Raw genomic sequence first — 55766 nt, forward strand, 5'->3', positions numbered from 1 at the left:
ACTCGGCGCTGTACCGGGTCATCGAGGCCGAGGTCGTGCCGACGTCCGAGGAGCTCGGGATCGGGCAGATCGTGTGGTCGCCGCTCGCGCAGGGCGTCCTCACCGGCAAGTACCTGCCGGGCCAGCCGCCGCCGGCGGGGTCCCGGGCGACCGATGAGAAGTCGGGTGCCGGGTTCATCTCCGGTCTGCTCCGCGACGAGGTCCTCACCGCGGTGCAGCAGCTCAAGCCTCTCGCCGAGCAGGCCGGGCTGACCATGGCCCAGCTGGGTGTGGCGTGGGTGCTGCAGAACCCGAACGTGTCCTCGGCGATCGTCGGGGCGACCCGGCCGGAGCAGCTGCAGGACAACGTGAAGGCGGCGGGCGTGAAGCTGGACGCGGAGCTGCTGAAGCGGATCGACGAGATCCTCGACCCGGTCGTCGAGCGCGACCCGGACCGGACGCAGAGCCCCGCCAAGCGTCCCTGATCGCTGGTTCGAGGGGGCTCCGCGGGGAGCCCCCTCGATCACGACCAGAAGCGGAACAGCTGGTAGCCGTCGGAGACCAGGTAGGACGGCAGGCCGATCACGTCGCCCAACGAATACACGACGTCGAAGAACCATCCGTTGATGACCGGTGAAAAGAACAGCAGCGCGATGAGCAGCAGCATCCCGTAGGGCGCGACGTGGTTGAAGCCGCGCTGCCACTGCGGGCTGAGCCACGGGAACAGCAGGTTGCCGCCGTCGATGCCCGGCACCGGCAGGAAGTTGAGGATGCTCGCGGTCAGCTGCAGGAACGCGAGGAACGCCAGCGCCGCCCAGAAGGCGGAGTTCCCGCCGTCGAGGCCGAGCGTGAACGGCAGGACCAGCGCCACCGCGAAGACCAGGTTGGTGGCCGGGCCGGCGAAACTGATCAGGCTGTCCACGGCCCGGCTGCGGATCACCGAGTGGTTGACCCACACCGCACCGCCGGGCAGGCCGATGCCGCCCATCATCAGGAACACCACCGGCAGCACGAACGACAGCAGCGGGTGCGTGTACTTGACCGGGTCGAGCGTCAGGTAGCCGCGGTGCGCCACGTCGTGGTCGCCGCCCTTGTACGCGACGAGGGCGTGCGCATACTCGTGCAGGCACAGCGAGACGACCCAGCCGGCCACGACGAACAGGAACACGTCGATCCGGACGTTGCCGAAGCCGGTCCACGTCATCCATCCGGAGACGCCGAACAGCGCGAGAATCCCGAGGAAGATCGGGCTCGGCCGGAACGCCTCGCGGGGCAGGCCCGCGACACGCCCCGGCGACCGGCCGAACGACATGACCGTCAGCCCCCCGCCGCCGGCAGCAGGCTCATCTTGTATTCCGTGCGTTCGTCCTCGGCCAGGATCGCCGTGGTCGCGCCCTTGGCGACCAGCTCACGCCAGCTCTGGCCGAGCCAGGACTCCGCGTCGGACTGGCTGGAAAACGCCTCGTTCGGGCCGTCGACCGCCCGGCTCTCAGCGTCTTCGAACTGCCATGTCCACGCCATCAGTCACGCTCCCGTCCCAGGTAGGTAGTTTCGAGCGTATCGGGCTGGCGGCGATGTGCCGATGCCGCCCACCGGAAAGTGAGCGGCTGGCCATAAAGTACGGGGCATGCGGTTGCTGGTGCTCGGTGGAATCCGGTCCGGGAAGTCGGAAGTGGCGGAGTCGCTCGTCGCGGACGCGGAGCGGGTGCGCTATGTCGCGACCGCGCCCGAACTGCCCGGCGGTCTGACCGACGAGGCGTGGTCGGCGCGGCTGGCCAGGCATCGCGAGCGGCGACCCGGCGGATGGAGCACCGAGGAGATCGGCACCGACCCGGAGCGCCTCGCCGACCTGCTGCACGGCGCGAAACCCGAGGACGTGCTGCTCGTCGACGACCTCGGCGGGTGGCTCACCGCGCTGTTCGACTCGACCGGCGACTGGTCCGACCCGCACGCGCTGGACGGCCGCATCAACGCCCTCGGCGACGCGGTGCGGGCCTGCCCGGCCGCGCTGGTGGTCATGGTCGCGCCGGAGGTCGGCCTCGCGGTCCTGCCGTCGACCCAGGCGGGTCGCACCTTCGCCGACGCCAACGGGCTGCTCAACCAGCGGGTCGCGGCGGCCAGCGACGGGGTCGCCATGGTCGTCGCCGGCGAGGTCACCTGGCTGCGCGGCGGCGACGCCGTCAACCACGCGGGCGGGCGCACCGTGGAGCGGCCGCGGGACACGACGCCGTTCGTGTTCAGCGGCGCGGTCGCGGGCGCGGTCCTGTCGACCGCCGACAGCGGCGAGACCCTGTCGTTCCAGCCGGGCATGGAGCTGCCGCTGCCCGACGAGTCGACCGCGGCCGAGGCCGCCGAGCGCCTGCTCACCCTGCGGCTCAACGGCGCCGGCCTGGGCGGCCTCGTCCCCGTCGTCCGCTTCGCCGGCGGCACCCAGGGCCGGCCCGACCCGCGCCCGTGGCAGCAGCCGCGGGTCCTCGTGCTGCGCGGCGACCGGACCGGCGCGTTCGCCGCCGGTGACTCGGCCGCCGCCGCCGACCAGCGGCTCGAGGACGTCGTGGAGGGCACCGGCAGCCTGGCGATGCTCGCCGCGACCGCCGGCGCCAGCGTGCAGGCGATCGACTGCCCCGAGGCGGGCCCGGCGGAGCTGCACGACGCGCTGGACGACGGCAGCGTCGACGCGGCGCTCACCCTCGGCTGGCGCCTCGCCGACGCCGCCGCGAACGAGGGCGTCGACCTGCTGGTCCTGGCCGCCTGCGGGGCCGGCTCCGACGCGGCCGCCGCGGCGATCGTGGCGGTGCTCACCGGCGGCGAGCCGGCCGCGCTGCTCGGCCGGGTCGTCGACGCGTCCGGGTTCGTCGACGACGCCGCCTGGATCCGCAAGGTCGGCGCGATCCGCGACGCCCGGCACCGCATCCGGGCCCGCAGCCGCGAGCCGCACACGGTGCTGTCGATGCTCGGCGGCGGCGACATCGCGGTCGCGACCGGCATCCTGCTCGGCGCCGCGTCCCGGCGGCTGCCGGTCATGGTCGACGGCCCGGTCGGCATCGCCGCGGGCCTGGTCGCCCGCGACTACGGCGCGCAGACCCGCCACTGGCTCCTGATGGCCGACCACGGCGACAACCCGACCGTGAAGCTCGGCGCCGATGTGCTCGGGGTCACCCCGTTCCTGCAGCTCAAGCTGGGCCTCGGCGAGGGCGGCACGTCCCTTGTGGCGCTGCCGCTGGTCAACACCGCCCTCACCCTGGCCGCGGCGACCCCGCCGCGTGAGCCGGTCACCGAACCCGCCGACGGGCTGTCCGAGCAGGAGCGGATCGAGGCGGAGATCCAGCGGGTCGTCGCGGACTCCCCCACCGCCGAGATGCCCTACGTGAAACCGTCGTGGGAGGACTGAGACTCGCCCTGACCCTCTTCACGGTCGCCCCGCTGGGCGTGTCCCGGGTCGACCGGCAGACGGCGCGGGCGGCCATGGCCTGGGCTCCTGTGGTCGGTCTTCTGCTGGGAGGGGTACTGGCCGTCGCGGCGCTCGGCCTCCGCGGCGCCGGCGGCTCGCCCCTGATGACCGCGGCGGCGACGGTGGCGCTGTTCGCCCTGTGCACCCGGGCGCTGCACCTCGACGGCCTGGCCGACACCGCGGACGGCCTCGGCTCCTACCAGGGCGCCGACAAAGCGCTCGAAATCATGAAGAAGTCGGACATCGGGCCGTTCGGCGTGGTCGCGATCGCCGCTGTCCTGCTGCTCGACACCAGCGCCCTGACCAGCATCTTCTCCCGCCCGTGGCCGTCGGCGCTGGCCCTGGTCGCGGCGGGCGCGGCCGCCGGACGGCTCGGCGCGACCGTTGCCTGCCGGGCCGGCCTGCCCGCCGCCCGCCCCGAGGGGCTCGGCGCGCTCGTCGCGGAGACCCTCCCCCGCACCGTGGTGACCGGAATCACGCTGCTGGTCGCGGCGGCCGCCGTCCTCGCCGACCCCGTCCGGGGCCCGCTCGCCGTGCTCCTGGCGGCCGGTGTGGCCTGGACCCTGACCCGCCACGCCCGGCGCCGCCTGGGCGGCGTCACCGGCGACGTGATCGGCGCCGCGGTCGAGCTCGCGACGATGACCGCCTGGCTGGTCCTCGCCACAGGCCCCTGACACGTGATCCGGAAGACTTCGTGCACCCAGAGCAGCACAAGGTCTTCCGGATCACGGGCGGTGCGGCGTCAGCGCACGTTGGACGGCACGAACGGGGGCTTCACCACGCGGACCTTCGAGCGCCGGCCGCGCACGTCCAGCGCGACCTCGTCGCCCTCGGACACGCCCGCCGCGGTGTCGATCAACGCGAGCCCGATGCCCACCTTGCGGGTCGGGGAGAAGGTGCCGCTGGTCACCTCACCGATGGGGGTGTCGCCCTCGGCCGGCAGGACCGTCATGTGGGCCCGCGGGATGCCCCGGTCCAGGGCCTCGACGCCCCAGAGCAGGCGGCGCGGGCCGGCGGCCTTCTCGGCCAGGAGCGCGTCGCGGCCCCAGAACTGTTCCTTGCCCCACCCGACGGCCCAGCCGGAGCGGGCCTGGACGGGGCTGATCTGCGGCGACAGGTCCTGGCCGTGCAGCGGGTACCCCATCTCGGTGCGCAGCGTGTCACGGGCGGCCAGGCCGCACGGGCGGGCGCCGGCGGCGACGACGGCGTCCCAGAGGGTGTGCGCGTCGTGCGACGGCACCACCAGTTCGTAGCCGTGCTCGCCGGTGTACCCGGTGCGGCACACCACCACATCGGTGCCCTGGAACGCGGACACGGTGAAGCTCATGTAGTCGTGGTCGGTCGGCAGGCCGATGCCGTCGAGCAGTGCCGCAGCGCGCGGGCCCTGCACGGCGAGGACGGCGAACAGCTCGTGCTGGTCGACCACGCTGATGCCGGTCGGGGCCGCCGCGACGAGGCGCCGCACGACCTCGGCCGTGTTGGCCGCGTTGGGGATGAGGAAGACGTCGTCGTCGCCGAACCGATACGCGATGAGGTCGTCCACCACGCCACCGTTCTCGTCGAGGCACAAGGTGTACTGCGCCTGACCTGCGGCGATACGATTGAGATCGTTGCTGAGGCAGCGGTTGACGAAGTCGGCCGCGCCGCGGCCGCGCACACGGGCCTTGCCCAGGTGCGACACGTCGAACACGCCGGCGTCCTCGCGGACGGCCGTATGCTCCTTGAGCACGCCGCCGCCGGCGTATTCCAGCGGCATGTCCCAGCCACCGAACGCCGCGAACTTGGCACCGAGCGCCGCATGACGGTGATACAACGCGGGGTGCCGCAAGGGTTGCGTCATGCCCGCAACCTATCGCGTTGGTTATCGTGTCCAGCACCCGAATCGGCGGCATGCTGAAGGTGCGGTGCAGCCGCAGTGAACGCTGACGCAGAACACCACCAGTGATGTGGAGCCCGAGTGACCGCCCTGAACCTGGTCGACACCGACCCCGCCGAGCTCACCGTCGACGCCGTCGTCGTCGGTGTCTACGCGCACGACGGCGGTGACACCAAGCTGCTGCTCGCCTCCGGCGCGGAGAGCGTGGCGGCGGCGTTCAGCGACCGGCCGGGTGGCGGGCTGGCCGAGACGTTACGGGTGCTCGGCGCGACCGGGGCGGTCGGCGAGGTGACGAAGGTCGCCGCGTTCGGTGCCGTGACGGCGCCGCTGGTGGTGGCCGTCGGGCTCGGGCCGGAGCCGGCCGGTGCCGCGCCGGCGGCGGAGACGCTGCGGCGGGCCGCCGGTGCCGCGACGCGGGCCCTGGCCGGGTCGGCGTCCGTGGCCCTGGTGCTGCCGCTGTCGGACCGGGACACGCCCACCGACGAGGAGCTGACCGCCGGCGTGCGGGCCGTGGCGGAGGGTGCGGTCCTGGGGGCGTACCGCTTCACCGGGTACAAGACGAAGGGCACCCGGCCGGACCCGGTCCGCCGGGTGGCGCTGCACGTGCCGGACGCGGCGGCCCGTCCCGCCAAGGCGGCGGTGAAGCGCTCCGGGACCGTCACCGCGGCGGTGACCCGCACCCGTGACTGGATCAACACCGCCCCCAACGAGCTGCGGCCGCCGCAGTTCGCCGCGCAGGCCGCCGAGGCCGCGCGGGCCGCGCAGCTGGACGTCAGCGTGCTGGACGAGAAGGCCCTGGCCAAGCAGGGGTATGGCGGCATCCTCGCGGTCGGCCTGGGCTCGGCGGCGGCGCCGCGGATGGTGCGCATCGCGTACGAGCCGGCGGGCGCGACCCGCCGGGTGGCGCTGGTCGGCAAGGGCATCACGTTCGACACCGGTGGCGTGTCGATCAAGCCGGCGCAGGGCATGTGGGAGATGAAGTCCGACATGTCGGGTGCGGCGGCGGTCGTGTCGACGATGATCGCGATCGCGGCGCTGAAGCCGAAGGTCGCGGTGGTGGCGTACGCGCCGATGGCCGAGAACATGGCCTCCGGCAGCGCGTACCGGCCTGGTGACGTCGTGACGATGTACAACGGGCACAAGGTCGAGGTGCTCAACACCGACGCCGAGGGCCGGATGATCCTCGGCGACGCGATCGCGCGGGCCTGCGAGGACGAGCCGGACTATCTGTTCGAGGTGTCCACGCTGACCGGCGGCCAGGTCATCGCGCTCGGCAAGCGCATCGCCGGGGTGATGGGCACGCCGGAGCTGTGCGACCGGGTCCGCGACGCCGGCGACCGGGCCGGTGAGCCGGCGTGGCCGATGCCGCTGCCGGAGGACGTGCGCAAGGGCATGGACTCCGATGTGGCCGACATCTCGCAGGTCAACGCGGGCATGGACCGGGCCGGGCACATGCTGCAGGGCGGTGTGTTCCTGTCCGAGTTCGTGACCGAGGGCGTCCAGTGGGCGCACATCGACATCGCCGGCCCGAGCTACCACTCCGGCGACGCGTTCGGCTACTGGGCCAAGGGCGGCACCGGCGTGCCGGTGCGCACCCTGATCAGCCTGGTCGAGGAGATCGCCGAGGAGCGTTAGGCCCCGTTGCTCTTGTTGCGGGCGTTGTAGTCGCGCATCCGCTGCGGGTACCCGACCAGGGCCACGTCGTAGATCGGCATGCTGAGCTTGTGCGCGAACTGCCGGGCCACCTGTGGGTCGTCCACGCGGCGGCGGGTCCACTCGCCGTCGTGTGCGATCAACAACAGTGTCGTTTCTGTCACTGTGGTGCGGGGCTCGATGAACCCCTCCACGCCCCGCCGGGACCGGACGAACTCCTCCAGATGCCGCAGGTCGTCACGGCTGGCGGTGCGCCCACCTGCGGCGGGCTTGCGGCGGCGGAACCAGGCCACGATCCGTTTCCCTCCCCGTGACGATCCCCGGCGCGGGGGCGCTCAGCGTACGACGTCGGGGCACCTACCGTCGCAGGCGGACAGCGGTGGTGACAAGATGGCCAAGGATCGTCATGCCATCACGGGCCCAACAGGTCCGTGCATCACCTGGGAGAATTCGTGAGCGACCCACACGCCAACTCCTTCGACGTCCTGATCCTGGGCGGCGGCAGCGGCGGCTACGCGGCAGCGTTCCGCGCGGCGCAGCTCGGGCTGTCCGTCGGCCTGGTCGAGAAGGACAAGCTCGGCGGCACCTGCCTGCACCGCGGCTGCATCCCGACCAAGGCGCTGCTGCACGCCGGTGAGGTCGCCGACGCGGCCCGCGAGGCGGAGCAGTTCGGCGTCCAGGCGACGTTCAACGGCGTCGACATGAAGGCGGTCAACGCCTACAAGGACGGCGTCATCAGCAAGCTCTACAAGGGGCTGCAGGGGCTGGCGAAGGCCCGCAAGGTGACGCTGATCGAGGGCGAGGGCAAGCTCGTCGCCGCCGACACGGTCGAGGTGTCCGGCACGCGGTACAAGGGCAAGAACGTCATCCTGGCGACGGGCTCCTACAGCAAGTCCCTGCCCGGCCTGGAGGTCGACGGCGAGCGGGTGATCACCAGCGAGCACGCCCTGGCACTGGACCACGTGCCCACGTCCGCGGTGGTCCTCGGCGGCGGCGTCATCGGCTGCGAGTTCGCCAGCGCGTGGAAGTCGTTCGGGGTCGACGTGACGATCGTCGAGGCCCTCCCGCGACTTGTCGCGGTCGAGGACGAGGCGAGCTCCAAGGCCCTGGAGCGGGCGTTCCGCAAGCGCGGCATCAAGTTCAAGGTCGGCAAGCCGTTCGAGAAGGTCGAGCGCACCGGCGCCGGTGTCACGGTGACGATCCAGGGCGGCGACACGATCGAGGCGGAGCTGCTGCTCGTCGCGGTCGGCCGCGGCCCGACGACCGCCGGCCTCGGTTACGAGGAGCTGGGCGTGAAGATGGAGCGCGGCTTCGTCATCACCGACGAGCGCCTGCGCACCAGCGTCCCCGGGGTCTACGCGGTCGGCGACATCGTGCCGGGCGTGCAGCTCGCGCACCGCGGCTTCCAGCAGGGCATCTTCGTCGCCGAGGAGATCGCCGGGCAGCACCCGCAGGTGATCGACGAGGCCGGCATCCCGCGCGTGACGTATTCCGAGCCTGAGATCGCCTCCGTGGGGCTCAACGAGTCGAAGGCCCGCGAGCTGCACGGCGACAAGATCGAGACGCTGCAGTACGACCTGTCCGGCAACGGCAAGAGCCAGATCCTGAAGACCGCCGGTTTCGTGAAGCTGGTGCGGGTCAAGGACGGCCCGGTCGTCGGCGTCCACATGGTGGGCGCGCGCGTGAGCGAGCTGATCGGCGAGGGACAGTTGATCTACAACTGGGAGGCGTTCCCTGGTGACGTCGCCCCGCTCGTGCACATGCACCCCACGCAGAACGAGGCGATCGGTGAGGCGTTCCTGGCGCTCGCCGGCAAGCCGCTGCACGTCCACTGATCATCTGGGACCCGACCGCCACAAGCACTGTTCGAGGAGACTGTTCATATGCCGGTATCGGTCACCATGCCCCGGTTGGGCGAGAGCGTCACTGAGGGCACCGTCACCCGCTGGTTGAAGCAGGAGGGCGACCAGGTCGAGGCCGACGAGCCGTTGCTCGAGGTCTCCACCGACAAGGTCGACACGGAGATCCCGTCCCCGGCGGCCGGCGTGCTCACGCGCATCGTCGTGCAGGAGGACGAGACCGCCGAGGTCGGCGCCGAGCTGGCCGTGATCGGCGACGCCGGCGACGCCGGTGCCGCGCCGGCCGAGGCGCCCGCCGCCGAGGAGCCCGCGCCGGCTGAGGAGCCGGCCGCCGCCGCCGAGGAGCCCGCCGTGGAAGCGCCGGCGCCCGCCGCGCCCGCGCAGGCCCCCGCGGCCTCGGGCGAGACCACGTCGCTGAAGATGCCCGCGCTGGGCGAGTCGGTGACCGAGGGCACCGTCACCCGCTGGCTCAAGCAGGTCGGCGACGCCGTCGAGGCCGACGAGCCGCTCCTCGAGGTCTCCACCGACAAGGTCGACACGGAGATCCCGTCGCCGGTCGCCGGCACGCTGCTGGAGATCAAGGTCCCCGAGGACGAGACCGTCGAGGTCGGCGCCGAGCTGGCCGTGATCGGCGCCGCCGGTGCCGCGCCGGCCGCGTCCCAGCCCGCACCGGCCGAGCCGAAGGCCGCGCCCAAGCCCGAACCGAAGGCTGAGCCCAAGCCCGAGCCCAAGCCGGAACCCAAGCCCGAGCCGAAGCAGGCCGCGGCTCCGGCGCAGGCGGCCGCTCCGGCGCCCGCGCAGCCGGCGCAGGCCAAGCCGGCCGCCACCGCTCCGGTCGCCGCCGGTCCCGGCACCAGCGCCAACGGCAAGGTCGAGGGCGACGAGGCGGGATACGTCACGCCGCTGGTGCGCAAGCTCGCCACCGAGCACGGGGTCAACCTGTCGTCGCTGACCGGCACCGGTGTCGGCGGCCGCATCCGCAAGCAGGACGTCCTCGACGCGGCCGCCAAGGCCAAGGAGGCCGCGGCCGCGAAGCCGGCCGCGGCGGCCGCGCCGGCCAAGGCCGAGACGGCGCCCGCGGCGAAGGCGGCGCCGAGCCCGCTGCGCGGCCAGACGCAGAAGCTGACCCGGATGCGTGCGCTGATCGCCCGGCGCATGGTCGAGTCGCTGCAGGTGTCGGCGCAGCTGACCACGGTCGTCGAGGTCGACGTCACCAAGGTGGCGAAGCTGCGGGCGCGGGCCAAGCAGCAGTTCCTCGACACGCACGGCGTGAAGCTGTCGTTCCTGCCGTTCTTCGCCCTCGCGGCGGTCGAGGCGCTGCGGGTGCACCCGTCGGTGAACTCCTCGATCGACCTGGAGGCCGGCACCGTCACGTATCACGACGCCGAGCACCTCGGCATGGCCGTCGACTCCGAGAAGGGGCTCATCGTCCCGGTCATCCGCAACGCGGGCGACCTCAACCTCGGCGGCCTGGCGAAGCGGATCGCGGACGTGGCCGAGCGGACCCGGTCCAACAAGCTCAACCCGGACGACATCGCCGGCGGCACGTTCACGCTGACCAACACCGGCAGCCGGGGCGCGCTGTTCGACACGCCGATCATCAACCAGCCGCAGGTGGCGATCCTCGGCACCGGCGCGGTCGTCAAGCGGGCCGTCGTGGTCAACGACCCGGAGCTCGGCGAGATCATCGCGCCGCGGTCGATGGTCTACCTGGCGCTGTCCTACGACCACCGGATCGTGGACGGCGCCGACGCCGCCCGCTTCCTCACCACGGTCAAGGAGCGGCTCGAGGGCGGCAACTTCGAGGCCGACCTCGGCGTGTAACACCCGGATCACCCGAAAGGGGCGCCCCTCGGGGCGCCCTTTTCTGCGTCGATTTGTGGTAGCGGCCCGGCGACTGGGCAAGATGACCGCATGCAGATCCTCATCGCGGGCGCGTCCGGGTTTCTCGGCGGGCGGCTGGTGCCGCACCTGCGCGGCGCCGGGCACCACGTCACCCAGCTGGTCCGCCGGCCCGCCCGCAACCCGGGTGAGCTGCGCTGGGACCCGGCCGGCGGGCTGCTCGACGCGACCGCCCTGGCCGGCAAGGACGCGGTGATCAACCTGGCCGGCGCCGGCGTGGGTGACCGGCGCTGGACCGCCCAGTACAAGCGGACGTTGCGGACCAGCCGCGTCGACACCACGGCGACCCTGGCCCGGGCCATCGCGGCGGCCGGCGACGAAAAGCCCCGGGTGCTGCTCAACTCGTCCGCGGTGGGGTTCTACGGCGACACCGGCGACCGGTCCGTCGACGAGCAGTCACCCCCGGGTGAGGGGTTCCTCGCCGACCTGTGCAAGGTGTGGGAGGCCGCGACCCACCCCGCGGAGGACGCCGGCACGAGGGTGGCGCTCCTGCGCACCGGCTTCCCGCTGGCGAAGGACGGCGGGCTGCTGAAGCCGCTGTACCTGCAGTTCAAGCTGTTCGCCGGCGGCCGGATGGGCAGCGGCCGGCAGTACCTGCCGTGGATGTCGCTGCCGGACTGGCTGGACGCCGTCACGTTCACGCTCGACCGTGAGATCGCCGGCCCGGTGAACCTGACCGGGCCCGCGCCGGTGACCAACGCCGAGTTCTCCGCGGCCCTGGCGAAGGTGCTGCACCGGCCGAACCTGCTGCCGGTGCCGGGGTTCGCGTTGCAGGCGGCCGTCGGCGAGTTCGGCGGGGAGGCCCTGGCCAGCCAGCGGGTGCTGCCCGGGGTCCTGGTGCGCGAAGGTTTCCCGTTCGCGCACCGGACCGTCGAGGCGGCGCTTCAGCAGGCCGTGTCGGCCACGACGTAATAGTTCGCGCCGGTCTGCTGCAGGCCGTGCGTGGTGAACACGTTGTAGAGGCCCATCGCCTGGTTGGAGCCGTTCGCGTACACGTATCCGCCGCTCTGATGCGCCCGGCCGGCGGTGACGTGCGCGTAGTTCGACGCCCGGACACACGGACCGGCGGTGGGCGTCGGGCTCGGGGACGCGGTCGGGGACGCGGTCGGCGACGCGGTCGGGGAACCGGTGGGCGTCACCACGCCGCCGTTCAGGCCCCAGTCCAGGGCCTGGTAGTACGACGAGCAGATGGTGTCCTTGTAGTACGTGCCCGTGGTGCCGCACTGTTCCGTGGCGGAGCCCGGGTCGACCGGTGTGGCGTGGGTCATGCCCGACACCAGGTACACCTTGACCTTGTCGCCGTAGTTCGCCAGGGACGTCCCGCCGGGCAGCGACGACGTCGCGGTCGGGGTCTGGGACACGCCGAGCACGTTGGTCCACTGGTCCCGCAGCTCGGTCGCGTTGGCCGGGGCGACGGTGGTGTCGGACGTGCCGTGCCAGATCGACACCCGCGGCCGGGTGCCGGTGTAGCCGCTGTACGCGGAGCGGACCAGGTCACCCCAGGCCGCGGGGGTCTTGTCGACGCCCGGGTTCATGCAGCTGAAGGCGCTCGTGGTCGAGGTCGCGCAGCGGTACGGCAGGCCCGCCATGATCGCGCCGCCGGCGAACACGTCCGGATAGGTGGCGAGCATCACGGCGGTCATGGCGGCACCGGCGGACAGGCCCGTCACGTACACCCGGCTGCGGTCGATCTGGTAGTTGGTGGCGGCGTAGTCCACCATCTGCTTCACCGACAGGGCCTCGCCGGCACCGCGGGCCGTGTCGCCGGTCTCGAACCAGTTGAAGCAGCTGGAGCTGTTGTTGGCGGACTTCTGCTCCGGCAGGACGAGGGCGAAGCGCCACAGGTCGGCGTACTTGCGCCAGCCCGCGTTGGTGAAGTAGTCGGTCGCGTTCTGGGTGCAGCCGTGCATGGCGACGACCAGCGGCGCGTTGGCCGGCAGCCCGTCCGGGCGGTAGCTGTACATGGTGAGGTTGCCGGGGTTCGAACCGAAGCTGGACACGGTGGTCAGCGACGCGGCATAGGCGGGCGTGGACACGACGGTCAGGCCGACGGCGGTCGCGAGCACGGCGATCGCGGGCAGGATGAAGCGCAACCAACGGGGCATGGCGGTGCCCTTTCCTCTCGGGGGATGCCCACGCTAGGTGTGACGCTTCACGCACCACTATGTCCCTTGTCCACACATTCTTGACCGCGCTGCGTGAGCGCTAGGCTGAGGCGTGACCAGCATTCTGGGTTTTGAGGTGAAACGGGCCGGTCTCGTCGACTACGAGACGGCCCTGGCTGAGCAGCGGCGGGTCCACGAGGCCGTCGCGGACGGCACGGCACCCGACACGGTGCTGCTGCTGGAGCACCCGAGCGTCTACACCGCCGGCAAGCGGACCGAACCGGCCGACCGGCCGTTCGACGGCACCCCGGTCGTCGACGTCGACCGCGGCGGCAAGATCACCTGGCACGGCCCGGGGCAGCTGGTCGGCTACCCCATCGTCAAGCTGCCCGAGCCGATCGACGTGGTGGCCTACGTGCGCCGCATGGAGCAGGTCCTGATCGACGTGTGCGCCGAGTTCGGCCTGGCCACGGTGCGGGTCGAGGGACGCAGCGGGGTGTGGGTCGCCGCCGACGAGCGGGGACCGGACCGCAAGGTCGCCGCGATCGGCATCCGGGTCGCCCGCGGTGTGACGCTGCACGGGTTCGCCATCAACGCCGACTGTGACCTGTCCCGCTACGACATCTTCGTCCCGTGCGGGATCCGCGATGCGGGCGTGACGTCACTGTCCGTGGAGCTGGGCCGCGACGTGACCGTCGAGGAGCTCCTGCCCGTGGTCGAGCGGCACCTCAAGACGCTGTACTGACCCGGTAGGCGACGACCGGGATCAGCTCCGGGTCGACGTCGTCGAGGCGGTCGCGCCCGGCGCGGCTGAAGCCGATCAACGCCTGGAGCGCCCGGTCGCCGAGCTCGGCCGGGCGCTCGTCCGTCTCGAACGGCAGCCGCTCCCCGAGGTCCTCCAGGACGCCGGGGTTGGCGCAGACGCTCAGCGACCGCAGCAGCGCGCCGTCGCGCCACACGCCGAAGGCGCACCACTCGGCGTCGCTGTGCGTGGCGTGCAGCAGCACCTGCCGGCGGCCGGTCGCCGCGAGCACCGCCGGGTCGAGCTCGGAGGGCCGCTGCGGCGTGAGGGTCCAGCTGCACACCAGGTCAAGGCCGGTGAAGCAGCCGACGTACACCACGTGCTGCGCCGGGTTGAGCGCGTCGGCGAGCAGTTCGTCGCCGATCTCCTGCACGGCCGCGCCCGGGAAGAGCCGTCCGGCGAGCACGCGGGTGGCGGGCTTGTCCAGCACGGGACAGGCCCGCAGGACATCGACGGGATTCCCGTCGGACCAGACCACCAAGGTGTCGTTGAACGCCACGGTTGCGTCATTGCCAGGTGCAGGGATGGGGAAACCTCGCAGACGTGACGTCAATCGCGTTCCCGGCGGCTGGGCAGGCCTCGGGCGTAGGCTTTCCCGTGTGACCGCCGTTGTTCCGGAAGGCCGTCGTCTGCTGCGCATCGAAGCGCGAAACGCGGAGACGCCGATTGAGCGCAAGCCACCGTGGATCAAGGTCTCCGCGAAGATGGGGCCTGAATACACGCATCTGCGAGGACTCGTGCAACGCGAGGGCCTCCACACGGTGTGCCAGGAGGCCGGCTGTCCCAACATCTACGAGTGCTGGGAAGACCGCGAGGCGACGTTCCTCATCGGCGGCGACCAGTGCACCCGGCGGTGCGACTTCTGCCAGATCGACACCGGCAAGCCGGCCGAGTTCGACGCCGACGAGCCGCGCCGGGTCGCCGAGTCGGTGGCGACGATGGGCCTGCGCTACGCGACGGTGACCGGGGTCGCCCGCGACGACCTGCCCGACGGCGGTGCCTGGCTCTACGCGGAGACCGTCCGGCAGATCCACGGCCTGGTCGACGGCTGCGGCGTGGAGCTGCTCATCCCCGACTTCAACGGCGAGCCGAAGCTGCTCGCCGAGGTCTTCGAGGCCCGGCCCGAGGTCCTGGCGCACAACGTGGAGACGGTGCCGCGGATCTTCAAGCGGATCCGTCCCGCGTTCCGCTACGACCGTTCCCTCGACGTGATCACCCAGGCCCGCACGGCCGGTCTGGTCACGAAGTCCAACCTGATCCTGGGCATGGGCGAGGAGCGCGCCGAGGTCTCCCAGGCGCTGCGCGACCTGCACGAGGCGGGCTGCGAGCTGGTGACCGTCACGCAGTACCTGCGCCCGACGCCGCGGCACCACCCGGTGGAGCGCTGGGTGAAGCCGGAGGAGTTCGTCGAGCTGGCGCAGGAGGCCGAGCAGATCGGCTTCGCCGGGGTGCTGAGCGGGCCGCTGGTGCGCTCCTCCTACCGCGCCGGCCGGCTCTACCGTCAGGCCCTCGAGAGCCGGGCGCTGAAGGCGTGAGCGGCCAGCGGAGCGGCTCGGGCCGCGAACCTGGATGAGCAGTCTTGACTCAGGCCGACGCCGGAGCCAAGCGGAGGTGGCGGCGTGAGCGGCCAGCGGAGCGGCTCGGGCCGCTCACCGGCATCGCAGGATCGGTCAGCGCCGACGCCGAAGGCGGCGGTGTGACGACCTCCCACTAGAGTGGGAGGTATGGCAAAGGCCCAGGAGCCGGAGAAGGTCTCCTTCTTCACTCGGCTCAAGCAGATCGGCATGGTGTTCTCCTTCACCGCCAAGCGCGACAAGCTGTTCGTCCCGCTTGTCCTGGTGGTGATCCTCGTGCCGCTCATCGCCGTCGGCGTCGCCGTCGCGCTGGGCGTGTCCTGGGTGTGGGCGCCGATCGGGGTCCTGGCCGCACTGCTGGGCACGGTCATCGTGCTCAACCTGCGCTCACAGAAGGCCATGATGCGCGAGGCCGAGGGGCAGCCCGGCGCGGCCGCCTCCATCATCGAGAACATGCGCGGCGACTGGCGGGTCACCCCGGCGATCGTCTCCACGACGCAGTTCGACATGGTGCACCTGGTCATCGGCCGGCCCGGCGTGATCCTGCTCGGCGAGGGCAATCCGTCGCGGGTCCGCGGCCTGATCAACCAGGAGCGCCGCCGCTTGGTGAAGGTCATCGGCAACGCCGACCTGCGCGACTTCGTGATCGGCAACGAAGAGGGCCAGCTGCCGCTCGCGAAGCTGCGCAACACCCTCGTCCGGCTGCCGCGTACGATCACCGGCAAGGACGTCAACGCGCTCGACAAGCGGCTCACCGCCCTGTCGGCGCGGCCGCAGATGCCCCGCGGCGCGATGCCCAAGAACATGAAGCCGCCGAAGGGCGCGTTCAAGGCGATGCGCGGGCGCTGAGCCCGCCCCTACGAGGCCGCCGGTGCCGTGGTCACCACCCACGAGCCGGCGGCTTTGTCGTGCCACCCGCGACCGTCCTTGTCCATGATCAGCGCCGGCACGGCCAGCAGCAGCAACGCACCCCGCATGATGGCCCTCGGCACGCCGATCGGCCCGCCTGTGGCCATTGACACACAGCGGATGCTGAAGAGGCGCATCCCGAGGGTCTGGGCGAAAAAGCCGAGGAACAGCCCGTACACCACCAGCAGGAGGCCGGGCGCGAGCCATGGCGCCTCCACCGGATCGGCGAACGCCCTGCTGATGAGCAGGCACAGCAGCCAGTCGACCAGCAGCGCGCCGAACCGTCTGGACAGCGATGCCGCGATGAGTTCCACGGCGGGTCAGCCTACCGGCCGATCACCCCTCGGTGATCTGGGCGAACCGGTGGCGCCGAAACACAGTGGAAACAATCGAGACATGCCCGGGCAATCGCACAGTTCTACGGTCGCGACCAACCAGCCACCTTCACACTGAAGTGATCACCACGACTGGCATTGCCTGCGACCTGGAGGACGAGTGTTCGCCAATTCTGACGAGCTGCTGCGATACGTGAAGGACGAGGGCGTCCGCTTCGTCGACGTTCGCTTCTGTGACCTGCCGGGCGTCATGCAGCACTTCAATGTCCCCGCCGAGTCGTTCGACGAGAGCGTGTTCAGCGACGGCCTCGCCTTCGACGGCTCGTCCATCCGTGGCTTCCAGGCGATCCACGAGTCGGACATGATGCTGCTGCCCGACGTGACGTCGGCCTTCATCGACCCGTTCCGGATCGAGAAGACCCTGGCGCTCAACTTCTTCATCCACGACCCGTTCACGCGTGAGGCGTACTCCCGTGACCCGCGCAACGTGGCGAAGAAGGCGGAGGCCTACCTCAAGTCGAGCGGCATCGCCGACACCGCCTACTTCGGCCCCGAGGCCGAGTTCTACATCTTCGACTCGATCCGGCACGAGACGTCGGCCAACCAGGCCTACTACTACATCGACTCGGTCGAGGGCTGGTGGAACTCCGGCAAGGACGAGCCGGGCGGCAACCGGGGTTACAAGACCGCCTACAAGGGTGGCTACTTCCCGGTCCCGCCGGTCGACCACTACGCCGACCTGCGTGACCAGATCGTCCAGCGCCTGATCGGCGCCGGCTTCATCGTGGAGCGCTCGCACCACGAGGTCGGCACCGCCGGCCAGGCCGAGATCAACTACCGGTTCGGCACCCTGCTGCAGTCCGGCGACCAGCTGCAGCTCTTCAAGTACATCGTGAAGAACGTCGCCTGGCACGCCGGCAAGACCGCGACCTTCATGCCCAAGCCGCTCTTCGGCGACAACGGCTCCGGCATGCACACCCACCAGTCCCTCTGGCTGGGTGGCGAGCCGCTGTTCTACGACGAGGCCGGCTACGGCGGCCTGTCCGACACGGCCCGCTGGTACATCGGCGGCCTGCTGCACCACGCGCCGTCGCTGCTCGCCTTCACCAACCCGACGGTGAACTCCTACCGCCGCCTGGTCCCCGGCTACGAGGCCCCGGTCAACCTGGTCTACTCGCAGCGCAACCGGTCCGCCTGCACCCGTATCCCGGTGACGGGCACCAACGCCAAGGCCAAGCGCGTCGAGTTCCGCGTGCCGGACCCGTCGGCCAACGTCTACCTGGCCTTCGCCTCCATGCTGATGGCCGGCCTGGACGGCATCAAGAACAAGATCGAGCCCCCGGCGCCGATCGACAAGGACCTCTACGACCTTCCGCCGGAGGAGGTCGCCAACGTCAAGCAGGTCCCCGGCTCGCTCGACGAGGTCCTCAACTCCCTCGAAGGCGACCACGGCTTCCTCCTCGAGGGCGGCGTGTTCACCCAGGACCTGATCGACACCTGGATCTCCTACAAGCGCGCCAACGAGGTCGACCCGGTGCGCCTGCGCCCGACCCCGCACGAGTTCGCCATGTACTACGACGTGTGAGTCGCGTCAGCGCTCTGACCTGGGCCTCGACCCGCTGACACGATCGCGGGAACAGCTCCGGTGCACCGCACGCAACGGCGGTCATGTCCGGCTCTCAGCCGGGGGTGGCCGCCGTTTCGCGTGTGCCGGGCGGGCCCGCCCATGATCCGGAAGACCTCGTGTAGCGAGGGGTGCACAAGATCTTCCGGATCACGGAAGCGGGCGGGGAGGACGGAGGGCTCTAGGCGCTGAAGATGCGCTCGACGGCCTGGCGGGCGCGGCGGGCGACGCGGAGGTACTCGTCCAGGAACTCCTGCGGCTCGACGCCGCCCAGGATTCTCGCCACCGCGGCCAGGTCCGGGCCCTGCCGCGGCAGCTGGTCGGTGGCGCGGCCGCGGACCAGCGTCAGCAGGTTGCGGATCCGGGACGCCTGCTCCCAGGCGGCGCGCAGGCCGGCCGCGTCGGCGGGGTCGAGCAGACCCGCCTCGGTGGCCGCGGACAGGGCATCCAGGGTGCGGGTGGTGCGCAGCGCGGGCACGGCGCGGCCGTGCTGGAGCTGCAGCAGCTGGACGGTCCACTCGACGTCGGCGAGGCCGCCACGGCCGAGTTTCGTGTGGGTGGCCGGGTCGGCGCCGCGGGGCAGCCGTTCGCTGTCGACGCGGGCCTTGAGGCGGCGGATCTCGTGGATCTGGTCGCGGGTGAGGCCGCCCTCGGGGAAGCGCATCGTGTCGGCGAGGGCGAGGAAGCGGGTGCCGAGGTCCTCCGAGCCGGCCACATGCCGGGCCCGGAGCAGGGCCTGCGCCTCCCAGACCTTCGACCAGCGGGCGTAGTACTGCTGGTAGGCGCCGAGGCTGCGCACCAGGGGGCCCTGGCGGCCCTCGGGGCGCAGGTCGGCGTCGACGCCGAGTGGCGGGTCCGGGGCGGGGCGGGCGAGCAGGCGGCGGAGGTCCTCGGCGACGGTGAGGGCGAGCCCGCTGGCGGCGTCGTCGGCCAGGCCGGGCGGGGGTTCGTAGACGAAGAGGACGTCGGCGTCGGAGGGGTAGCTGGTCTCCTCGCCGCCGAGGCGGCCCATGCCGACGATGGCGAAGTCCAGACCGGCGGCGGCGGTGACGTCCAGCGTGGCGCGCAGCGTGGCGTCGATGACGGCGGACAGGGCGACGCCGACGGCGGAGACGTCGAGGAAGCCGAGCAGGTCGGCGCAGGCGATCCGGAACAGCTCGCGGCGGCGGGACGCGCGCACGGCGTTGATCGCGGTCTCGGGGTCGTCGTGGCGGGCGGCGGCGGCGGCGAACTGGGCGGCGAGTTGCGTGGCGGTGCGGGGGACGAGTTCGGCGTCGTCGGCGAGGAGCCGCAGCGCCTCCGGGTCGTGCACGAGGAGTTCGGTGACGTACCGGGACAGGGCGAGGAGCCGGGCCAGCCGCAGCGCCACCGGGCCCTCGTCGCGCAGGAGCCGCAGATACCAGGGGGTGTTGCCGAGCTTGTCGGACACCTGCCGGTAGGCGAGCAGCCCGCGGTCGGGTTCGGGGGCGTCGGCGAACTCGCTGAGCAGGACCGGCAGCAGCTGGCGCTGGATCGCGGCGGTCCGGGACACGCCGCCGGTCAGGGCCTCGATGTGGCGCAGCGCGCCGGCCGGGTCGGCGAACCCGAGCAGCTCCAGGCGGGCCTTGGCGGCGGTGGCGGTGAGCCGCAGCTGCTCGCTGGGGACGCGGGCGACGGCTTCGAGCAGCGGCCGGTACAGCAGCTTCGCGTGCAGCCGGCGGACCTCCTGGGCGTGGCGGACCCAGTCGGCGCGGAAGGACTCGACGGCGTCGCGGGCGGCGTTGGGCCGGTAGTTCAGGGCGTGGGCGAGCCAGCGCAGGGCGGCGGGGTCGTCGGGCACGGTGTGGGTGCGGCGCAGGCGCTGCAGCTGGAGGCGGTGTTCGACGGTGCGCAGGAAGCGGTACGCCCGCAGCAGCGCCTCGCCGTCGGCGAGGCCGACGTAGCCGCCCTCGATGAGGCCGCGCAGGCCGGTGATGGTGGTCGGGGTGCGCAGCGACTCGTCGGCGCGGCCGTGCACGAGCTGCAGCAGCTGCACCGCGAACTCGATGTCGCGCAGGCCGCCGGGGCCGCGTTTGATCTCGCGGTCGACCTCGGTGCGCGGGATCTGCTCGATGATGCGCCGGCGCATCGCGCGGACCTCGTCGACGGCTTCGGGGCGCTCGGCGGCGGACCAGATGAGCGGCTGCAGTTCCTGCAGCCAGCGGGCGCCGAGGGCCAGGTCGCCGGCGGCGGGCCGGGCCTTCAGCAGAGCCTGGAACTCCCAGGTCTTGGCCCATTTGCGGTAGTACGCGAGGTGTGAGGCGACGGTCCGCACGAGCGCGCCGCGGCTGCCCTCGGGGCGCAGGGCGGCGTCGACGGGCCACGCGACGAAGCCGCAGATCTCCATGAGCCGGGCGGCGAGGGTGCTGCCGGCCCGCATCGCGACCTCGACGTCGATGCCGTCGTGGGGCTCGGCGACGTACACGACGTCGACGTCGCTGACGTAGTTGAGTTCGAGGCCGCCGCACTTGCCCATCGCGACCACCGCGAGGGTGCAGCTGCCGGCCAGCAGCGGATGCTCGGCGGAGGCGATCGCCAGCGCGGCGGCGAGGGTCGCGTCGGCGAGTTCGGTCAGGCGGCGCATCGTGACGTCGACGTCGGCAGCCCCGGTCAGGTCGGCCGCGACGATGCGCAGGAGCTCCCGCCGGTACCCGTCGCGCAGCAGCGGCACCGTGGTCACGTCGCGGGTGCTGTAGCCGGCCGGGCGCTTGTTCTGCTCGCCCTGCAGTTCCTTCCAGTCCGCGGGGTTGGACACGAGCAGGTCACCGAGGGTCGCGGACACGCCGAGCACCCCGATGAGCCGCCGGCGGACCAGACGGTCGGTGAGGACGGCCTCGCGGACCTCGTCGCCGGCGACCTCGACCAGCCGGTGCAGCTGGAACAGCGCCAGGTCGGGGTCGGCGGCGAAGTACAGCGTCTCGAGCAGCGTCGCGGCGTCGTCGTCGGCGGGGCGGCGGGCCTCCGGGTCCCACAGGCGCAGGCCGTCGGGCCCGGCGAGGGCAGAGGAGCGGGTGTCGTCGGTGAACCCGAACCGGGCGAGGTGGCCGGCGGGGGGCATCAGGCGGGCCCCAGCAGCGGCAGGGACCGCAGGCCGCCGTCGCCGCGCGGGACCCGGCCGAGGGCGATCGCGGCGAACCGTTCCGCGAACGGCTGCCACACCTCGGCCACGTCGTCGAGGGCCGCCTCGACGCTCTCGAGCAGCTCGATCGGGTCGATGCCGAGGTCGCCGAGGGTGCCGACGCCCTCGATCGCCCACTGCGCGAACATCGGCAGGTCGCATTCGATGTGGAACTGCAGCCCCCAGGCGACGGCGCCGATCCGGAACGCCTGCACCGGGTAGTGCGTGGAGGCGGCGAGGAGGGTCGCGGTGACCGGCAGCTCGACGATCTCGTCGTGGTGCCAGTGCAGCACGTCGGGGGCGAACGGCACCGCGGCGAAGACCGGGTCGTTGTCGGCGACGTCGCGGCGGGCGACGAGGCGCACCCCGATCTCGGGGCCGGCGGCGCTGCGTTCGACGGTGCCGCCGTGTGCCTGGGCGAGCAGTTGCGCGCCGAGGCAGATCGCGAGTGTCGGCACCTTGTGCCGGACCGCCTTGCGCAGCAGGCCGTCGAGCTGGGCGAACCACGGCGCGGCCCGCTGCCCGTCGGCGTCGGCGAACGCGTCCTGCTCGCCGCCGAGGACGACGAGCGCGGCGTAGCCGTCCAGGTCGGCGGGCAGCGGGTCGCCGGCGTGGGGGCGCACCACGGCCAGTTCGAGGCCGCCGCCGGTGAGCCAGCCGGCGAGGCGTCCCGGCCCGTCGCTGGGGTCGTTCTCCACCACGAGCGCCACCCGTCCCCGCGGGGACCCTTCGATCGTCACGACCCGACAATAACGACCGTGGAAGCGTTGAAGGCCGGGGATGCCGTCATGCTCGTGTCGCCGTCGGGGCCGACCGTCCCGGAGCGGGTGGCCCGCGGTGTCGAGCTGCTGTCGAGTTGGGGGCTGGACGTGCGGGTGGGGCGGCACGTGTTCGACCGGGCCGGCTACCTGGCGGGTCACGACGAGGACCGGCTCCGCGACCTCAACGCGGCCCTCGAAGATCCAGAGACAAAGGCGGTCGTGTGTACGAGGGGTGGCTACGGCGCCCAGCGCATCGTCGACCGGGTGCGGCCGGGTGCCCCGAAGCACCTCGTGGGGTTCTCCGACATCACGGCGCTGCAGCTGGCGGTGTGGCGGCGCGGCGGGTGGCCGAGTGTGCACGGGCCGGGTGCGGCATGGTTCGACGACCGGCTCCCGGCGGAGTCGGCGTCGTCGCTGCGGGAGGCGTTGTTCACGTCGGGCCCGCTGAGGTCGTACACCACCCGAAATGAGGAGACGAGCGCCGTGACGGTGCCCGGGCCGGTCGTGCGAGGGGTGCTGCTGGGCGGGAACCTTTCGATGCTCGCCAGCACGGTCGGCACCCCGGACATGCCTGACTTTTCCGGAAAAATCCTGCTCATCGAGGATGTGGGTGAGGCGCCCTACCGGGTCGACCGGATGCTTACGCACCTGCGACGGGCCGGCGTCCTCGACGGGGTGGCGGGGGTCGCGGTCGGGCAGTTCACCGAGTGCACGGGCGCCGGGCCCACGACCGTGGTGGACGTGCTGCGGGAGCACCTCGGCGGACTGGGGGTGCCGGTGCTGGGCGGGCTGCGGATCGGGCACGGGGTCGGGCAGGAGACCGTGGTGCTGGGCGCGCCGGCGGTCCTGGACGTGCACGTGGGCTGCCTCACCAGTCGTCTGACGGATGAGATCGGAAACAGCGCTGAGGCAGGATTGGGCCCATGAGTGAGCGGAGCGAGCGAATCATGTTGCAGCGTGGACTTGGCGCTCATGACGCCGGTGAGCGAAGCGAGGCGACGGCATGAGTTTCGTGACCACCGGGTTCGGCGGGCGGCGGCGGCAACAGGAGCCGGACCTGCCGCCCGGGCAGTATCTCGCGCACGATTTCCCCGTCCTGTCCGCCGGGCCGACGCCCCGCCTCAACACGGACCGGTGGGAGTTCGTGATCACCACCGAGGCGGGCGCGCAGACGAAGTGGACGTGGGCGGAGTTCACCGCGCTGCCGCACGAGGACGTGACCGTCGACATCCACTGCGTCACCAAGTGGTCGAAGCTGCAGACCGGCTGGCGGGGCGTGGCGATCGACACGCTCATGGAGGACGTCGAGTCGGCCGCGGACTTCGTGATGGCACACTCCTACGACGGGTACACCACCAACCTGCCGCTCGAGGACCTCCTGGACGGCAAGGCGTGGGTGGCGTACCGCTACGACGACGAGCCCCTGACGCCCGAGCACGGCGGGCCGGCCCGGCTGCTGGTGCCGCATCTGTACTTCTGGAAGTCGGCGAAGTGGGTGCACGGGCTGCGGCTGATGCTGGAGGACGAGCCGGGGTTCTGGGAGCAGGCCGGTTACCACGACTACGGAGACCCATGGCGCGAGCAGCGGTACCAGGGCGACTGAACGGCCCGGAGCGAAGCGGAGAGGCTGTTCAGCAGGAGCACAGCCGGGAGGTCAGGCGGCCGGAGCGCAGCGGAGGGCGACTGACCTGGCAGAAGGCTGTTTTGCAGGCAGCCTCGTTCGAGACGCCGACGGCACGGACATTGACCTTTGACGTTCCCGACTGGCCCGGGCACCTGCCGGGCCAGCACGTCGACGTGCGGCTGACCGCGGAAGACGGCTACACGGCGCAGCGCAGTTACTCGATCGCGTCGGCGTCCGGGTTGTCGATCACCGTGCAGCGGCTCGACGACGGTGAGGTGAGTCCGTTTTTAACGGATATTTACGACATCGGCCAGCCCGTTGAGCTGCGCGGGCCGATCGGCGGCTGGTTCGTGTGGCGGCCCACCGACCCGGCGCCGGTCCAGCTCATCGCGGGCGGCTCCGGGATCGTGCCGCTGATGGCGATGATCCGGTCGCGGGCCGAGCACGGGGTCCGGACCCCGTTCCGGCTGCTCTACTCGGTGCGCACCCCGCAGGACGTCATCTACGCCGACGAGCTGCGGCAGCGGGCCCGCGACGACCGCGGCCTCGACGTCGAATACGTCTACACCAGGGTCCGCGGCTCCCGGATCGGCGTCGCCGACGTCAACACGCACGCGTGGCCGGCCGACTTCGCGCCGGCGGTCTACGTGTGCGGGCCGACCGGCTTCGTGGAGACGGTCGCGGACATCATGGTGGCGCTCGGCCACGACGCCAGAGGCATCAAGACCGAGCGCTTCGGCTGACCTACATGATCCCCAGGTAGCGCTCGCGCTCGAAGGGGGTGACGACCCGGCGGTACTCTTCCCACTCGGTGCGCTTGTTCTTCAGGAAGAAGTCGAAGACGTGCTCGCCGAGGATCTCCGCGACCAGCTCGGAGCCGGCCATCGCGTCGACCGCCTGCGACAGGTTCTCCGGCAGCGACTCGTAGCCGGCGGCGCGCCGCTCGCCGTCGGTGAGCGCCCACACGTCGTCCTCGGCGCCCGGCGGCAGCTCGTAGCCCTGCTCGATGCCGCGCAGGCCGGCGCCGAGCATGACCGCGTAGGCCAGGTAGGGGTTGCTGGCCGAGTCCAGCGAGCGGACCTCGACGCGGGCCGAGTTGGGCTTGCCGTAGGCCGGCACCCGCACCAGGGCGGAGCGGTTGGTGTGGCCCCAGCAGACATACGCCGGGGACTCGGTGATCCGGTTCGGCAGCGTCTGCGGGAAGAGCCGCTTGTAGGAGTTGACCCACTGGTTGGTGATCGCGGTGTACTCCCGCGCGTGCACCAGCAGGCCGGCGATGAACGCCTGGCCGACCTTCGACAGCTTCATCGGGTCGCTGGCGTCGTGGAACGCGTTGCGCTCCCCCTCGAACAGCGACAGGTGCGTGTGCATGCCGCTGCCCGGCTGGTCGGTGAACGGCTTCGGCATGAAGGTGGCGTGCACCCCGTGGGAGAGCGCGACCTCCTTGATGACGTGCCGGAACGTCATGATGTTGTCGGCGGTGGTCAGCGCGTCCGCGTAGCGCAGGTCGATCTCCTGCTGGCCGGGCGCGACCTCGTGGTGGCTGAACTCGACCGAGATGCCGATCCGCTCCAGGGCGAGGACCGCCTGGCGGCGGAAGTCGCGGGCCACGGCGTGGGTGGTGTGGTCGAAGTAGCCGCCGGTGTCGACCGGGACCGGCAGCGACCCGTGCTCACCCAGCGACTCGAGCAGGAAGAACTCGATCTCGGGGTGGGTGTAGAAGGTGAACCCCTTCTCCGCCGCCCGCGACAGCGCCCGGCGCAGCACGTGGCGCGGGTCCGCCCAGGACGGCGAACCGTCCGGCAGGGTGATGTCGCAGAACATGCGGGCGCTCTCCCCCGACATGCCCCCCTCGAACGGGAACACCTGGAACGTCGTCGGGTCCGGCATGGCGACCATGTCCGACTCGTAGACCCGGGCGAAGCCCTCGATCGCCGAGCCGTCGAAGCCGATGCCCTCCTCGAACGCCGACTCGAGCTCGGCCGGCGCGACCGAGACGCTCTTCAACGTGCCAAGGACGTCGGTGAACCAGAGACGGACGAAGCGGATGTCCCGCTCTTCGAGCGTCCGGAGCACGAACTCCTGCTGACGGTCCACGGTGGTTCCCCCACGAGCTGCGGTGTCTACGGGCCTAATTCGGGCAAGTCTTGCCCGAAGGTGTTACGCACAAGTTACCGGACCTGCCCATCTCACCCGGCACTGGAGTGAACGTCACAGGAGCACCCGTGCCGGGCTTGGTCCACACTTGGGGTATGCCCCGGTTGCGACTCGCGCTCGCCCAGATCGACCCGACCGTCGGAGACCTCACCGGCAACTCGTCCCTGGTGCACGGCTGGACCAGCAAGGCCGCCGGTGCCGGCGCCCACGTGGTGGCGTTCCCGGAGATGATGCTGACCGGCTACCCGGTCGAGGACCTGGTATTCCGCCGGTCGTTCGTGGCCGCGTCCAAGCGCGCCGTCGACGACCTCGCCGCGCAGCTCGCCTCCGACGGTCTCGGCGACACCGTCGTCATCGTCGGCTACCTCGACGCCGACGAGGTCGGCCCGCGCAACGCCCTCGCCGTGCTGCACCGCGGCACGCAGGTCGCCACCTACTTCAAGCACCACCTGCCCAACTACGGCGTCTTCGACGAGGACCGCTACTTCGAGCCGGGTGACACGCTGACCGTCATCCGGGTCGGCGGCGTCGACATCGCCCTCACCATCTGTGAGGACCTCTGGCAGGAGGGCGGCCCGTTCGCCGTCGCGGCCCTCGCCGGGGTCGGGCTGGTCGTCAACATCAACGGCTCGCCGTATGAGCTGAACAAGGACGACACCCGGCTCGCCCTCGTCGCCCGCCGGGCCGCGGAGGCCCGGGCCACCGTCGCCTACGTCAACACCGTCGGCGCCCAGGACGAGCTGGTCTTCGACGGCGACTCGATGGTGGTGCGCCCCGACGGCTCGCTGATCGCCCGGGCGCAGCAGTTCGCCGAGCAGCTCATGGTCCTCGACCTGGACCTGCCGGCCGCCGCGCCGGTCCCGCCCGTCGTGGCCGGCGCCGAGCTGCGGGTCGTCAACGTCCTGATCTCCGACAGCGTGGTGGACAGCGACCAGCCGGCGCCCGCGCCGGAGATCGCCGCCCGGGTCACCGACGAGGCCGAGATCTGGCAGGCGCTGGTCCTGGGCCTGCGCGACTACGTGCGCAAGAACGGCTTCCGCGGCGTCGCGATCGCCCTGTCCGGCGGCATCGACTCCGCCGTCGTCACCGCCATCGCCTGCGACGCGCTCGGCCCCGCCAACGTGGTCGCGGTGTCGCTGCCCAGCGGGCACTCCTCGCAGCACTCCAAGGACGACGCCGAGGACATGGCCCGCCGGACCGGCCTGGACTACCGGGTCGAGCCGATCCAGCCGATGGTCGACGGCTTCCTCGCCAACATGGCCCTGTCCGGCCTCGCCGTGGAGAACCTCCAGGCCCGCGTCCGCGGCGTGATCATGATGGCGATCTCCAACCAGGAGGGCCCGCTCGTCCTGACCACGGGCAACAAGAGCGAGCTGGCGGTCGGGTATTCCACGTTGTACGGCGACTCGGTGGGCGCCTTCAACCCGCTCAAGGACGTGCCGAAGACCCTCGTCTGGAAGCTCGCCCGCTGGCGCAACGAGGAGGCCGAACGCCGCGGCGACGTGCCGCCGATCCCGGAGCGGTCGATCACCAAGCCGCCGAGCGCCGAGCTTCGCCCCGGCCAGCTCGACGCGGACTCGCTGCCCGACTACGAGGTCCTCGACGCGATCCTCGCTGGCTACGTCGACGGCGACCTCGGCCGCGACGACCTGGTCGCCGCCGGGCACGACCCGGCCGTGGTCGACAGGACGCTGCGGATGGTCGACCTCGCCGAGTACAAGCGCCGCCAGTCCGCCCCGGGCACCAAGATCTCCATCAAGGCCTTCGGCCGCGACCGCCGCCTGCCCATCACGAACAGGTTCCGCGAAGGCAGCTGACCGGCTGCCGGCGTCGCTTTCCGTGATCCGGAAGACTTCATGCACCCAGGGCTGCACAGGGTCTTCCGGATCACGGGTCAGTGGCGCAGTGACATTTCGCATGCACAGTGCCGGGCGGCGGGGTGCGGTGCGACCATCGGGGTGTAAGGCCCGGGGACCCCGGATCAGGGGCCTCGAGGAACCCGAAGGAGGACACTGATGTCCGAAGTCCAGTCGCTGTACGGCGGTGCCGTCAACCGCCGGGTGCGCACCAGGGACCTGCTCGCCGCCAAGGAGCGGGGTGAGCGGTGGCCGATGCTGACGTCGTACGACCAGTACACGGCCGGCATCTTCGACGAGGCCGGAATCCCGGTCCTGCTGGTCGGCGACTCCGCCGCCAACAACGTGTACGGCTACGCCTCGACGGTCTCCGTGACCGAGGACGAGCTGCTGCCGCTGGTGCGGGCGGTCGTCCGCTCCACCCGCCGGGCGCTCGTCGTCGGGGACCTGCCGTTCGGGTCGTACGAGGAGGGGCCGGTGCAGGCGCTGCGCACCGGCGTGCGGTTCATGAAGGAGGGCGGCTGCCACGCCGTCAAGCTGGAGGGCGGGGTGCGGGTCGCGCCGCAGATCGCCGCACTGACCGGGGCCGGCATCCCGGTGATGGCGCACATCGGGTTCACGCCGCAGAGCGAGCACGCGATCGGTGGGTTCCGGGTGCAGGGCCGCGGTGACGCCGCCGACGAGGTGATCGCCGACGCGCACGCGGTCGCGGAGGCCGGCGCGTTCGCGGTGGTCCTGGAGATGGTGCCGGGCGAGGTCGCCAAGCGCGTCACGCACGAGCTGCGGATCCCCACGATCGGCATCGGGGCCGGCGCGGAGACCGACGCCCAGGTGCTCGTCTGGCAGGACATGGCTGGGCTGCGCACGGGGAAGGCGCCGCGGTTCGTGAAGGCGTACGCGGACCTGGCCGGCGCGCTCGGCGACGCCACCCGCGCGTTCGCCGACGAGGTGCGCTCCGGTGTCTTCCCGGCCCAGGAACACACCTTCTGAACCGCTGGAACTCGAGGGTGAGACCAGCTGGCGCAGGTCCTGCGCCAGCTGGGTCGCGGCGGCTGGGGCCGGACCGTTCTCAGATCGACACGTCGAGCCGTTCGAGGCCCCTGATCACGTAGCCGGGCTTCCACTGCGGTTCCCGCTCCAGGCGCAGCCCGGGGGCCTTGGCCAGCAGCGCGCCGAACGACGCGACGAGCTCGATCCGCGCGAGGGGGGCGCCCAGGCAGTAGTGGATGCCGGCGCCGAAGGAGATGTGCGGGTTGTCGCGGCGCTCGATGTCGAGGTGCTCCGGGTCGGCGAACACGGCCGGGTCGTGGTTGGCGGAGCCGAACAGCAGCGCGACCTCCTGCCCTTTGCGGATCGTGTGGCCGTGCAGCTCGATGTCCTCAAGGACCCATCGTTCGAACATCTGCAGTGGCGTGTCGAAGCGCATCAGTTCCTCGATTGCCACCGGTACCAACGCCGCGTTTGTCCGAAGTTTTTGCAGTTGATCGGGATTGCGGAACAGGGCCCACCAGCCGTTGCCCGTCACATTGACGGTGGCCTCATGCCCGGCGTTGAGCAGCAGCACGCAGGTGCCGATGAGCTCGTCCTCGCTCAGCCCCTCGACCGCCGCGAGGGCGCTGACCAGGTCGTCCTGCGGATCGGCGGCCCGGCGCCGGGCCAGCCCGCGCAGGTAGTCGGAGAATTCCTCGGCGGCGCGGACCGCCGCAGCCGCCGTGTCCCGGGACGGGTTCAGCTCGTACATCCCGCAGATCGCCGCCGACCAGGGCCGCAGCAGGTGCCGGTCCGCCTCGGGGACGCCCAGCAGCTCCGCGATGACGGTCACCGGCAGCGGCTCGGCGACCTCCTCGATCAGGTCCCCGCCGCCCTTGGCGACGAACGCGTCGACCAGTCCGTCGGCGAGGCGCTGCACCACCGGCCGCAGGGCCTCGACCCGCCGCGGCGTGAACGCCTGCGACACGAGCCGCCGCAGCCGGGTGTGGTCCGGCGGCTCCCGGTCCAGCATGCCGTTGTTGTTGAGCTTCCAGAACGGCTCGTCCTGCGCCGGCGGGGCGGTGCGGCCCATCTCCTCGTGCGTGGCGACGTGCAGGTAGGTGCGGCCCAGCCGGCGGTCCCGCAGCAGCGCGTTGACGTCCTCGTGCCGCGACACCAGGAACTGGCCGCTCGGCTCGAACCAGCTGACCGGGTCGTGCTCCCGCAGCCGGCGGTACGCCTCGTACGGGTGCGCGACGAACGCCGGCGACCACGGGTCGAACGTGCTCACAGGTCCGTCACCCGCACGCCGGCGTGCACCTTGTAGCGCTTGTTGATCGCGATCAGGTTGGCCGTGAGCGCCTCGACCTGCCCCGCGTTGCGCAGCCGGCCGGCGAACACGCCCCGCATCCCCTCGACCCGCTGGGCGATGGCCTGCACCTGCGCGGCCGCGTCCCGGTCGTCGCCGAGGACCAGCACGTCCAGGTCGATCTTCTCGATCTCCGGGTCGGTCAGCAGCGCCGCGCTGACGTGGTGGAACGCGGCGCACACCCGCGCCTCCGGCAGCAGCGTCGCGGCCTGCTCGGCGGCGCTGCCCTCCTCGACCCGCAGCGCGTAGGGCCCCTGCTTGTCGAACCCGAGCGGGTTCACGCAGTCGACCACGATCTTGTTCTGGACGAGGAGCGGCGCCAGCTCCGCGAGGGTCGCCGCGTGCCCTTCCCACGGCACCGCGATCACGACCACGTCGGCCTGGCAGGCGAACGCGTTGTCGCCGCCCTCGGCGTTCCTGGTGACGCCGGGCAGCGCGTTGAGCTCCTCCGCCGCCTGCGCACCGCGTTCGGTCGAGCGCGACCCGACCAGCACCTGCAGCCCGGCCCGGGCGAACCGGTATGCGAGGCCGCGGCCCTGCGGCCCGGTGCCACCGATGATGCCCACCCGCAGCGCCGACACGTCGGGCAGTTCGATCTGCTCGTAGCTCATGACTCAAGTCTTACCGTGTGGAAGAGCACCTTGCGGTGGGTGGGGTCCGCCTCGGTGAGTTTGACCCGGATCCGCTCCCCCAGCGGGAGCCCCTCACCCTCGCACCGCGCCCGCACCGGCGGCTCGTCCAGGGCGATGTCCGCGCGGTGCTTGTCCACGTCGAGCACCGCGGCGTCGAACTCCTCACCGATGCGGTGCTGCAGCAGCACCGCCTCCACCAGGTCGACGGCGCCGCGCTCGGCGGCGTTGGCGACCCGGTCGGTGCGGCTCATCACCTCCGGCAGCCGCGGCAACGCCTCCCGCGCCCACTGCGGCACCGTGGTCCCGTTGTGCAGGGCGAGGCACACCTCGGTGACGTACCGGTCGGCGAGGCGGCGCAGCGGGGCTGTCACGTGGGCGTACGGGGCCGCCACGGCGCCGTGCAGCGGCTGCTCCGGCACCTGCCCGTCGAACGGGGTGTAGCCGGCGCCGCGCATCATCTCCGCGGCCTGGTCGATGAGCGCCGCCGCCCGCGGCTCCATCGGGTCGAGCCCCGCGATGACCTCGCCAGGACCTTTTCCAGCGGGCCAGTCCAGGCGCAGCGCCTGCGCCGCCAGCCGCAGTCGGCGCACCGCCTCCTCCGCCGGCGGCGGCATGGTGCGCAGCAGCCCGATGCCGTGCTTGAGCATGATCTGCGCGGCGGCCATCCCGGTCAGCAGCGAGATCTGCGCGTTGAACTCCTCGACCGGCACCGGTCCCCGGATCTCGAGCCGCCAGCCGTCGCCGTCGGGCTCGATCTCCTGCTCCGGCATCGGCAGGTTCACCGCGCCCCGCTCGAGGCCCCTCTTGACGAGGAGCCGCCCGATCTCCGGCAACAGCGCGACCGACGGGTGCGGGGTGCCCCCGTCGACGTCGCGCTGGACCTGCTCGTAGTTGAGCTTCGCCCGGCTGCGCACGGTGGCCCGCCGGACGTCGACGCCCGTCGTCGCGCCGTGCTCGTCGAGGTCGATGGTCCACACGACGGCGGGCCGGTCCTGGTCCGGCAGGAGGCTCGCGGCGCCCTCACTGAGCACCGCCGGGTGCAGCGGCACCTTGCCGTCGGGCAGGTACACCGTCTGCCCCCGCCGCCAGCTCTCGGCTTCGATCGCGGGCGCCGCGCTCGTGAACGCGGCGACGTCGGCGATCGCGTAGGACACCCGGTAGCCGCCGTCCTGCTTTTGCAGCAGCAACGCCTGGTCGAGGTCCTTGGACGTCGGCGGGTCGATCGTCACGAACTCCAGCGCGGTGCGGTCCTCGCGGTCCCCGTGCCGGTCCTTCGCGGCGGCCTCGGCCTCCCGGTCGGCCGCCTCGGGGAACGCGGTGGGCAGGTCGAGCTCTCGGCGCAGCCCGGAGAAGTCGATGCGGGCGGCTCGGATACGTCGTAAGGCCACGGCACAGTCTTACACCGGCACCGCAAAAAGCGGCGGCGCCGCGGTCCAGTGGACCGCAGCGCCGCCGATGGTGCCTGTGCCGTTACGGACGGGCCAGGCTGGCCCAGTCCTCGGGGGTCATGCTCGACGCCCCTTCGACGTTGTTGCCGTTCTCGCGGCCGGGGATCGCCTCGGTGGCGGCACCACCGGACGGCGCGGTCGCGGCGCCCTCGACGTCACCGGCGGCGCCGGCGTCGAGACCACCCTCGGACACCACGGCCGGCGGGGTCGCCGGCTCCGCCGCGGCGACGGGCGCCGGCGCGGCCTCGGCGGCCTTCTTGGCCGGAGCCTTCTTCGCCGCGGCCGGCTTCGCCGCCGTGGACTTGGCGGGGGTGGCCTTGGCCGGCGCGGCCTTGGCCGCCGTGGACCTGGCTGCCTTCGCGGGGGCGGCCTTGGCGGTGGTGGCCTTGGCCGTCTTCGCGGCCGCCGGGGCGGCCGGGACGGGCTCGGTCACGGTGGCCGCCGGTGCCGCGGCGGGTGCCGCGGTCGCCTTGGCCGCCTTCGCGGGGGCGGACTTGGCCGTCTTGGCCGGGGCCGCCTTGGTGGCCGTGGACTTCGCCGCGGTCGCCTTGGCCGCGGTGGGCTTCGCCGCCGTCTTGGCCGGGGCCGCCTTCGCCGCCGTGGTGGCCTTGGCCGTCTTGGCCGGGGCCGCCTTCGCGGCCGGCGCGGCCTTGGTGGCGGTCGCCTTGGTGGCCGGTGCGGCCTTCGTGGCGGTCGCCTTGGCCGCGGCCTTCGCCGGAGCCTTCGTGGCGGTCGCCTTGGCCGCGGCCTTGGTGGCCGTTGCCTTGGCCGCGGTCTTCGCGGGCGTCGCCTTGGCCGCGGTCTTCGCGGGCGTCGCCTTGGCCGCGGTCTTCGCGGGCGTCGCCTTGGCGGCGGCCTTCGCCGGAGCCTTCGTGGCCACGGCCTTCGCCGGGGCCTTCGTGGCGGTTGCCTTGGCCGCGGTCGACTTCGCCGCCGCCTTGGCCGGGGCGGCCTTGGCCGTCGTTGCCTTGGCGGTGGTGGCCTTGGCGGTCTTCGCCGGGGCTGCCTTCGCCGCAGCCGTCTTGGCCGGGGCCGCCTTGGCGGTGGTGGCCTTGGCGGTGGTGGCCTTGGCGGTCTTCGCCGGGGCCGCCTTCGCCGTCGCCTTGGCCGCCGTCGACTTCGCGGCCGCCTTGGTGGCCGCCTTGGCCGGGGCCGCCTTGGTGGCCGCCTTCGCCGGGGCCGCCTTCGCCGTCGCCTTGGTCGCGGCGGCCTTCGTCGCCGTGGACTTCGTCGCTGCCTTGGTCGCCTTGGCCGCGGTCGCCTTCGCCGCGGTGGCCTTGGCCGCCGCGGTCTTCGCGGGCGCCGACTTGGCCGCCGCCTTCGCCGGGGCGGCCTTGGCCGTCGTCGCCTTGGCGGTGGTGGCCTTGGCGGTCTTCGCCGGGGCCGCCTTCGCCGTCGCCTTGGCCGCCGTCGACTTCGCGGCCGCCTTGGTGGCCGCCTTCGCCGGGGTCGCCTTCGCGGTCACGGTCTTGGCGGGAGCAGCCTTGGCCGCGCTCGTCCGGGTCGCCTTCGCCGGCGTCGCCTTCGCCGTGGTGGCCTTCGCCGCCGTCGACTTCGCCGCAGGCGTCGCCTTCGCCGTGGCCGACTTGGCCGCGGTCGCCTTCGCCGCCGGGGTCGCCTTGGCAGTGGTGGCCTTCGCCGCCGTCGCCTTGGCCGCGGGGGTCGCCTTCGCCGTGGTGGCCTTCGCCGCCGTCGACTTCGCCGCGGGCGTCGCCTTCGCGGTGGCCGCCTTCGCCGCCGTCGACTTCGCCGCCGGGGTCGCCTTCGACGACCGCGCCGCGGTCGCCTTGGCCGCCGGGGTCGCCTTCGCCGTGGTGGCCTTCGCCGCCGTCGACTTCGCCGCAGGCGTCGCCTTCGCGGTGGCCGACTTGGCCGCGGTCGCCTTCGCCGCGGGGGTCGCCTTCGCCGCGGCGGTCTTCGCCGCCGTCGACTTCGCCGCCGGGGTTGCCGTCCGGGCCGTGGTGGCTTTCGCGGCCGGCTTCGCCGCAGTCGCCTTGGTGGCGGTCCTGGCGGCGGTAGCCTTGGAAGCGGCCGCGGCCGGCTTGGCCGCCGCAGCCGTCGAGGACGCAGCCGCACCCGCCCGGCCGGCCGGGGTGGCGACGGTCAGCGCCGCCGGCGTGGTGCCGGTCGCGCGCGTGCGGGTCGAGGACTTGGTGCCGGTGGGCTCCGCCACCGTCGTGCTGGTCGCGCGCCGGCGGGGTGCGGCGGCGGCGACCGACGTCGCGGCCCTGGCGGGGGTCACGGGCGTCGCCGCGTCCGCGGTTGGAGTCGTCGTGGCCGCGCTCGTTGCGGCCGATCTCGTGGTGGCCTTCTTAGCTGCGGCCATCGTGGTCCTCCTGGAGGAGTTCTCCCGCATCCTGCGGGATGTTCGCGGTTGGGTTGTGCGGGTGGAGACGGATCGAACGTGTCGTGTGCCGGGGCGGTTCGCGGTCGCCGTCGGCTCCGACGTGTTGCTAGTGCTTGCCTTCCCACCGTTCGTCTTCGGCGTCCCACGCCTCGTTGCGTTGCTGGACTCTTGTCAGCGCATGTGCGGCTTCTGACGCCGAATCATAGGGGCCGAGCCGATCCCTGCCGGCACACATGTCGGCCTCGGACTCGACCCGATGATGGGAAAGGCACCAGTAGTACCGCTCAGCACCGCTGCTGCTCATGACATCACTGTGCACCGCAAATGCAACACGCGCCACCGAAACCGGCAAATAGCTGGTTGGGATTCCACAGTAGACGCAACCGCCCGAGTCCGTGAGCAGACGCCCGCAAGACGTCCGGAAGGCGACGCAGAAGGTCCGCGAAAGGCGGCTAAATCCTTGTGCGGCAACGATTTCAGGAATCGACCGGCGGACGGGGCGGGCCGCGTGGAGGCACCGACGGCGGCGGATATGTGTGGTCACGATCACCCGCGGGTGAGCCGTTCGGTGGATCGAGATTCGAGTCGGTCGGGCGACCCTCGTTCATCGTTAGGAGACGAACGGTCCACCGTGGACGCCGGCGGTGGAACTTTCCGGCGCCCGGCCAGATACTCGGTGCCGTGGAGTCCTTCTCTTCCCCCGCGGCGTCGGATGTACCGTCCCCGCCCGCCCTCAGTGTCGTCCTGGCGATCGGGGGTTCGGCCGCCTCGGACGACGTCGCCCGGCAGCTGACGGCCGGACGGGTGGCGCGTGCCGCCGACGGCCGGTCCCTGGTCCTCTACGAGACACCGGGCGCGGCGGTCCACGACGTCGCCGGATACCTGCGGCCGCGGGCGATGACGATGGTCCGGTTCGGTCTGCACGCCGGGGAGCCGCCCCACGACGGCGGCGGGCGGCTGACGGGCCCGACGGTGTCGGCCGCGTCCCGCCTCGCCGACCTCGCCGCCCCCGGCCGGTTGCGCGTCTCCGCCGCCGCCGCGGAACTCCTCGGCGGCACGGTGCCCCTCGACGAGAGCGGGGACGGCTCGTTCCAGCTGCGGAAGTGATTTGGGACGCGACGAGGTCGCCCCGCACGCGGCCGGCGGGCTGCGGGACAATCACAGTGTGAGCCTCCATGCCGATGAGCTGCCCGATGTCCTTGCCGTCACCCCGCTGAGCGCACCGCCGGACGTGTCGCTGCGGCCGCCGGGTTCGAAGAGCATCACCAACCGCGCCCTGATCTGCGCGGCGCTCGCCCCGGGCCGCAGCACACTGACGGGGGTGCTGTTCGCCGACGACACGCACGCGATGCTCGGCGCCGTGCGGGCGCTGGGCGCGACGGTGACGGCCGACGAGGCGGCGTACACCGTCGTCGTGGACGGCGTCGACCCGCGCACCGCCACGGAGCCGGCCACCGTCGACGCCCGGATGTCGGGCACCACGTCGCGGTTCGTCCTGCCGGCGGCGGCGCTGCGTCCGGTGCGCAGCGTCGTGGACGGCTCGCCGCAGCTGCGGGCCCGGCCGTTCGGCCCGCTGACCGACGCGCTGCGCGAGCTCGGCGCGACGGTCGAGGACCTGGGCACGCCCGGGTTCCTGCCGGTCGCGGTCACCGGGCCGGTCGCCGGCGGCAAGGTCCCGCTGCCGGGCCACCTGTCCAGTCAGTTCCTGTCCGGGCTGCTGATGGCCGGGCCGCTGATGGCCGACGGGCTGTCGGTGGAGCTGACCTCACCGCTGGTCTCGGTGCCCTACGTCGAGGCGACCACGGCCGTCATGGCGGCGTTCGGGGTCACCGTCGAGGGGCTGCGGGTGCAGCCGGGGGCGTACCGGGCGACGGACTACGCGATCGAGCCCGACGCCAGCGCCGCGTCGTATCTGCTCGCCGCCGCCGCGATCGGTGCGGGCCGGGTCACCGTCGAGGGTCTCGGCACCTCGAGCCTGCAGGGCGACGTGCGCTTCGCGGACCTGCTCGAGCGGATGGGCGCCCGGGTCGAGCGGACCGCCGACCGGATCACCGTCACCGGCACCGGCACGCTGCACGGCATCGACGTCGACATGGCCGACATCTCCGACACCGCGCAGACCCTGGCGGCGGTCGCCGTGTTCGCCGACTCCCCGACCCGGGTGCGCGGCATCGGCTTCATCCGCAAGAAGGAGACCGACCGGATCGCCGCGGTCGTCACCGAGCTGCGCCGGGCCGGCCTCGACGCGGTCGAGGACGAGGACGGGTTCACCATCAACCCGGGCCCGCCCGCGCCGACGGCCTTCGACACCTACGAGGACCACCGCATGGCGATGAGCCTGGCGCTGCTCGGCCTGCGGGTGCCCGGCATCGAGATCCGCGACCCGCGCTGCGTGGCGAAGACCTACCCGACGTACTTCGTCGACCTGGCGCGCCTGTGAGCGACAGGTCTGTGCGCAACACCGACGACAGCGACATCGCCCTGGCCCGCCGCGCCGCCCTCGCCGGCGCGGCGGTCGGCCTGCGGTACTTCGCGGCGCTCGCCGACCTGCCGACGGAGCTCAAGGCCGACGGCAGCACCGTCACCGAGGCCGACCGCGCCGTCGAGACCGCCGTCCGGGACGTCCTCGCCGCGGCGCGGCCCGCCGACGCGATCCTCGGTGAGGAGGGCGGCCTGACCGGTGCCGGCGGCCGCCGCTGGATCATCGACCCGATCGACGGCACCGCGATGTTCGTCGCCGGCGACGACCGGTGGCTGGTCCTCGTCGCCCTCGAGGAGGACGGCGAGATCGTGGCGGGCGTGGCCGCCGTGCCGGCGCAGGGCGCGCTGTGGTGGGCCGGGCGCGGCGCCGGGGCGTACCACTCCGGCATCGACGACGACGGTCCCGCCCGACGCCTGCACGTCGCCTCCGACGGCGCCGACACCCCCGACGGTGCCAGGCTCGGCGTCATCCCCTTCGACGACCAGGTGTTCCCGGCGGAGTGGACGATGCTCGCGCCGCTGCTGGCGACGGCACGCAAGGAGCCGTGGCCGACCCACGCGGCGCTGCTGGTCGCCGACGGGCGGCTCGACCTGGCCGTGCAGACCCGGGGTCAGGTCTGGGACTTCGCGGCCACGTCGCTCATCGTGCGGGAGGCCGGCGGCCGATACAGCGGCCTCGACGGACGCCCGGGCCCCGGCGCCGGCCCGTCGCTGTTCACCAGGAGCGGCCCGCTGCACGCGGCGACGCTGAAGCTGCTCGAGGGGTCCTGACGCGCTTCACGCCGGCGGCTGGGTGAGCGGCGTCGGCAGCTCCCGCTCGGCGAGTTCGTTCACCTCGCGCCACGCCTGCACCCACAGGGGCGTCATCCGCAGGTAGACGTACTTCGGGCCGGGCCGGAACCCGGCCTTCGTGGCGAACGCGTCGGCGACGTCCGGCGCCATCCCGGCCGCCGGCAGCGACTCCACGGCACACTCGATGAGGACCACGTCCCGGGTCGGCCCGACGCCGACCCGGGCCCGCCCGTTCGCGGCGAGGTTGCGGGCCGTCGGGTTGCCGGGCGCGGTGGAGAACAGCAGCGTCGCACCGTCCCACAGGAACGACAGCGGCACCATGCACGGCTCCCCCTGCGGCGACGCGGTCGCCACCCAGGCATCGACGTCGTGCTCGAGCCGGTGCAGCGTGTCGGCGACCCGCTGCGTCGTGGTGCGTGCCGGTGCGGTCATGCCCCCAGCCTAAGCTGTGGCGGTGGACGACTCCGCCGTCTTGGCCGCTCGGTTCGAGGAGCACCGCGGACATCTGCTGAGCGTGGCGTATCGCATGCTCGGCGCCCGCGCCGAGGCCGAGGACGCCGTGCAGGAGGCGTGGCTGCGGCTGAGCCGGTCCGACCACGCCGCCGTCGACAACCTCGGCGGCTGGCTGACCACCGTCGTCGGCCGGATCTGCCTCGACCTGCTCCGCGGCCGGAAATCGGCCGTCCCCGTCGTCTCGCTCGTCCCGGTGGTCGACCCCGAGCACGAAGCGATCCTCGCCGACGACGTCGGTCAGGCGATGCTCGTGGTGCTCGACACCCTCACCCCCGCGGAACGGCTTGCGTTCGTCCTGCACGACCTGTTCGCGGTGCCGTTCGAGGACATCGCCACCGTCGTCGGCCGCTCCCCCGCCGCCGCCCGCCAGCTCGCCAGCCGCGGCCGCCGCCGGGTCCAGGGCGCCGGCACACCCCGCGACCCCGACCTGCCCCGCCAGCGCGAGGTCGTCGACGCGTTCCTCGCAGCCTCCCGCGGCGGCGACTTCGAGGCACTCCTGGCCCTGCTCGATCCCGACGTCGTCCTGCGTGCCGACGCGGCCACGGTGCTGTCCGGCGCCGCCCCCGAGGTCCACGGCGCCGACGCGGTCGCCGCGACGTTCACCGGCCGGGCCCGGGTCGCGCAGACCGCCCTCATCGACGGCTTCGCCGGCGCGGTCTGGTCCGTCGGCGGCCGGCCCCGCGTGGTCTTCGACTTCGTCGTCGAGGACGGCAAGGTCGTGGAGATCGAGCTCCTCGGCGACCCCGCCACCCTGGACCGCCTCGACGTGGAACCTTTCCCGGCCTGACACTCCCGCGCGTCACCTACGCGGAAGGTCTCGGTTCGAGCCGTACCCGATCAGCAGGCGGCTGACCGGTATGAGGACCTCCGCGCTACCAGTCCCGCCATTCGTCCGTGAGTTCGGCGCGGTCCCGACCCTGCCGGGCGGTGAGCGCCTCGACGTCGACGCCGGCGGCCGTCAGGACGCTGTCGATGAACCCGGCCAGCTCCTCCCGCTCGCCGGTCTCGATGAACTCGTCGCCGCCGGTGTCGTTCAGCGCGATGACCACCCGCCGCACCGCCGCCCAGATCAGCTCATCGGTCCTGGCCGGCAGGCGCTCGACCTCCAGCTCGTACGCCACCAGCGCCGCCTCGACCGCCACCGTGAACACCGGCGGCCAGAACTGCGCGGCGTGGGCCTCTTCGGGCGGGAGGGCGCCGGCGGCCACCGCGGCCGCCTCCTCCGCCACCACGCGCTGCCACCGCTGACTCGGCCTCTCGATCACGCCGGAAGCCTAGGTGCGCCCCGACCGCGGGAGCGCAGTGGCCCGGCACCGGACTTGCCCCGGAGTCGTGATCGAGCTGGTGAGGGAGGGTCCTCTGGTTCGTGGAGCCTCTCCCGCCAGATGCTTCACGGGCCCTGACAAACGGCGACCACAGCCGGATCGGGGCGCGCCTGACGCGAAACGCCGCCGCGCCGGCAGGCGCATGGCGGTGCGAGCGGGAGCGAGCAGGGGTGCCGGTGGCGAACTACAGTGCGCTGGTGTCGAGCCGGAACGTAAACGGCTCGCCAGCCGCCAGTGCTTCGCCGTGCTCGGCGACGGCGTGCTCGACGTAGTGCTCGCCGTCCAGACGGAGCAGCCGCAGACCGACCGGTCCGGCCGGGTCCGGCTCGACCAGCAGATACCAGCCGATGCGGGCGGCCGCGTACAGCTGCATCTTCAGCACCCGGTCGTTGCCGGCATTGCCCGGTGAGACGATCTCGCCGACGAGCGCCACCTCACCCGCCTCGATGACGACGCCCTCGTTGTCGGTGTCCGCGACGACGAGATCCGGGATGACGATCCGGCTGGCACTCAGCCGGACGTTGACCGCCTCGAAGACGAGCAGTCCGGCCGGCTTCGCCGCACGATGCAGTTCGTAACCCAGAAACATGGACAACTGCTGATGCCGCTTGCTCGGCGCCGGGCTCACAAGCAGGCTCCCGTCGAACAGCTCGATCCGGTTGGTGGTCTCGCCGAGCGCGAAGTAGTCATCCTCGCTCCACGGCCCGACATGATCCACTGTCGCCACGCTCATCGGCTGACCCACCTCCCGGCTCCGATAACAGCGTGCCATGCCGGTCGCCTCAAGAGCGAGGCGACCGTCCGCACCGACCCGGCTCAGCCGCGACCGGAACCAGCGACGAGGCCCGTGGAAGGGACCAGGTGGAGGGGTAGGGATCGGGCGCGCCTGGCGCAGGAAGCTGCCACGCGCGCAGCGCGGGCAGTGCGCCGCGCAGCGGCGCATGGGGGTGCGGGTGGGAACCCCCGCCGGGGCCCCGCCGCGGAGCGGTGGGGGGCATTACAGACGGACGAGTCGACCTGTACGCCGGGTTCTGTCCCCACCTGTGGGCGGGGGGCGGCCATCCATCTCGGCCTACCGTTGCCGGCAGGCTCTAGCGGTCTACCCGCAGGCTCGGGCGGGCAGCCCTCGAACGCCTGCGTCTGACCTTGCTCCGGGTGGGGTTTACCTAGCCGCCCCGGTCACCCGGGGCGCTGGTGGGCTCTTACCCCACCGTTTCACCCTTACCCGGCCGTGTGGCCGGGCGGTCTGTTCTCTGTGGCACTGTCCCGCGGGTCGCCCCGGGTTGCCGTTAACAACCACCCTGCCCTCTGGAGCCCGGACGTTCCTCGGCGGCACCGGTGAAGGTGCCGACGCGGCCGCCCGGTCGACTCGTCCGTCGTGCTGACTATCCTAGGCCGGACCATGAACCTTGTAGACATCGCGCTCCTGTCGGGCGCCGGGCTGGCCGCCGGCACGGTCAATGCGATCGCCGGCGGCGGGTCGCTGATCACGTTCCCGGCGCTGATCGCGACCGGGTTGAGCCCGGTGGCGGCGAACGTGACGAACTCGGTGTCGGTGTTTCCCGGGTACGCGGCGTCGGTGTACGGCAGCCGCACCGACCTCAAGGATCTGGCACGGGACAGTTCCAAGAAGACCCTCATCATGCTCATCCCCACGTCGGTGGTGGCGGCGGCGCTGGGGTGTGCGCTGCTGCTGGCCACGCCGGCGCGGGCGTTCGACCTGGTGGTGCCGTTCCTGGTGCTGGGGGCGGCGACCATCCTGGCGTTCCAGGAGCGGCTGCGGGGCCTGGTCGGGCATCCGCGGGACATGACCGAGCGGCGCCGGCGGCTGAGCCTGCACGCGATGGTGTTCGCCGGTTCGCTGTACGGCGGCTACTTCGGCGCGGCGCTCGGCGTGATGCTGGTCGCGGCGCTGGGGCTGGTGCTGGACCAGTCGATGGCCAGGGTCAGCGCGTTGAAGAACGTCGTGTCCGCGCTCGGTGGGCTCGTCACGGTGTGCGCGTTCGCGGCGTTCGGGCCGGTCGACTGGGCGGACGTCCTGGTCGTCGCGCCGACGGCGATGATCGGCGGGTACGTGGGCGCCCGCCTCGCCCGGAAGCTGCCGTCCCGGGTGCTGAAGTGGCTGATCGTCGCCTTCGGCACCGGGGTCGGCCTGGTCCTGCTGTACCGCGCGGTGTTCTAGGGGGACAGGTGCGACGTGTCGTTGACGGTGCGCACGGCGACCCCGCCGTCGGGCCACGAGTCGACGACCGAGACGCCGGCCGGGTCGAGGTAGAGCCGGTACATGAAGGCGTCGCCGGCGGCGAGGGCGTCGCGGAGCAGTGACTTGATCGGGGTCACGTGGCTGACGACGGCGATCTGCCGGCCGGCGTACTGCTGCTGCAGCCGCCGCAGCGCGCGCCGCACACGGATGGTGACCTGCTGCAACGACTCGCCGCCGGGTGGGGCGACGAGCGGGGAGGCGAGCCAGCGGTCGAGCTCGTTCGGGTAGGCGGCGCGCACCTCGGCGAACGTCATGCCGTCCCACTCGCCGAAGTCGCACTCGACGAGGTCCGGCTCGACGACGGTCTCGACGTCGCCGAAGACCGTGCCGAGCGCGGCGGCGGTGTCCAGGCAGCGGCGCAGCGGCGAGCTGACGGCGACGGCGAGGTCGGGGGCCAGGGCGCGGACCCGGCCGGCGGCCCGGGCTGCCTGGTCCCGGCCCTGGTCCGAGAGTGGGATGTCGCTGCGACCCGAATAGCGTTTTTCCATGGTGTACGGCGTCTCGCCGTGCCGCACGAGCACCATCCGCAACGGTGACCCGGTCGACGGCGGCGCCCACGACCGGGGACCCTCAGCCGGCGCCTCGGCGTCGACATCCACCGCCGTGACCGACGCCTGCGCCGAAGCGGCGCCGGACCCTGAAGCCGTCGAAGCGCCACCCGGCACAGCAGTGGCAGGCGTCGACGCGCCGCCCGGCACGGAACGAACTGCCGCGGCCGCGGCGGCCCGGGCCGCCGCCCGGCCCGGCGAGTCGGGACCCGCGACCGGCGCGGCCTCCACCGCCGGGACCGCGGCGGCGGGCGGGTCCGGGGCGTCCTTGCCGTCCATGGCGGCGTTGGCGAGCCGGTCGGCGTGCTTGTTCCGCTCCCGGGGGATCCACGAGTAGCGCACCACCCGGAACGTCCGCGCGAGCTTCCCCGCCTGCTCGGCGAGGGGGCGCAGGCCGGGGTGCTTGATCTGCCACCGGCCCGACATCTGCTCGACGACGAGCTTGGAGTCCATGCGGACCTCGACCTCGTCGGCGCCGAGCTCCGAGGCGGCGCGCAGGCCTTCGATCAGGCCGGTGTACTCGGCGACGTTGTTGGTGGTGACGCCGAGCCGGCCGAGGCGTTCGGCGAGGACCTCGCCGGTGTCGGAGCGCACGACCGCGCCGTAGCCGGCGGGTCCGGGGTTGCCCCTGGACCCGCCGTCGGCTTCGATCGTGACCTTCACAGGCCGGACTCCGCGGTCCGCACGAGGATGCGCCGGCATTCCTCGCAGCGGACGACCTCGTCGGGGGCGGCGGCCTTGACGCGGGCCCTGTCGCCGCCGGAGAGCTCGATCCGGCAGCCTTCGCAGCGGCCGTGGCGGAGCATGGCGGCGCCGATGCCGCCGCTGCTCTCGCGGATCTTGTCGTAGAGGGTGATGAGGTCGGCCGGGAGGTCGGCGGCGAGGGGCTTGCGGCCGGAGCGGCGGAACTCCTCGTCCTTGGCCAGGCCGGCGAGGGCCTCGTCGCGGCGCTGCTCGGCGGCGGCCCGCACCGTCCGGGTCTCGGTGAGACGGCCGACGATGTCGTCGAGGGTGGCCTGCGCGGTCTCCCGCTGCTCCATCAGCTCCAGCTCGGCGTCCTCGAGCTCGTTCTGGCGCCGGTTGAGCGTGGCGATCTCGTGCTGGAGGGCCTCCAGCTCGCGGGCGGGGCCGGTGCCGGCGTCGAGCCGGACCTGGTCCTTGTCCTTGCGGGCGCGGACCTGCTCGGCGTCGCGCTCGAGGCGGCTGATGTCGCGGTCGAGGTCGTCGACGGCGACCTGGGCGCGCACCCGCTGGTCCTCCATCGTGGACAGTTCGCGGGCCAGCCGGTCGAGCTCGGCGTGCTCGGGCAGCGACTTGCGCTTGTGCGCGAGCTGGGTGAGCGCGATGTCGATCGCCTGCAGGTCGAGCAGGCGCCGCTGAGCCTCTGGGTCAGCCTTCACGAATTACCGTCCTCCTGGAACGTCCACGGTGAGGTGTCCACATCGGACACGATGGTCTGCAGCCCGGTCTCGCGCCGCAGGAACGCCGCGACGTCGTCGAGCCAGGGCCGCTCGGACGCCCAGTGCGAGACGTCGAGCAGCACGGGCCCGCCGGCCGCGAGGTGCTCGTGTGCCGGATGATGGCGCAGATCCGACGTCAAGTATGCGTCAACACCCGCGCGGGCGGCGTCGGCCAGGAATGCGTCGCCGGCACCACCGGACACGGCAACCGTCTGGATGGTGGCTTCGGCGGGACCTGCCACCCGTACCCCACCCACCGACGAGGACACGAGCGCGGCCAGGTCTGCCAGTGCCATCGCAGCTGGCAGCCGTCCGATGCGTCCGTGGCCACGGCCGGTGTCGGCGATCGGCACGAGGGGGTGGACGTCCAGCAGGCCGAGGCGGGCGGCGAGCGCGTCGGAGACGCCCGGGTTGGCCACGTCGCCGTTGGTGTGCGCGGTGTGCAGGGCGATGCCGGCCCTGATCATCTGGTGGACGATGCGGCCCTTGTACGTGGTGGGCGCGACGCTGGACACGCCGCGCAGCAGCAGTGGGTGGTGGGTGAACATGAAGTCCGCCCCGGCCTCGACGGCCTCCGCGACGGTCCGCGGGTCGCAGTCGACGGCGAGGAGGACCTTGGTGACCTCGGCGGTCGGCTCACCGAGGGTGAGGCCGACCCGGTCCCAGCTCTCGGCCCAGGAGGGCGGGTAGCGCTGCTCGAGCAGTTCGACGAGTTCGGCGACAAGCACGGCGCGACGTTACTCCACGTCTTCGCGTGCCGTCTGCCGGTCGAGCGCGTCGACGGGCAGGTGCCACGGGAACGTGTCGACGATCCGCTCGCCGGTGCCGGGCGGGTGCAGCGGCAGCACGTCGGGGCCGTAGAGGACGGTGACGCCCCAGGAGCGCAGCTTCTCCACGGATTCGCCGAATGCCGGGTGCCGGGCCATGGCGGCGTTGGTGAACGGCACCGCGACGATCGGCAGGCCCATGCCGAGGCCCTCGACGAGCAGGCCGAGGGCGAGGGTGTCGGCGATGCCGGCGGCCCACTTGTTGATCGTGTTGACGGTTGCCGGGGCGACGATCATCGCCTCGGCCTGCGGGAGGATGTCGGGGTCGCCCGGGTACTTGTACCGGTGCCGGACGGGGTGCCCGGTCTGCGCGACGAGGCGGGGGATGTCGAGCCACTTCAGAGCGTCGGGCGTGGCGACCACGCAGACCTCCCAGCCCTTCGCCTGAGCGAGCGCCACGAGCTTGCTGGCATCCTGCGTGACGGGCGATCCGCACATCACGGCGTATAGGACATGACCGGCCATGCGGGCATTGTGCTACCCCGGTACTACACCCCGACGCTCATGTGCTCGGCGAGTTCCGCGACCGGCGCGGATGGCGTACCGCGAGTGCGTCGCAGCACGTCGCTGAGCACCTCCCGGGCCAGCGGGCGGCAGCGGATCTCCGACGGGGCGAGCCGGTCGCCCTCCAGGAGCATCTCGCTGGCCAGGTCAATGTCGCCGAGCATCGCGTGGGCGCGGGCCTGGTCGAGGTAGTGGTGCGCGCGGCGCTCCGGCAGCAGCGCGTGGAACGCCTCCAGGTCCAGGGCCTCGTGCACCTCAACCGCGACCCGGCCCTCACCGAGCTCGACGGCGGCGGCGGCGCGGTGCAGCTGCACGTTGGTCGGTCCGAAGCAGGACCAGTAGTAGTTGTGGTCGCCGTCGAGTCCTCTGGCCGCCTCCTCCGCGCCGCTGAGCAGGTCACGGACGGTGGCGCCGTCGCCGATGCGGGCCGCGGCCATGGCGCCCTGCAGCAGCAGCATGCCGTAGACCGACAGCCGCTCGGGTGCGCAGTCGTTGCCGTCGGTACCCGGGGCGAGCCGGTTGGCGATGTTGACGTTGATCTCGAGCGCCGGGCGGGACCGGCCGAGGGCGAGCAGCGCCAGGGCGACGCGGGTGGTGGCGGTGCCGGCCAGGAGCTGGTCGCCGGCGCGCTGGGACACCGCGATCGAGCGGTCGGCGGCGAGCCAGGCCAGCTCGTGCTCGCCGAGCTTGCGCAGCGCCGACGACGCGATCTGGTACACCTGCCCGAGCAGGTGGGCGGACTCGCGGCCCGGCCCGTCGCCGGCGTAGGCGGTGTCCGCGGCCTGGGCCTCCCGCAGCAGGCGCGGCAGGGTGCGGGCGAGCATGCCGTACTTGGCGTGCTGGTAGCTCAGCCACGCGTGGGTGACGGCCTTGCGCATCTCGGCCAGGGGCGGGGGCTCCGGCGGCGCGTAGAAGAAGGCGCTGATCTGGTCGTAGCGCTCCAGGGCGGCCCGGATCTCCTCGACCTCGACCTGGTCGACGCAGTTGATGCTGTCGGGGCGCCGCTCGGGGTCCTTGCCGAGCAGGATCTGCACGTCCAGCTGGAGCACGTCGGCGATCTCGTAGACCACCGAGAACTTGTCCAGCCGGCGCACGCCACGTTCGACCTTGTCGACCCAGCTCTTCGACTTCCCGAGCCGATCCGCGAAGACCTGCTGGGACATCTTGCGCCGGTTTCGCCAGTAGGCCACACGCCGGCCGATCGGCAGCTCATCCACGCCGCTCACCTCCGGAGGTCACCCGTCCGGTCGACATCGCACCTTTTGTGCGGTTCGTCCGGCGTTCCCGCTCATACGTTCCGATGTGCAAGTTGCAGCCCCCGTTACCAAGCCCAACGCCGCACAGGGCGTCCGGTGACGTGACGTGGTGCCGCATGCACGTACGAGTGATCTCCCCTGCTAGGAGGAGCACATGCGGTCCTGGGAACGCGCCAAGCTGCGCAAAGCGGCGGTCCGGTACGTCGAGCACGGGTGGCACGTCCTGCCCGGTGCCTACCTGGTCGGGCAGCACGCCGGCCGGCACGCCAAGGAGCGCCGCTTCGACTGCGGCGAGGCCGGCTGCCGCACCGTGGCATGCCACCCGACGGCCTACCCGCCGAGTCGCTCGCCGGCGCTCGTCGACGAGCGGTGGCGGGTCCATCCGTACACGGTGCTGTTCCCGACCGGGCACGCCTTCGACGTGCTCGAGGTCTCGGCAGCGCTGGGCCGGGCGGCGCTGCTCGGCGACGGCTTCGTCGCGGCACGGGGACCGGTCGCCGTCGCCCAGCAGAAGGGGCTGACGGACCGCTGGTTCTTCCTGGTGCTGCCCGGCCACGGCCTGCTGCCGGAGCTCGCCCAGCAGCCCGACGTGGTGCTGCACGGGCAGGGCTCCTGGATCCCGGCGCCGCCGAGCCCGCAGTCCGGCGGGCGGGTCCGCTGGGAGCTGTCCCCGGAGACGCACGGCTGGCGGCCGGCGGAGCCCTACGCCGTGCAGGCGCTGATGCTCGACGCCATCGGGGCCGGCCCACTCGCGACGGCCAGACCGAAGGCCACCTGGCGCACCTCGGCGTAGGGCGGGCAGCACAGCGCAAGCCGGCGGCCGGTCCTCCCGGGGGGACCGGCCGTTGCCGGGTGCGCGCACCGCACCCACCGAGCGGCCATGGTGCCGGGGCTCGCTAGGCTTCGGAAAAGATTCACGTGCAGAATTCATGCCGATGCCCAACGTAGCGTTGGTGTAGCCCTAAGTCGACCCTTGTACCTCGGGCGAGTTACTCAACGGATGTACAACTACCTACTCATCGTTGAGTGTTGATCTACTGAATTGATCAGTAACCGACCGAGACGTCGATGGTCGTCACTACCCGCAGGACGCCTTCGGCGGCCCTCCGGTCGGGCACCTCGGTCGGCTCGGCGGCCGGGTCGACCCGGAGGATCCGGCCCCCCTCGGGCAACCGGACACCGCGCGCGGCAAGCAGTGCCGTCAGCGCGCCGTAGATGAACTGCTCCACCTGGTCCGCCTCGGCCCAGGCCTGCAGCCCGATCCGCCAGCGCACCTGCCGGGCCCAGGGCAGCCTCGAGCGGGCCGGTGCCCCCACCGCCTCCACGAGCAGCACCGGCAGGTTCCCGGTCAGGTCGTCGGGGCGCTCGGTGACCAGGGTCGCGCCCGAGAGGTGGTGCTGGGCACGCAGGTACGCCATGACGAGCCGGACCGCGTCCGGCTGCGCCACGGCGGTCACCGCCCGCCCGAGCCGGCGCCCGACCTCACGCGTCCTGCCCCCCACACTCGCCGCTGTCCCTCTCCGCTGCCCTCTCGGGGACAACGGAGTCCGCACCGTCAGGTCGCGGTACCACAGATACATTTCATGTTCCCTGAAGAAAGGATTCACCGGTGATCGGAGAAACGGTGCGTCCCGTTGCATGGTTCGACAATTCTCGACCGCGGGCTGTCAGCACCTCGACATCACGTCGGCTTGCGCTGTCGCAGGCCGACCTGATCCAGGCTACCTACCAGGGAAGATCCGTTGTGCGTACAACGCCGGATTGCTCGACAATGATGTTCATTGCGCCATACATCGGCGCCCTCCGATCGGCGTGAGTTCACCGATCGGAGGGCGCCGGAGTGCGGATCAGCTGAAGCGGACTCCCTCGTCGCGGCGGTACGCCCAGGCTGCCAGGGCCGCCGCCGCGACCGTCCAGACGGCCAGGGCCACCATCGAGGTGGTCGATACCCGGAAATCGCCGACGGCCGCCCAGACCAGCTCAACGGCGCCGCGGGTCGGCAGATACGGGGCGATCGTCTCGACGAACCCCGGCGCGTCGCCCGGCGCGGACAGCAGCCCGCCACCGAACGCCAGCGGGAAGAAGATGATCTGCGCGACCGCCAGGGCGGCCTTGGTCGGCAGGGCGTAGCCGATCGCCAGGCCCATGAATGTGAACGGCAGCGCGCTGAGGACCACCGCGCCGAGCGCGAGCAGCAGCTGCCCGGGCGACGCGGAGGCCGCGGTGAGTGCCGCGCCGATGATCACCACCGGGATCAGCGAGATGAACATGAACGTCAGCCCGGACAGCACCCGGCCGGCGAACGCGGCGGCCGGGCCGGCCGGCAGGGTCCGGCTGAACGGGTCCCATGGCTGGGCGCGGTCCTCGGCGACGCCGACCCCGTAGGTGAACAGGGAGCTGGTCATGACCGCGAACATGACCATCGACGCGGTGGCGTAGGTGGCGCCGACCGCGTCGTCGCCGGCGAACGGCACGACGAAGAACAGCATCGACGCGGCCGGGAAGAACGCCCCGCCGACGACGGCGACGGGGATGCGGATGGTCTCCAGGATGCGGAACCGGGCGTGCGTGAGCGCCAGTGACATGGGTCAGGATCCCGTCTTCGCGGTAGTGAGCGTCAGGAACGCCTCTTCGAGGGTGGTGGGCTGCACCTGCAGGCCCTGGAACGGCACGCCCGAGCGGACCAGGTCCCGGACCAGCTGGTCGGCGTCCGGGGTGAGCAGGGAGGTGCGCCCGTCCGCGTGTTCGACGCCGACGACGCCGGGCAGGTCGGGCAGGTCGGTGGCGGCGACGCTGACCCGGTGGATGCCGACCATGCCGCGGATCGCCTCGACGGTGTCGTCGGCGAGGACCCGGCCGCCGCCGATGACCACGACCCGGTCGGCGAGGGCCTCGATCTCCTCCAGGTAGTGGCTGGTCAGCACGACCGTGCCGGTGCGCCCGTAGTCCTTGATGTAGGTCCACAGGTCGCGCCGGGCCTGCACGTCCAGCCCGGTCGTCGGCTCGTCCAGGAAGACGAGCTCGGGGCGGCCGACGAAGGCGAGCGCGACGGCCAGGCGCCGCTTCTGCCCGCCGGACAGCCCGCCGGTCTGCCGCCGGGCCACCTCGGCCAGGCCGAAGTCCGCCAGGAGCGCACCGACCGGGACCGGGTCGGCGAAGTGGGCGGCGACGAACTCGACGCACTCGCTGACCCGCAGCGTCGCGGGCAGGCCGGTCTCCTGCGGGGTCACCCCGATCCGGCGGCGGCTGGCCGGGTCGCGGGGGTCGCCACCGAAGAGCTCGACGGTGCCGCTGGTCGGCTTGCGCAGGCCGACGAGCAGGTTGATGAGCGTCGACTTGCCGGCGCCGTTGGGGCCCAGCAGTCCGACCACGCCACCGGCGGCGATGTCGAGGCTGACCCCGTCCAGGGCGGTCCGGTCGCCGTAGCGGCGGGTCACGTCGATGGTGCGGGCTAGGGACATCAGGACTCCTTGAGGGGGTCGAGCAGGGCCCGGACGGCGGCGGTGTAGTCGTCGAACGCGACCCTGCCCCGGGCGCTCAGCGCGGCCGTGGTGGTCGGGGTCCGGCCGCGGAAGGACTTGGCGACGTCGACGTAGCCGGCCTGTTCGAGCTTGGTGAGGTGCACCGACAGATTGCCGGCGGTCATGTCGAGGATCTGCTGGAGCCGGGGGAAGGTCATCCGGTCCCCGTCGGGCAGCCCGGACAGGGCGGCCATGATGCGCAACCTCGCCTGGGCATGGATCACCGGGTCGAGGTCAGCCACGCCGGCGCCGTTCCCGCATCGCGAGCACGAGGGCCAGCGCGATCAGGCCTCCCCCGCCGCCCGCCGAGATCAGCAGCGAGTGCCAGCCGGGGCCGAGGGCGACGCCGGCGATGTTGATGACGGTCAGCCAGGCGCCGAGGACGAACATGTCGCGCGACAGCCAGATGGCCGAACCGGCCAGGTACATGACGGCAACGGTGCCCACGGAGACGCACGCCCACAGCAGGCCCTGCTCGTCCTCGGGCAAGTACTTGACGAAGCGCCCGGTGGTGGAGCCGACGCCGGCGAACGCGAGGAACCAGGCGAGACCGTAGGCCGTGCCCTGCCACGACGAGCGTCCCTGCACGCCGCGCCCGCGCCGGGCGGAGACGACCATCGTGCTCGTCATCGCCAGGACCATCAGCGCGAAGAGGGTGACCAGCGGCAGCCAGTCCGGCAGGGGGACGAAGATCCGGCCGTCCGGCCCGTACCGCAGGAACAGCAGCCCGTAGCCGATCAGCCAGGCCAGTCCCCAGGGCAGGTAGTAGGCCAGGGGGTTGATCGCGACGGTGCCGGCGACCGCCGCCCGCTCCTGCCGGATGAGCGCGAGGGACTCGGCGGGTGAGGCGGGTGGCGCGTCGTCGTCGACCGGGGCCATGCAAACAACTTTAAACCACAAACCTCTTTACCAAAAGAGAGGGGCCTTCCGGCCCCTCTCTTTTGTTGCCTATCGCCGTCCTACGAGTCGCCGCCGGTCTCGCCGACCGGGGCGGCGTTGACGTCGTCGATCGCGTACTTCTTCGCCGCCTCGGCCGGGGCCGAGGCCGGGACCTCGCCGCGGCGGGCGAGCTGGCGCAGCGTGGCGACCACGATCGACTCGGCGTCGACGTGGAAGTGCCGGCGCAGCGCGTGCCGGGTGTCCGACAGGCCGAAGCCGTCGGTGCCGAGCGACGTGTAGTCGTTGGGCACCCAGCGCGAGATCAGGTCCGGCACGGCCCGCATGAAGTCGGAGACCGCGATGACCGGGCCCTGCGTGCCCTCGAGGGCCCTGGTGATGTGCGGCACCCGGGGCTCGTCGGCCGGGTGCAGCAGGTTGTGCTCCTCCGCGACGACCGCGTCGCGGCGCAGCTCGGTCCAGGAGGTCGCGGACCACACGTCGGCGGCCACGCCCCACTCCTCCGCCAGGAGCTTCTGCGCCTTCAGCGCCCACTGCATGCCCGTGCCGGAGGCGAGGAGCTGCGCCTTCGGGCCGTCCTGCACCGTCGCGGGCAGGTAGCGGTAGAGCCCCTTGAGCAGCCCGTCGACGTCGAGGTCCGCGGGCTCGGCCGGCTGGAAGATCGGCTCGTTGTAGACCGTCAGGTAGTAGATGAGGTCCTCGGGCTGCTCGCCGTACATCCGGTTGACCGCGGCCTCGGTGATGTGCGCGATCTCGTAGCCGAACGCGGGGTCGTAGGCGACCACGGCCGGGTTCGTGGCCGCGATGAGCAGCGAGTGACCGTCCTCGTGCTGCAGGCCCTCACCGTTGAGCGTGGTCCGCCCGGCGGTGGCGCCGAGCAGGAACCCGCGCGACATCTGGTCGGCGGCCGCCCAGATGCCGTCGGCGGTGCGCTGGAAGCCGAACATGGAGTAGAAGATGTAGACCGGGATGATCGGCTCGCCGTGGGTGGCGTAGCTGGTCGCGGCGGCCGTGAACGAGGCGACCGAGCCGGCCTCGTTGATCCCCTCGTGCAGGATCTGCCCGTTGGTGGACTCCCGGTAGCTCAGGAACAGCTCCCGGTCGACGGGCGTGTAGTTCTGCCCGTGCGGCGAGTAGATCTTCGCGGTCGGGAAGAGCGAGTCCATGCCGAACGTGCGGGCCTCGTCGGGGATGACCGGCACCCAGCGCCGGCCCATGCCCTTGTCCCGCATCAGGTCCTTGAGCATGCGGACGAACGCCATGGTGGTGGCGACCTTCTGCTTGCCGGAGCCGCGCTTGATGTCGCCGTAGACCGACGACTGGGGCAGCGGCAGCGGCACGTGGGTGGTGCGCCGGTTGGGCACCGGCCCGCCCAGCTGCGCCCGGCGCTCCCGCATGTACTGCATCTCGTCGGACTTCTCGTCGGGCCGGTAGTACGGCACCGCATACGGGTTGTCGCCGATCGCGCTGTCGGGGATGTCGAGATACAGGCGGTCGCGGAAGTCCTTGACGTCCTGCAGGGTCAGCTTCTTCATCTGGTGCGTCGCGTTGCGGCCCTCGAAGTGCGATCCGAGGGTCCAGCCCTTGATCGTCTTGGCCAGGATGACCGTCGGCTGGCCGGTGTGCTCGGTGGCCGCCTTGTACGCCGCATACAGCTTGCGGTAGTCGTGGCCACCGCGCTTGAGCTGCCAGATCTCGTCGTCGGAGAGGTGCTCGACCATCTTGCGGGTGCGCGGGTCACGGCCGAAGAAGTGCTCCCGGACATACGCGCCCGACTCGGCCTTGTAGGTCTGGTAGTCGCCGTCGGGGGTCTTGTTCATCAGGTTGACCAGCGCGCCGTCGGTGTCGGCGGCGAGCAGCGGGTCCCACTCCCGGCCCCAGACGACCTTGATCACGTTCCAGCCGGCGCCGCGGAAGAACGCCTCGAGCTCCTGCATGACCTTGCCGTTGCCGCGCACGGGACCGTCGAGTCGCTGCAGGTTGCAGTTGATGACGAACGTGAGGTTGTCCAGCTCCTCGCGGGCCGCGACGCCGATCGCGCCGATCGACTCCGGCTCGTCCATCTCACCGTCGCCGAGGAACGCCCATACGTGCTGGTCGCTGGTGTCCTTGAAGCCGCGGTTGTGCAGGTAGCGGTTGAACCGCGCCTGGTAGATCGCGTTGATGCCGCCCAGACCCATCGAGACGGTCGGGAACTCCCAGAAGTTCGGCATCAGCCGGGGGTGCGGGTAGCTGGGCAGGCCGCCGCCCATGCCGCGGTGCGACAGCTCCTGGCGGAACCCGTCGAGCTGCTGCTCGCTCAGGCGGCCCTCCATGAACGCCCGCGCGTACATGCCCGGCGAAGCGTGCCCCTGGAAGAAGATCTGGTCACCGCCGCCCGGGTGGTCCTTGCCGCGGAAGAAGTGGTTGAAGCCCACCTCGTACAGGCTGGCGGCGCTGGCGAAGGTCGAGATGTGACCGCCGACGCCGACGTCGGGGCGCTGGGCGCGCTGCACCAGCATCGCCGCGTTCCACCGGATGTAGGCGCGGATCCGCCGCTCCACGTGCTCGTCGCCGGGGAACCAGGGCTCACGCTCCGGCGCGATCGTGTTGATGTAGTCGGTGGTGGTGAGCGGTGGCACGCCGACCTGTCGCTCCCGCGCGCGCTCCAGCAGGCGCAGCATCACGTAACGGGCGCGCTTCGGGCCGCGCTCGTCGATCACTCCGTCCAGCGACTCGACCCACTCGGTGGTCTCCTCCGGGTCGATGTCCGGCAGTTGACTCGGCAGACCGTCGCTGATCACTGGGCGCTTGCGTTCGGTGGACACAGGCGTTCCTTCTAGGTGTAGGACCGGCCGCGCTGTTGGTAGGACCGCGGTGGCCGGTCGGGATGGCCTCGGGGTGTGCGTGTTGAGGCAATGTGTGAGCCCATGTCCCATCCTGCCTGCCCCCAGTGCAATCCGTCACGTCTACGGGGCGTCAACTGCGACACGCGACACGATACCGACGGGTAACTTCTGGGTGACAAACCGCGACCGAGCGGGCCTCGCGAGGGGGTCGTATCGACTATGGTGCGGCCGTGCCTGACAACTCGCCGTCGAGCCCCCCGACCGCCGTGATCGTCTTCTTCATCCTGTTCACGCTCTTCATGGTTGTGGCCGTCGTCACCAACCTGGTCCGCAACGCCCGCCGGGCGACCGGCTCCGGCACCCGCACCGCCCCATCCCGCGGGTACCGGCCGGGGACCTCCGCCGACGCCAATCTCCTCGGTCCCGACTGGACCCCGGACGGCGGCGGCTCCGGTGCCTCGGGCGGCCATCACAGCGGGCATGGCGGGCACGACGGGCATGTCCATGGCTGGGGACACAGCATGGACCACGGCCATCACGGTCACTCCCACTCCCACGACTCGGGATCGTCCTGGCCCTCCTCCGACTCCGGCTCGTCCTCGTCGGACTCCGGCTCGTCCTCGTCGTCGGACTCGGGGTCGTCGTCGTCCTCCTCCAGCGACTGACAGACTGGGGTCCATGCACTCCGAGGTCATCACCGTCCGTACCGGCACCCGGCCGGTGGTGCGCGACATCACGGACGAGGCGTCGCGGTTCGTGACCTCGCACGCGCCGGACGGTGACGGGCTGCTGCACGTCTTCGTCCCGCACGCCACCGCCGGCATCGCGATCATCGAGACCGGCGCCGGCAGCGACGACGACCTGCTCACGGCCCTCGACGACGTGCTGCCGACCGACGACCGCTGGCGGCACCGGCACGGCTCGCCCGGCCACGGCCGGGACCACGTGATGCCGGCGTTCGTGGCGCCGTACGCGACGCTGCCGGTCATCGGCGGGCGGATCGCGCTGGGCACCTGGCAGTCGATCTGCCTGGTCGACCCCAACGGCGACAACGCCACCCGCCAGGTCCGCTTCAGCTTCCTGCGCGGATGAACCGCGTTTCTGCCGGGCGTCCCGGCCATCAGGCGGGAGGATCACAGGCGTGATCGAGCGTCGCGTCGCCGTCGTCTTCCTCGTCGACCCGCAGGGGCGGGTCCTGATGCAGCACCGCGACTCCCACGCCAAGGTCTCCCCCAACCAGTGGGCCATGCCCGGCGGCAAGATCGAAGAAGGGGAGACCCCGGAGGAGGCCGCCCGCCGCGAGGTGCAGGAGGAGACCGGACTCACCGTCACCACACTTGAACACTACGTGACCAGCACTCGACCGTCGGTGACCACCGCCGACGGCCTCGTGGAGATGCACGTGTACTGCGCGCCCACCGACGCCACCCAGGACGAGATCGTCCTCGGCGAGGGTCAGGCAATGGTGTTCCTCACACCTGAGGAGGCACTCGCCCGGGACCTCGGCGTCACCGCGGCGCTTCTGGTGCCGGGCTTCCTGGCGTCTTCGCAGTACAGGGCCCTCGCGGAGCGCGACAGGCGGTAGCGGCCGAGGCACCCCGTGCCGCATCGGACTGGCAACCGAAGACCAATTTCGGCCATGCTGTCGAGCGTGACCACCCCTCAGGACCTCGACGAGCGGTTCCGCGCGGAGCTCGCCGGGCTCGTCGCCGCCACGGTCATCCGGGATCTCGACGAGCCGGTGCGGGACGACACCGCGCTGACCGGTGTGCAGGCCCGGGCGCTGTATGACGCCCAGTGCACCAGCCGGCACCTGGACCTCGCCGCCCGCTGGCTGCGCAGCTTCGACGCCGGCTACTACACGATCGGCTCGTCCGGCCATGAGGGGAACGCGGCCGTCGCCGCGGCACTGCGCCCGACGGACCCCGCCCTGCTGCACTACCGCTCCGGCGGCTTCTACTGCATGCGCGCCGCGCAGGTCCCCGGCAGCGACCCGATCCGTGACGTGCTCCGCGGGGTCGTCGCGTCCTCCAAGGACCCCATCGCCGGCGGCCGGCACAAGGTCTTCGGCCACCCCGACCTGCACGTCGTGCCCACGACCTCGACGATCGCCTCGCACCTGCCACGCGCCGTCGGCGTCGCCTACGCGCTCGGCCGCGGCCGCCGCCGCAACCCGGCCGCCG

General features: G+C 72.1%; 55 protein-coding genes and 1 other RNA gene (2 of these 56 running past the window's edge). 27 read left to right on the top strand and 29 right to left on the bottom strand.

The genetic code is table 11. From position 1 onward, the window contains the following. Nucleotides 1-464 carry the final stretch of an aldo/keto reductase family protein gene (locus tag ACFPIJ_RS20550; protein ID WP_380116757.1) on the top strand. 535 nt of this gene lie to the left of the window's left edge, so the window shows 464 of its 999 coding nt (coding positions 536-999); its start codon lies beyond the left edge, outside the window; it ends in the stop codon at nucleotides 462-464. Nucleotides 465-502: 38 nt separating this feature from the next. On the opposite strand, the gene ACFPIJ_RS20555 is transcribed toward ACFPIJ_RS20550, so the two are convergent. Both ACFPIJ_RS20555 and ACFPIJ_RS20560 read right to left on the bottom strand, forming a co-directional pair. Next, entirely contained in the window at nucleotides 503-1291 is a 789-nt protein-coding gene (locus ACFPIJ_RS20555; RefSeq protein WP_380116758.1) for a site-2 protease family protein, read from the bottom strand. Nucleotides 1292-1296: 5 nt separating this feature from the next. Next, the gene (locus ACFPIJ_RS20560; protein ID WP_380116759.1) at nucleotides 1297-1500 is read right to left on the bottom strand and encodes a hypothetical protein; all 204 of its coding nucleotides are present in this window, start codon (nucleotides 1498-1500) and stop codon (nucleotides 1297-1299) included. A gap of 106 nt (nucleotides 1501-1606) precedes the next feature. Between ACFPIJ_RS20560 and ACFPIJ_RS20565 the strand changes: the two genes are divergently transcribed. Further along, nucleotides 1607-3370: a bifunctional adenosylcobinamide kinase/adenosylcobinamide-phosphate guanylyltransferase gene (locus ACFPIJ_RS20565; protein ID WP_380116760.1), complete on the top strand. Its 1764-nt coding sequence runs from the start codon at nucleotides 1607-1609 to the stop codon at nucleotides 3368-3370. Beyond that, complete coding sequence (gene cobS, locus ACFPIJ_RS20570; RefSeq protein WP_380116761.1) at nucleotides 3358-4104, top strand: adenosylcobinamide-GDP ribazoletransferase; 747 nt, start codon at nucleotides 3358-3360, stop codon at nucleotides 4102-4104. Before ACFPIJ_RS20565 ends, cobS begins: the two co-directional genes overlap by 13 nt. Nucleotides 4105-4172: 68 nt before the next feature. Here the strand turns inward: cobS and gcvT are convergent, their stop codons facing one another. Further along, nucleotides 4173-5270, bottom strand: coding sequence for a glycine cleavage system aminomethyltransferase GcvT (gene gcvT / locus ACFPIJ_RS20575; protein WP_380116762.1), 1098 nt, complete (start codon nucleotides 5268-5270; stop codon nucleotides 4173-4175). Nucleotides 5271-5387: 117 nt separating this feature from the next. Here gcvT and ACFPIJ_RS20580 point away from each other — a divergent pair, with 117 nt between their 5' ends. Further along, entirely contained in the window at nucleotides 5388-6941 is a 1554-nt protein-coding gene (locus ACFPIJ_RS20580) for a leucyl aminopeptidase (RefSeq protein ID WP_380116763.1), read from the top strand. Here the strand turns inward: ACFPIJ_RS20580 and ACFPIJ_RS20585 are convergent. Beyond that, complete coding sequence (locus tag ACFPIJ_RS20585; protein WP_380116764.1) at nucleotides 6938-7252, bottom strand: hypothetical protein; 315 nt, start codon at nucleotides 7250-7252, stop codon at nucleotides 6938-6940. The genes ACFPIJ_RS20580 and ACFPIJ_RS20585 overlap by 4 nt on opposite strands. A 159-nt stretch (nucleotides 7253-7411) precedes the next feature. On the opposite strand from ACFPIJ_RS20585, the gene lpdA reads away from it, so the two are divergent. The 3 genes from lpdA to ACFPIJ_RS20600 all read left to right on the top strand — a co-directional run bounded on the left by lpdA (nucleotide 7412) and on the right by ACFPIJ_RS20600 (nucleotide 11632). Continuing rightward, on the top strand, nucleotides 7412-8794 hold the full coding sequence (gene lpdA / locus ACFPIJ_RS20590; protein WP_380116765.1) for a dihydrolipoyl dehydrogenase: 1383 nt from the start codon (nucleotides 7412-7414) through the stop codon (nucleotides 8792-8794). A gap of 48 nt (nucleotides 8795-8842) precedes the next feature. Beyond that, entirely contained in the window at nucleotides 8843-10642 is a 1800-nt protein-coding gene (gene sucB, locus ACFPIJ_RS20595; RefSeq protein WP_380116766.1) for a 2-oxoglutarate dehydrogenase, E2 component, dihydrolipoamide succinyltransferase, read from the top strand. A 90-nt stretch (nucleotides 10643-10732) separates the two neighbouring features. Next, the gene (locus tag ACFPIJ_RS20600) at nucleotides 10733-11632 is read left to right on the top strand and encodes a TIGR01777 family oxidoreductase (protein ID WP_380116767.1); all 900 of its coding nucleotides are present in this window, start codon (nucleotides 10733-10735) and stop codon (nucleotides 11630-11632) included. Here the strand turns inward: ACFPIJ_RS20600 and ACFPIJ_RS20605 are convergent. After that, nucleotides 11605-12825 (bottom strand): extracellular catalytic domain type 1 short-chain-length polyhydroxyalkanoate depolymerase, encoded by a 1221-nt coding sequence (locus tag ACFPIJ_RS20605; RefSeq protein WP_380116768.1) that lies wholly within the window; start codon nucleotides 12823-12825, stop codon nucleotides 11605-11607. The two genes, ACFPIJ_RS20600 and ACFPIJ_RS20605, sit on opposite strands and share 28 nt — an antisense overlap. A 112-nt stretch (nucleotides 12826-12937) precedes the next feature. Between ACFPIJ_RS20605 and lipB the strand changes: the two genes are divergently transcribed. Next, the gene (gene lipB, locus ACFPIJ_RS20610) at nucleotides 12938-13570 is read left to right on the top strand and encodes a lipoyl(octanoyl) transferase LipB (RefSeq protein WP_380116769.1); all 633 of its coding nucleotides are present in this window, start codon (nucleotides 12938-12940) and stop codon (nucleotides 13568-13570) included. Here the strand turns inward: lipB and ACFPIJ_RS20615 are convergent. Then, the gene (locus tag ACFPIJ_RS20615; RefSeq protein ID WP_380116770.1) at nucleotides 13554-14126 is read right to left on the bottom strand and encodes a DUF6928 family protein; all 573 of its coding nucleotides are present in this window, start codon (nucleotides 14124-14126) and stop codon (nucleotides 13554-13556) included. The two genes, lipB and ACFPIJ_RS20615, sit on opposite strands and share 17 nt — an antisense overlap. Nucleotides 14127-14151: 25 nt before the next feature. On the opposite strand from ACFPIJ_RS20615, the gene lipA reads away from it, so the two are divergent. Both lipA and ACFPIJ_RS20625 read left to right on the top strand, forming a co-directional pair. Further along, a complete protein-coding gene (lipA, locus tag ACFPIJ_RS20620; protein WP_380116771.1) occupies nucleotides 14152-15162 on the top strand; it encodes a lipoyl synthase in 1011 nt (336 codons plus the stop codon). 189 nt (nucleotides 15163-15351) lie between these two features. Continuing rightward, entirely contained in the window at nucleotides 15352-16050 is a 699-nt protein-coding gene (locus tag ACFPIJ_RS20625) for a DUF4191 domain-containing protein (protein WP_327009041.1), read from the top strand. Between the two features lie 8 nt (nucleotides 16051-16058). Here ACFPIJ_RS20625 and ACFPIJ_RS20630 read toward each other — a convergent pair whose 3' ends face one another. Further along, on the bottom strand, nucleotides 16059-16424 hold the full coding sequence (locus ACFPIJ_RS20630) for an RDD family protein (protein WP_380116772.1): 366 nt from the start codon (nucleotides 16422-16424) through the stop codon (nucleotides 16059-16061). A gap of 181 nt (nucleotides 16425-16605) precedes the next feature. On the opposite strand from ACFPIJ_RS20630, the gene glnA (ACFPIJ_RS20635) reads away from it, so the two are divergent. Continuing rightward, nucleotides 16606-18030 (top strand): type I glutamate--ammonia ligase, encoded by a 1425-nt coding sequence (glnA, locus tag ACFPIJ_RS20635; RefSeq protein ID WP_380116773.1) that lies wholly within the window; start codon nucleotides 16606-16608, stop codon nucleotides 18028-18030. 220 nt (nucleotides 18031-18250) lie between these two features. Here glnA (ACFPIJ_RS20635) and ACFPIJ_RS20640 read toward each other — a convergent pair whose 3' ends face one another. Both ACFPIJ_RS20640 and ACFPIJ_RS20645 read right to left on the bottom strand, forming a co-directional pair. After that, complete coding sequence (locus ACFPIJ_RS20640; protein ID WP_380116774.1) at nucleotides 18251-21145, bottom strand: bifunctional [glutamine synthetase] adenylyltransferase/[glutamine synthetase]-adenylyl-L-tyrosine phosphorylase; 2895 nt, start codon at nucleotides 21143-21145, stop codon at nucleotides 18251-18253. Further along, nucleotides 21145-21945: a type 1 glutamine amidotransferase gene (locus ACFPIJ_RS20645; RefSeq protein ID WP_380116775.1), complete on the bottom strand. Its 801-nt coding sequence runs from the start codon at nucleotides 21943-21945 to the stop codon at nucleotides 21145-21147. Before ACFPIJ_RS20645 ends, ACFPIJ_RS20640 begins: the two co-directional genes overlap by 1 nt. Before the next feature lie 48 nt (nucleotides 21946-21993). Between ACFPIJ_RS20645 and ACFPIJ_RS20650 the strand changes: the two genes are divergently transcribed. From ACFPIJ_RS20650 to ACFPIJ_RS20660, 3 genes are all read left to right on the top strand, one after another. Next, nucleotides 21994-22893, top strand: coding sequence for a S66 peptidase family protein (locus ACFPIJ_RS20650; protein ID WP_380116841.1), 900 nt, complete (start codon nucleotides 21994-21996; stop codon nucleotides 22891-22893). A 76-nt stretch (nucleotides 22894-22969) separates the two neighbouring features. After that, complete coding sequence (locus ACFPIJ_RS20655; RefSeq protein WP_380116776.1) at nucleotides 22970-23569, top strand: sulfite oxidase-like oxidoreductase; 600 nt, start codon at nucleotides 22970-22972, stop codon at nucleotides 23567-23569. Between the two features lie 101 nt (nucleotides 23570-23670). Then, a complete protein-coding gene (locus ACFPIJ_RS20660; protein ID WP_380116777.1) occupies nucleotides 23671-24333 on the top strand; it encodes a ferredoxin reductase in 663 nt (220 codons plus the stop codon). 1 nt (nucleotide 24334) lies between these two features. On the opposite strand, the gene glnA (ACFPIJ_RS20665) is transcribed toward ACFPIJ_RS20660, so the two are convergent. Continuing rightward, nucleotides 24335-25687, bottom strand: coding sequence for a type I glutamate--ammonia ligase (glnA, locus tag ACFPIJ_RS20665; protein ID WP_380116778.1), 1353 nt, complete (start codon nucleotides 25685-25687; stop codon nucleotides 24335-24337). A 155-nt stretch (nucleotides 25688-25842) separates the two neighbouring features. Here glnA (ACFPIJ_RS20665) and ACFPIJ_RS20670 point away from each other — a divergent pair, with 155 nt between their 5' ends. Both ACFPIJ_RS20670 and panB read left to right on the top strand, forming a co-directional pair. Next, a complete protein-coding gene (locus tag ACFPIJ_RS20670) occupies nucleotides 25843-27564 on the top strand; it encodes an NAD+ synthase (RefSeq protein ID WP_380116779.1) in 1722 nt (573 codons plus the stop codon). A 198-nt stretch (nucleotides 27565-27762) separates the two neighbouring features. Beyond that, entirely contained in the window at nucleotides 27763-28593 is an 831-nt protein-coding gene (gene panB, locus ACFPIJ_RS20675; RefSeq protein WP_380116780.1) for a 3-methyl-2-oxobutanoate hydroxymethyltransferase, read from the top strand. Nucleotides 28594-28672: 79 nt separating this feature from the next. On the opposite strand, the gene ACFPIJ_RS20680 is transcribed toward panB, so the two are convergent. The 4 genes from ACFPIJ_RS20680 to ACFPIJ_RS20695 all read right to left on the bottom strand — a co-directional run bounded on the left by ACFPIJ_RS20680 (nucleotide 28673) and on the right by ACFPIJ_RS20695 (nucleotide 32901). Continuing rightward, nucleotides 28673-29863, bottom strand: a complete 1191-nt coding sequence (locus ACFPIJ_RS20680; protein WP_380116781.1) for a cytochrome P450 — start codon at nucleotides 29861-29863, stop codon at nucleotides 28673-28675. Then, nucleotides 29860-30552, bottom strand: coding sequence for an NADPH-dependent F420 reductase (gene npdG, locus ACFPIJ_RS20685; RefSeq protein WP_380116782.1), 693 nt, complete (start codon nucleotides 30550-30552; stop codon nucleotides 29860-29862). Before npdG ends, ACFPIJ_RS20680 begins: the two co-directional genes overlap by 4 nt. Further along, a complete protein-coding gene (locus tag ACFPIJ_RS20690) occupies nucleotides 30549-31961 on the bottom strand; it encodes an RNB domain-containing ribonuclease (protein ID WP_380116783.1) in 1413 nt (470 codons plus the stop codon). The genes npdG and ACFPIJ_RS20690 overlap by 4 nt, the downstream gene beginning before the upstream one ends. Before the next feature lie 82 nt (nucleotides 31962-32043). Continuing rightward, entirely contained in the window at nucleotides 32044-32901 is an 858-nt protein-coding gene (locus tag ACFPIJ_RS20695) for a hypothetical protein (RefSeq protein WP_380116784.1), read from the bottom strand. Here ACFPIJ_RS20695 and ACFPIJ_RS20700 point away from each other — a divergent pair. The 4 genes from ACFPIJ_RS20700 (at nucleotide 32894) to ACFPIJ_RS20715 (ending at nucleotide 37620) form a co-directional block, all read left to right on the top strand. Continuing rightward, nucleotides 32894-34561, top strand: a complete 1668-nt coding sequence (locus ACFPIJ_RS20700; protein WP_380116785.1) for a hypothetical protein — start codon at nucleotides 32894-32896, stop codon at nucleotides 34559-34561. The two genes, ACFPIJ_RS20695 and ACFPIJ_RS20700, sit on opposite strands and share 8 nt — an antisense overlap. A gap of 488 nt (nucleotides 34562-35049) precedes the next feature. Next, nucleotides 35050-35475, top strand: a complete 426-nt coding sequence (locus tag ACFPIJ_RS20705; protein ID WP_380116786.1) for a nucleotidyl cyclase domain-containing protein — start codon at nucleotides 35050-35052, stop codon at nucleotides 35473-35475. Between the two features lie 58 nt (nucleotides 35476-35533). Next, a complete protein-coding gene (gene aroA, locus ACFPIJ_RS20710) occupies nucleotides 35534-36808 on the top strand; it encodes a 3-phosphoshikimate 1-carboxyvinyltransferase (RefSeq protein WP_380116787.1) in 1275 nt (424 codons plus the stop codon). Next, nucleotides 36805-37620, top strand: a complete 816-nt coding sequence (locus tag ACFPIJ_RS20715; protein WP_380116788.1) for an inositol monophosphatase family protein — start codon at nucleotides 36805-36807, stop codon at nucleotides 37618-37620. The genes aroA and ACFPIJ_RS20715 overlap by 4 nt, the downstream gene beginning before the upstream one ends. 6 nt (nucleotides 37621-37626) lie before the next feature. On the opposite strand, the gene ACFPIJ_RS20720 is transcribed toward ACFPIJ_RS20715, so the two are convergent. Continuing rightward, nucleotides 37627-38073, bottom strand: coding sequence for a pyridoxamine 5'-phosphate oxidase family protein (locus ACFPIJ_RS20720; RefSeq protein WP_380116789.1), 447 nt, complete (start codon nucleotides 38071-38073; stop codon nucleotides 37627-37629). Nucleotides 38074-38095: 22 nt separating this feature from the next. Between ACFPIJ_RS20720 and ACFPIJ_RS20725 the strand changes: the two genes are divergently transcribed. After that, nucleotides 38096-38941, top strand: coding sequence for a sigma-70 family RNA polymerase sigma factor (locus tag ACFPIJ_RS20725; protein ID WP_380116790.1), 846 nt, complete (start codon nucleotides 38096-38098; stop codon nucleotides 38939-38941). Between the two features lie 85 nt (nucleotides 38942-39026). Here the strand turns inward: ACFPIJ_RS20725 and ACFPIJ_RS20730 are convergent, their stop codons facing one another. The 3 genes from ACFPIJ_RS20730 to rnpB all read right to left on the bottom strand — a co-directional run bounded on the left by ACFPIJ_RS20730 (nucleotide 39027) and on the right by rnpB (nucleotide 40851). Beyond that, complete coding sequence (locus ACFPIJ_RS20730) at nucleotides 39027-39419, bottom strand: hypothetical protein (protein ID WP_380116791.1); 393 nt, start codon at nucleotides 39417-39419, stop codon at nucleotides 39027-39029. A gap of 244 nt (nucleotides 39420-39663) precedes the next feature. Then, complete coding sequence (locus tag ACFPIJ_RS20735) at nucleotides 39664-40212, bottom strand: Uma2 family endonuclease (RefSeq protein WP_380116792.1); 549 nt, start codon at nucleotides 40210-40212, stop codon at nucleotides 39664-39666. Between the two features lie 271 nt (nucleotides 40213-40483). Further along, an RNA gene (gene rnpB / locus ACFPIJ_RS20740) (RNase P RNA component class A) lies at nucleotides 40484-40851 on the bottom strand. Between the two features lie 30 nt (nucleotides 40852-40881). Between rnpB and ACFPIJ_RS20745 the strand changes: the two genes are divergently transcribed. Beyond that, nucleotides 40882-41661 carry a sulfite exporter TauE/SafE family protein gene (locus tag ACFPIJ_RS20745; protein WP_380116793.1) on the top strand — a complete coding sequence of 260 codons (780 nt, stop codon included), beginning with the start codon at nucleotides 40882-40884 and terminating at the stop codon, nucleotides 41659-41661. On the opposite strand, the gene ACFPIJ_RS20750 is transcribed toward ACFPIJ_RS20745, so the two are convergent. From ACFPIJ_RS20750 to ACFPIJ_RS20770, 5 genes are read right to left on the bottom strand one after another with little or no spacing between them, the layout of a single operon-like run. Next, nucleotides 41658-42992, bottom strand: a complete 1335-nt coding sequence (locus ACFPIJ_RS20750; RefSeq protein WP_380116794.1) for a bifunctional RNase H/acid phosphatase — start codon at nucleotides 42990-42992, stop codon at nucleotides 41658-41660. The genes ACFPIJ_RS20745 and ACFPIJ_RS20750 overlap by 4 nt on opposite strands. Next, nucleotides 42950-43690: a zinc ribbon domain-containing protein gene (locus ACFPIJ_RS20755; protein WP_380116795.1), complete on the bottom strand. Its 741-nt coding sequence runs from the start codon at nucleotides 43688-43690 to the stop codon at nucleotides 42950-42952. The genes ACFPIJ_RS20750 and ACFPIJ_RS20755 overlap by 43 nt, the downstream gene beginning before the upstream one ends. After that, on the bottom strand, nucleotides 43687-44478 hold the full coding sequence (locus ACFPIJ_RS20760; RefSeq protein ID WP_380116796.1) for a Nif3-like dinuclear metal center hexameric protein: 792 nt from the start codon (nucleotides 44476-44478) through the stop codon (nucleotides 43687-43689). The genes ACFPIJ_RS20755 and ACFPIJ_RS20760 overlap by 4 nt, the downstream gene beginning before the upstream one ends. 9 nt (nucleotides 44479-44487) lie before the next feature. Continuing rightward, nucleotides 44488-45042 (bottom strand): flavoprotein, encoded by a 555-nt coding sequence (locus ACFPIJ_RS20765; RefSeq protein ID WP_380116797.1) that lies wholly within the window; start codon nucleotides 45040-45042, stop codon nucleotides 44488-44490. 23 nt (nucleotides 45043-45065) lie between these two features. Further along, nucleotides 45066-46298, bottom strand: coding sequence for a helix-turn-helix domain-containing protein (locus tag ACFPIJ_RS20770; protein ID WP_380116798.1), 1233 nt, complete (start codon nucleotides 46296-46298; stop codon nucleotides 45066-45068). 193 nt (nucleotides 46299-46491) lie between these two features. On the opposite strand from ACFPIJ_RS20770, the gene ACFPIJ_RS20775 reads away from it, so the two are divergent. Then, on the top strand, nucleotides 46492-47130 hold the full coding sequence (locus ACFPIJ_RS20775) for a bifunctional DNA primase/polymerase (RefSeq protein ID WP_380116799.1): 639 nt from the start codon (nucleotides 46492-46494) through the stop codon (nucleotides 47128-47130). Nucleotides 47131-47383: 253 nt separating this feature from the next. Here ACFPIJ_RS20775 and ACFPIJ_RS20780 read toward each other — a convergent pair whose 3' ends face one another. From ACFPIJ_RS20780 to aceE, 6 genes are all read right to left on the bottom strand, one after another. Beyond that, nucleotides 47384-47839: a hypothetical protein gene (locus ACFPIJ_RS20780; RefSeq protein ID WP_380116800.1), complete on the bottom strand. Its 456-nt coding sequence runs from the start codon at nucleotides 47837-47839 to the stop codon at nucleotides 47384-47386. 345 nt (nucleotides 47840-48184) lie between these two features. Next, the gene (locus ACFPIJ_RS20785) at nucleotides 48185-48922 is read right to left on the bottom strand and encodes an ABC transporter permease (RefSeq protein ID WP_380116801.1); all 738 of its coding nucleotides are present in this window, start codon (nucleotides 48920-48922) and stop codon (nucleotides 48185-48187) included. A gap of 3 nt (nucleotides 48923-48925) precedes the next feature. Next, complete coding sequence (locus tag ACFPIJ_RS20790; RefSeq protein WP_380116802.1) at nucleotides 48926-49798, bottom strand: ABC transporter ATP-binding protein; 873 nt, start codon at nucleotides 49796-49798, stop codon at nucleotides 48926-48928. Then, complete coding sequence (locus ACFPIJ_RS20795) at nucleotides 49798-50100, bottom strand: transcriptional regulator (protein WP_380116803.1); 303 nt, start codon at nucleotides 50098-50100, stop codon at nucleotides 49798-49800. Before ACFPIJ_RS20795 ends, ACFPIJ_RS20790 begins: the two co-directional genes overlap by 1 nt. Next, nucleotides 50093-50737, bottom strand: coding sequence for a transporter (locus ACFPIJ_RS20800; protein WP_380116804.1), 645 nt, complete (start codon nucleotides 50735-50737; stop codon nucleotides 50093-50095). The genes ACFPIJ_RS20795 and ACFPIJ_RS20800 overlap by 8 nt, the downstream gene beginning before the upstream one ends. An 80-nt stretch (nucleotides 50738-50817) precedes the next feature. After that, nucleotides 50818-53562: a pyruvate dehydrogenase (acetyl-transferring), homodimeric type gene (aceE, locus tag ACFPIJ_RS20805; protein WP_380116805.1), complete on the bottom strand. Its 2745-nt coding sequence runs from the start codon at nucleotides 53560-53562 to the stop codon at nucleotides 50818-50820. A 251-nt stretch (nucleotides 53563-53813) separates the two neighbouring features. Between aceE and ACFPIJ_RS20810 the strand changes: the two genes are divergently transcribed. The 4 genes in view from ACFPIJ_RS20810 to ACFPIJ_RS20825 are tightly spaced (at most 54 nt apart) and all read left to right on the top strand, a layout consistent with a single transcriptional unit that may run on beyond the window. Further along, complete coding sequence (locus ACFPIJ_RS20810; protein ID WP_380116806.1) at nucleotides 53814-54248, top strand: hypothetical protein; 435 nt, start codon at nucleotides 53814-53816, stop codon at nucleotides 54246-54248. Between the two features lie 13 nt (nucleotides 54249-54261). Next, nucleotides 54262-54675, top strand: coding sequence for a YjbQ family protein (locus ACFPIJ_RS20815; protein ID WP_380116807.1), 414 nt, complete (start codon nucleotides 54262-54264; stop codon nucleotides 54673-54675). A gap of 49 nt (nucleotides 54676-54724) precedes the next feature. Then, nucleotides 54725-55168 carry an NUDIX hydrolase gene (locus tag ACFPIJ_RS20820; protein WP_380116808.1) on the top strand — a complete coding sequence of 148 codons (444 nt, stop codon included), beginning with the start codon at nucleotides 54725-54727 and terminating at the stop codon, nucleotides 55166-55168. Nucleotides 55169-55222: 54 nt separating this feature from the next. Continuing rightward, nucleotides 55223-55766, top strand: the 5' end (the start) of a protein-coding gene (locus ACFPIJ_RS20825) for a transketolase C-terminal domain-containing protein (protein ID WP_417323601.1). It continues 2267 nt past the right edge of the window; the window shows 544 of its 2811 coding nt (coding positions 1-544); it begins with the start codon at nucleotides 55223-55225; its stop codon lies beyond the right edge, outside the window.

The organism is Dactylosporangium cerinum, assembly GCF_042653625.1.
Classification (GTDB): Bacteria; Actinomycetota; Actinomycetes; order Mycobacteriales; family Micromonosporaceae; genus Dactylosporangium; species Dactylosporangium cerinum.

What these genes read in the sequence shown, in the direction of transcription:
- ACFPIJ_RS20555 (WP_380116758.1), bottom strand. Translation starts at nt 1,291, where the DNA reads ATGTCGTTCGGCCGGTCGCCGGGGCGTGTCGCGGGCCTGCCCCGCGAG.
- ACFPIJ_RS20560 (WP_380116759.1), bottom strand. Translation starts at nt 1,500, where the DNA reads ATGGCGTGGACATGGCAGTTCGAAGACGCTGAGAGCCGGGCGGTCGAC.
- ACFPIJ_RS20565 (WP_380116760.1), top strand. Translation starts at nt 1,607, where the DNA reads ATGCGGTTGCTGGTGCTCGGTGGAATCCGGTCCGGGAAGTCGGAAGTG.
- gcvT (WP_380116762.1), bottom strand. Translation starts at nt 5,270, where the DNA reads ATGACGCAACCCTTGCGGCACCCCGCGTTGTATCACCGTCATGCGGCG.
- sucB (WP_380116766.1), top strand. Translation starts at nt 8,843, where the DNA reads ATGCCGGTATCGGTCACCATGCCCCGGTTGGGCGAGAGCGTCACTGAG.
- ACFPIJ_RS20600 (WP_380116767.1), top strand. Translation starts at nt 10,733, where the DNA reads ATGCAGATCCTCATCGCGGGCGCGTCCGGGTTTCTCGGCGGGCGGCTG.
- ACFPIJ_RS20605 (WP_380116768.1), bottom strand. Translation starts at nt 12,825, where the DNA reads ATGCCCCGTTGGTTGCGCTTCATCCTGCCCGCGATCGCCGTGCTCGCG.
- lipA (WP_380116771.1), top strand. Translation starts at nt 14,152, where the DNA reads ATGGGGAAACCTCGCAGACGTGACGTCAATCGCGTTCCCGGCGGCTGG.
- ACFPIJ_RS20625 (WP_327009041.1), top strand. Translation starts at nt 15,352, where the DNA reads ATGGCAAAGGCCCAGGAGCCGGAGAAGGTCTCCTTCTTCACTCGGCTC.
- ACFPIJ_RS20640 (WP_380116774.1), bottom strand. Translation starts at nt 21,145, where the DNA reads ATGCCCCCCGCCGGCCACCTCGCCCGGTTCGGGTTCACCGACGACACC.
- ACFPIJ_RS20650 (WP_380116841.1), top strand. Translation starts at nt 21,994, where the DNA reads ATGCTCGTGTCGCCGTCGGGGCCGACCGTCCCGGAGCGGGTGGCCCGC.
- ACFPIJ_RS20655 (WP_380116776.1), top strand. Translation starts at nt 22,970, where the DNA reads ATGAGTTTCGTGACCACCGGGTTCGGCGGGCGGCGGCGGCAACAGGAG.
- ACFPIJ_RS20670 (WP_380116779.1), top strand. Translation starts at nt 25,843, where the DNA reads ATGCCCCGGTTGCGACTCGCGCTCGCCCAGATCGACCCGACCGTCGGA.
- panB (WP_380116780.1), top strand. Translation starts at nt 27,763, where the DNA reads ATGTCCGAAGTCCAGTCGCTGTACGGCGGTGCCGTCAACCGCCGGGTG.
- npdG (WP_380116782.1), bottom strand. Translation starts at nt 30,552, where the DNA reads ATGAGCTACGAGCAGATCGAACTGCCCGACGTGTCGGCGCTGCGGGTG.
- ACFPIJ_RS20720 (WP_380116789.1), bottom strand. Translation starts at nt 38,073, where the DNA reads ATGACCGCACCGGCACGCACCACGACGCAGCGGGTCGCCGACACGCTG.
- ACFPIJ_RS20735 (WP_380116792.1), bottom strand. Translation starts at nt 40,212, where the DNA reads ATGAGCGTGGCGACAGTGGATCATGTCGGGCCGTGGAGCGAGGATGAC.
- ACFPIJ_RS20745 (WP_380116793.1), top strand. Translation starts at nt 40,882, where the DNA reads ATGAACCTTGTAGACATCGCGCTCCTGTCGGGCGCCGGGCTGGCCGCC.
- ACFPIJ_RS20750 (WP_380116794.1), bottom strand. Translation starts at nt 42,992, where the DNA reads ATGCCGGCGCATCCTCGTGCGGACCGCGGAGTCCGGCCTGTGAAGGTC.
- ACFPIJ_RS20765 (WP_380116797.1), bottom strand. Translation starts at nt 45,042, where the DNA reads ATGGCCGGTCATGTCCTATACGCCGTGATGTGCGGATCGCCCGTCACG.
- ACFPIJ_RS20775 (WP_380116799.1), top strand. Translation starts at nt 46,492, where the DNA reads ATGCGGTCCTGGGAACGCGCCAAGCTGCGCAAAGCGGCGGTCCGGTAC.
- ACFPIJ_RS20785 (WP_380116801.1), bottom strand. Translation starts at nt 48,922, where the DNA reads ATGTCACTGGCGCTCACGCACGCCCGGTTCCGCATCCTGGAGACCATC.
- ACFPIJ_RS20790 (WP_380116802.1), bottom strand. Translation starts at nt 49,798, where the DNA reads ATGTCCCTAGCCCGCACCATCGACGTGACCCGCCGCTACGGCGACCGG.
- ACFPIJ_RS20800 (WP_380116804.1), bottom strand. Translation starts at nt 50,737, where the DNA reads ATGGCCCCGGTCGACGACGACGCGCCACCCGCCTCACCCGCCGAGTCC.
- ACFPIJ_RS20815 (WP_380116807.1), top strand. Translation starts at nt 54,262, where the DNA reads ATGCACTCCGAGGTCATCACCGTCCGTACCGGCACCCGGCCGGTGGTG.